Source organism: Nocardia citri (assembly GCF_054065835.1).
The window spans coordinates 1-56955 of sequence record NZ_JBSUQM010000006.1 but is presented as its reverse complement, the minus strand read 5'-3'; the positions used below and the strand labels follow the sequence as shown (position 1 = coordinate 56955).

Annotated in this window: 56 protein-coding genes (1 of these 56 only partly in view); 30 read left to right on the top strand and 26 right to left on the bottom strand. The window is 65.2% G+C overall.

What is annotated here, in order from left to right:
• Nucleotides 1-439 carry the 3' portion of an RDD family protein gene (locus tag ACW2Q0_RS11320; protein ID WP_457189002.1) on the top strand. The gene continues 572 nt to the left of window position 1, outside the view, so the window shows 439 of its 1011 coding nt (coding positions 573-1011); its start codon lies off the left edge, out of view; its stop codon occupies nt 437-439.
• Between the two features lie 244 nt (nt 440-683).
• On the opposite strand, the gene ACW2Q0_RS11315 is transcribed toward ACW2Q0_RS11320, so the two are convergent.
• Entirely contained in the window at nt 684-1712 is a 1029-nt protein-coding gene (locus ACW2Q0_RS11315) for a beta-ketoacyl-ACP synthase III (RefSeq protein ID WP_457189000.1), read from the bottom strand.
• Between the two features lie 225 nt (nt 1713-1937).
• Between ACW2Q0_RS11315 and ACW2Q0_RS11310 the strand changes: the two genes are divergently transcribed.
• From ACW2Q0_RS11310 to ACW2Q0_RS11285, 6 genes are all read left to right on the top strand, one after another.
• On the top strand, nt 1938-2210 hold the full coding sequence (locus ACW2Q0_RS11310) for a GlsB/YeaQ/YmgE family stress response membrane protein (RefSeq protein WP_457188998.1): 273 nt from the start codon (nt 1938-1940) through the stop codon (nt 2208-2210).
• Nucleotides 2211-2389: 179 nt separating this feature from the next.
• Nucleotides 2390-3112, top strand: a complete 723-nt coding sequence (locus ACW2Q0_RS11305) for a phosphatidylserine decarboxylase (protein ID WP_457188996.1) — start codon at nt 2390-2392, stop codon at nt 3110-3112.
• The gene (locus tag ACW2Q0_RS11300) at nt 3112-4011 is read left to right on the top strand and encodes a CDP-alcohol phosphatidyltransferase family protein (protein WP_457189474.1); all 900 of its coding nucleotides are present in this window, start codon (nt 3112-3114) and stop codon (nt 4009-4011) included. Before ACW2Q0_RS11305 ends, ACW2Q0_RS11300 begins: the two co-directional genes overlap by 1 nt.
• 238 nt (nt 4012-4249) lie before the next feature.
• Nucleotides 4250-5134 (top strand): RNA polymerase sigma-70 factor, encoded by an 885-nt coding sequence (locus tag ACW2Q0_RS11295; RefSeq protein ID WP_457188994.1) that lies wholly within the window; start codon nt 4250-4252, stop codon nt 5132-5134.
• 82 nt (nt 5135-5216) lie between these two features.
• Nucleotides 5217-6311, top strand: a complete 1095-nt coding sequence (locus ACW2Q0_RS11290; RefSeq protein WP_457188992.1) for an NAD(P)/FAD-dependent oxidoreductase — start codon at nt 5217-5219, stop codon at nt 6309-6311.
• A gap of 118 nt (nt 6312-6429) precedes the next feature.
• Nucleotides 6430-7167 (top strand): Clp protease N-terminal domain-containing protein, encoded by a 738-nt coding sequence (locus ACW2Q0_RS11285; RefSeq protein ID WP_457188990.1) that lies wholly within the window; start codon nt 6430-6432, stop codon nt 7165-7167.
• Nucleotides 7168-7374: 207 nt separating this feature from the next.
• Here ACW2Q0_RS11285 and ACW2Q0_RS11280 read toward each other — a convergent pair whose 3' ends face one another.
• Together ACW2Q0_RS11280 and ACW2Q0_RS11275 are read right to left on the bottom strand one after the other, a co-directional pair.
• Nucleotides 7375-9426: an NAD(+) synthase gene (locus ACW2Q0_RS11280; protein WP_457188988.1), complete on the bottom strand. Its 2052-nt coding sequence runs from the start codon at nt 9424-9426 to the stop codon at nt 7375-7377.
• Between the two features lie 43 nt (nt 9427-9469).
• Nucleotides 9470-10144 (bottom strand): suppressor of fused domain protein, encoded by a 675-nt coding sequence (locus tag ACW2Q0_RS11275; protein WP_457188986.1) that lies wholly within the window; start codon nt 10142-10144, stop codon nt 9470-9472.
• 164 nt (nt 10145-10308) lie between these two features.
• Between ACW2Q0_RS11275 and ACW2Q0_RS11270 the strand changes: the two genes are divergently transcribed.
• Together ACW2Q0_RS11270 and groL are read left to right on the top strand one after the other, a co-directional pair.
• The gene (locus tag ACW2Q0_RS11270; protein ID WP_457188984.1) at nt 10309-10608 is read left to right on the top strand and encodes a hypothetical protein; all 300 of its coding nucleotides are present in this window, start codon (nt 10309-10311) and stop codon (nt 10606-10608) included.
• A gap of 236 nt (nt 10609-10844) precedes the next feature.
• Complete coding sequence (gene groL / locus ACW2Q0_RS11265) at nt 10845-12470, top strand: chaperonin GroEL (RefSeq protein ID WP_457188982.1); 1626 nt, start codon at nt 10845-10847, stop codon at nt 12468-12470.
• A 303-nt stretch (nt 12471-12773) separates the two neighbouring features.
• On the opposite strand, the gene ACW2Q0_RS11260 is transcribed toward groL, so the two are convergent.
• Both ACW2Q0_RS11260 and ACW2Q0_RS11255 read right to left on the bottom strand, forming a co-directional pair.
• A complete protein-coding gene (locus ACW2Q0_RS11260; RefSeq protein ID WP_457188980.1) occupies nt 12774-13805 on the bottom strand; it encodes a DUF6585 family protein in 1032 nt (343 codons plus the stop codon).
• 201 nt (nt 13806-14006) lie between these two features.
• Complete coding sequence (locus ACW2Q0_RS11255) at nt 14007-15011, bottom strand: SMP-30/gluconolactonase/LRE family protein (RefSeq protein WP_457188978.1); 1005 nt, start codon at nt 15009-15011, stop codon at nt 14007-14009.
• Nucleotides 15012-15135: 124 nt separating this feature from the next.
• On the opposite strand from ACW2Q0_RS11255, the gene ACW2Q0_RS11250 reads away from it, so the two are divergent.
• Nucleotides 15136-15594, top strand: coding sequence for a MarR family winged helix-turn-helix transcriptional regulator (locus tag ACW2Q0_RS11250; RefSeq protein WP_457188976.1), 459 nt, complete (start codon nt 15136-15138; stop codon nt 15592-15594).
• Between the two features lie 385 nt (nt 15595-15979).
• Here the strand turns inward: ACW2Q0_RS11250 and ACW2Q0_RS11245 are convergent, their stop codons facing one another.
• The 4 genes from ACW2Q0_RS11245 to ACW2Q0_RS11230 form a co-directional block, all read right to left on the bottom strand.
• On the bottom strand, nt 15980-16840 hold the full coding sequence (locus ACW2Q0_RS11245) for an alpha/beta hydrolase family protein (protein ID WP_457188973.1): 861 nt from the start codon (nt 16838-16840) through the stop codon (nt 15980-15982).
• A 30-nt stretch (nt 16841-16870) separates the two neighbouring features.
• Nucleotides 16871-17476, bottom strand: a complete 606-nt coding sequence (locus tag ACW2Q0_RS11240) for a TetR/AcrR family transcriptional regulator (RefSeq protein WP_457188971.1) — start codon at nt 17474-17476, stop codon at nt 16871-16873.
• Between the two features lie 258 nt (nt 17477-17734).
• Nucleotides 17735-18523, bottom strand: coding sequence for an HAD-IIA family hydrolase (locus tag ACW2Q0_RS11235; protein ID WP_457188969.1), 789 nt, complete (start codon nt 18521-18523; stop codon nt 17735-17737).
• Nucleotides 18524-18767: 244 nt separating this feature from the next.
• Nucleotides 18768-20825, bottom strand: a complete 2058-nt coding sequence (locus tag ACW2Q0_RS11230) for a prolyl oligopeptidase family serine peptidase (RefSeq protein WP_457188967.1) — start codon at nt 20823-20825, stop codon at nt 18768-18770.
• Nucleotides 20826-20993: 168 nt separating this feature from the next.
• Here ACW2Q0_RS11230 and ACW2Q0_RS11225 point away from each other — a divergent pair, with 168 nt between their 5' ends.
• The gene (locus tag ACW2Q0_RS11225; RefSeq protein ID WP_457188965.1) at nt 20994-21968 is read left to right on the top strand and encodes a dipeptidase; all 975 of its coding nucleotides are present in this window, start codon (nt 20994-20996) and stop codon (nt 21966-21968) included.
• On the opposite strand, the gene ACW2Q0_RS11220 is transcribed toward ACW2Q0_RS11225, so the two are convergent.
• The gene (locus tag ACW2Q0_RS11220) at nt 21965-22093 is read right to left on the bottom strand and encodes a hypothetical protein (RefSeq protein ID WP_457188963.1); all 129 of its coding nucleotides are present in this window, start codon (nt 22091-22093) and stop codon (nt 21965-21967) included. The genes ACW2Q0_RS11225 and ACW2Q0_RS11220 overlap by 4 nt on opposite strands.
• Nucleotides 22094-22530: 437 nt before the next feature.
• Between ACW2Q0_RS11220 and lpdA the strand changes: the two genes are divergently transcribed.
• Nucleotides 22531-23931, top strand: coding sequence for a dihydrolipoyl dehydrogenase (gene lpdA / locus ACW2Q0_RS11215; RefSeq protein ID WP_457188961.1), 1401 nt, complete (start codon nt 22531-22533; stop codon nt 23929-23931).
• Between the two features lie 150 nt (nt 23932-24081).
• Here the strand turns inward: lpdA and ACW2Q0_RS11210 are convergent, their stop codons facing one another.
• Together ACW2Q0_RS11210 and ACW2Q0_RS11205 are read right to left on the bottom strand one after the other, a co-directional pair.
• Complete coding sequence (locus ACW2Q0_RS11210; RefSeq protein ID WP_457188959.1) at nt 24082-24498, bottom strand: PPOX class F420-dependent oxidoreductase; 417 nt, start codon at nt 24496-24498, stop codon at nt 24082-24084.
• 120 nt (nt 24499-24618) lie between these two features.
• Nucleotides 24619-25017, bottom strand: coding sequence for a winged helix-turn-helix transcriptional regulator (locus ACW2Q0_RS11205; protein ID WP_457188957.1), 399 nt, complete (start codon nt 25015-25017; stop codon nt 24619-24621).
• Between the two features lie 99 nt (nt 25018-25116).
• Here ACW2Q0_RS11205 and ACW2Q0_RS11200 point away from each other — a divergent pair, with 99 nt between their 5' ends.
• The gene (locus tag ACW2Q0_RS11200; protein WP_457188955.1) at nt 25117-25968 is read left to right on the top strand and encodes an SDR family oxidoreductase; all 852 of its coding nucleotides are present in this window, start codon (nt 25117-25119) and stop codon (nt 25966-25968) included.
• A gap of 250 nt (nt 25969-26218) precedes the next feature.
• Here the strand turns inward: ACW2Q0_RS11200 and ACW2Q0_RS11195 are convergent, their stop codons facing one another.
• A complete protein-coding gene (locus ACW2Q0_RS11195; RefSeq protein ID WP_457188953.1) occupies nt 26219-26764 on the bottom strand; it encodes a carboxymuconolactone decarboxylase family protein in 546 nt (181 codons plus the stop codon).
• 340 nt (nt 26765-27104) lie between these two features.
• On the opposite strand from ACW2Q0_RS11195, the gene ACW2Q0_RS11190 reads away from it, so the two are divergent.
• Nucleotides 27105-27986, top strand: coding sequence for a nuclease-related domain-containing protein (locus ACW2Q0_RS11190; protein WP_457188951.1), 882 nt, complete (start codon nt 27105-27107; stop codon nt 27984-27986).
• A gap of 10 nt (nt 27987-27996) precedes the next feature.
• On the opposite strand, the gene ACW2Q0_RS11185 is transcribed toward ACW2Q0_RS11190, so the two are convergent.
• Complete coding sequence (locus ACW2Q0_RS11185) at nt 27997-29826, bottom strand: acyl-CoA dehydrogenase (protein ID WP_457188949.1); 1830 nt, start codon at nt 29824-29826, stop codon at nt 27997-27999.
• A 326-nt stretch (nt 29827-30152) separates the two neighbouring features.
• On the bottom strand, nt 30153-31559 hold the full coding sequence (ramB, locus tag ACW2Q0_RS11180; protein WP_457188947.1) for an acetate metabolism transcriptional regulator RamB: 1407 nt from the start codon (nt 31557-31559) through the stop codon (nt 30153-30155).
• A gap of 93 nt (nt 31560-31652) precedes the next feature.
• Between ramB and ACW2Q0_RS11175 the strand changes: the two genes are divergently transcribed.
• Nucleotides 31653-33164, top strand: a complete 1512-nt coding sequence (locus tag ACW2Q0_RS11175) for an ATP-dependent DNA ligase (RefSeq protein ID WP_457188944.1) — start codon at nt 31653-31655, stop codon at nt 33162-33164.
• 146 nt (nt 33165-33310) lie between these two features.
• Here the strand turns inward: ACW2Q0_RS11175 and ACW2Q0_RS11170 are convergent, their stop codons facing one another.
• The 6 genes from ACW2Q0_RS11170 to ACW2Q0_RS11145 all read right to left on the bottom strand — a co-directional run bounded on the left by ACW2Q0_RS11170 (nt 33311) and on the right by ACW2Q0_RS11145 (nt 39864).
• Nucleotides 33311-34765: a glycosyltransferase 87 family protein gene (locus tag ACW2Q0_RS11170; RefSeq protein WP_457188942.1), complete on the bottom strand. Its 1455-nt coding sequence runs from the start codon at nt 34763-34765 to the stop codon at nt 33311-33313.
• 128 nt (nt 34766-34893) lie between these two features.
• Nucleotides 34894-35721 (bottom strand): class II fructose-bisphosphate aldolase, encoded by an 828-nt coding sequence (locus ACW2Q0_RS11165; RefSeq protein ID WP_457188940.1) that lies wholly within the window; start codon nt 35719-35721, stop codon nt 34894-34896.
• Nucleotides 35718-36656 (bottom strand): hexose kinase, encoded by a 939-nt coding sequence (locus ACW2Q0_RS11160; RefSeq protein ID WP_457188938.1) that lies wholly within the window; start codon nt 36654-36656, stop codon nt 35718-35720. The genes ACW2Q0_RS11165 and ACW2Q0_RS11160 overlap by 4 nt, the downstream gene beginning before the upstream one ends.
• A gap of 8 nt (nt 36657-36664) precedes the next feature.
• Nucleotides 36665-37813 carry an N-acetylglucosamine-6-phosphate deacetylase gene (locus ACW2Q0_RS11155; RefSeq protein WP_457188936.1) on the bottom strand — a complete coding sequence of 383 codons (1149 nt, stop codon included), beginning with the start codon at nt 37811-37813 and terminating at the stop codon, nt 36665-36667.
• Nucleotides 37814-37832: 19 nt separating this feature from the next.
• A complete protein-coding gene (locus ACW2Q0_RS11150; protein ID WP_457188934.1) occupies nt 37833-38927 on the bottom strand; it encodes an ROK family protein in 1095 nt (364 codons plus the stop codon).
• 31 nt (nt 38928-38958) lie between these two features.
• Nucleotides 38959-39864 (bottom strand): SIS domain-containing protein, encoded by a 906-nt coding sequence (locus ACW2Q0_RS11145; RefSeq protein ID WP_457188932.1) that lies wholly within the window; start codon nt 39862-39864, stop codon nt 38959-38961.
• A gap of 158 nt (nt 39865-40022) precedes the next feature.
• On the opposite strand from ACW2Q0_RS11145, the gene ACW2Q0_RS11140 reads away from it, so the two are divergent.
• From ACW2Q0_RS11140 to ACW2Q0_RS11095, 10 genes are all read left to right on the top strand, one after another.
• Nucleotides 40023-41267, top strand: coding sequence for an extracellular solute-binding protein (locus ACW2Q0_RS11140; RefSeq protein ID WP_457188930.1), 1245 nt, complete (start codon nt 40023-40025; stop codon nt 41265-41267).
• A gap of 82 nt (nt 41268-41349) precedes the next feature.
• Nucleotides 41350-42255, top strand: a complete 906-nt coding sequence (locus ACW2Q0_RS11135) for a carbohydrate ABC transporter permease (protein ID WP_457188928.1) — start codon at nt 41350-41352, stop codon at nt 42253-42255.
• Nucleotides 42252-43157 carry a carbohydrate ABC transporter permease gene (locus tag ACW2Q0_RS11130; RefSeq protein WP_457188926.1) on the top strand — a complete coding sequence of 302 codons (906 nt, stop codon included), beginning with the start codon at nt 42252-42254 and terminating at the stop codon, nt 43155-43157. The genes ACW2Q0_RS11135 and ACW2Q0_RS11130 overlap by 4 nt, the downstream gene beginning before the upstream one ends.
• A 110-nt stretch (nt 43158-43267) precedes the next feature.
• The gene (locus ACW2Q0_RS11125; protein ID WP_457188924.1) at nt 43268-43921 is read left to right on the top strand and encodes a TetR/AcrR family transcriptional regulator; all 654 of its coding nucleotides are present in this window, start codon (nt 43268-43270) and stop codon (nt 43919-43921) included.
• A 230-nt stretch (nt 43922-44151) separates the two neighbouring features.
• Nucleotides 44152-44400, top strand: coding sequence for an SbtR family transcriptional regulator (locus tag ACW2Q0_RS11120; protein WP_457188922.1), 249 nt, complete (start codon nt 44152-44154; stop codon nt 44398-44400).
• A 120-nt stretch (nt 44401-44520) separates the two neighbouring features.
• Complete coding sequence (locus ACW2Q0_RS11115) at nt 44521-45312, top strand: DeoR/GlpR family DNA-binding transcription regulator (RefSeq protein ID WP_457188920.1); 792 nt, start codon at nt 44521-44523, stop codon at nt 45310-45312.
• A gap of 81 nt (nt 45313-45393) precedes the next feature.
• Nucleotides 45394-46203, top strand: coding sequence for an ABC transporter ATP-binding protein (locus tag ACW2Q0_RS11110; protein ID WP_457188918.1), 810 nt, complete (start codon nt 45394-45396; stop codon nt 46201-46203).
• A 58-nt stretch (nt 46204-46261) separates the two neighbouring features.
• The gene (locus ACW2Q0_RS11105; RefSeq protein WP_457188916.1) at nt 46262-47008 is read left to right on the top strand and encodes an ABC transporter permease; all 747 of its coding nucleotides are present in this window, start codon (nt 46262-46264) and stop codon (nt 47006-47008) included.
• Between the two features lie 319 nt (nt 47009-47327).
• Nucleotides 47328-48065 carry an ABC transporter permease gene (locus ACW2Q0_RS11100; RefSeq protein ID WP_457189472.1) on the top strand — a complete coding sequence of 246 codons (738 nt, stop codon included), beginning with the start codon at nt 47328-47330 and terminating at the stop codon, nt 48063-48065.
• 77 nt (nt 48066-48142) lie between these two features.
• Nucleotides 48143-49234 carry an ABC transporter substrate-binding protein gene (locus ACW2Q0_RS11095; protein ID WP_457188914.1) on the top strand — a complete coding sequence of 364 codons (1092 nt, stop codon included), beginning with the start codon at nt 48143-48145 and terminating at the stop codon, nt 49232-49234.
• Between the two features lie 2 nt (nt 49235-49236).
• Here ACW2Q0_RS11095 and ACW2Q0_RS11090 read toward each other — a convergent pair whose 3' ends face one another.
• Both ACW2Q0_RS11090 and ACW2Q0_RS11085 read right to left on the bottom strand, forming a co-directional pair.
• Nucleotides 49237-50292 carry an XdhC family protein gene (locus ACW2Q0_RS11090; RefSeq protein ID WP_457188912.1) on the bottom strand — a complete coding sequence of 352 codons (1056 nt, stop codon included), beginning with the start codon at nt 50290-50292 and terminating at the stop codon, nt 49237-49239.
• A complete protein-coding gene (locus ACW2Q0_RS11085; RefSeq protein ID WP_457188910.1) occupies nt 50289-50876 on the bottom strand; it encodes a nucleotidyltransferase family protein in 588 nt (195 codons plus the stop codon). Before ACW2Q0_RS11085 ends, ACW2Q0_RS11090 begins: the two co-directional genes overlap by 4 nt.
• A 140-nt stretch (nt 50877-51016) precedes the next feature.
• Here ACW2Q0_RS11085 and uraD point away from each other — a divergent pair, with 140 nt between their 5' ends.
• Genes uraD through ACW2Q0_RS11065 form a run of 4 tightly spaced genes read left to right on the top strand, consistent with a single transcriptional unit; the run spans nt 51017 to nt 54133 of the window.
• Entirely contained in the window at nt 51017-51523 is a 507-nt protein-coding gene (gene uraD, locus ACW2Q0_RS11080; protein ID WP_457188908.1) for a 2-oxo-4-hydroxy-4-carboxy-5-ureidoimidazoline decarboxylase, read from the top strand.
• Entirely contained in the window at nt 51520-51858 is a 339-nt protein-coding gene (gene uraH, locus ACW2Q0_RS11075) for a hydroxyisourate hydrolase (protein WP_457188906.1), read from the top strand. The genes uraD and uraH overlap by 4 nt, the downstream gene beginning before the upstream one ends.
• 3 nt (nt 51859-51861) lie before the next feature.
• Nucleotides 51862-52767: a factor-independent urate hydroxylase gene (pucL, locus tag ACW2Q0_RS11070; RefSeq protein WP_457188904.1), complete on the top strand. Its 906-nt coding sequence runs from the start codon at nt 51862-51864 to the stop codon at nt 52765-52767.
• Between the two features lie 4 nt (nt 52768-52771).
• Nucleotides 52772-54133 (top strand): 8-oxoguanine deaminase, encoded by a 1362-nt coding sequence (locus ACW2Q0_RS11065; protein WP_457188902.1) that lies wholly within the window; start codon nt 52772-52774, stop codon nt 54131-54133.
• A 682-nt stretch (nt 54134-54815) separates the two neighbouring features.
• On the opposite strand, the gene ACW2Q0_RS11060 is transcribed toward ACW2Q0_RS11065, so the two are convergent.
• The 3 genes from ACW2Q0_RS11060 to ACW2Q0_RS11050 form a co-directional block, all read right to left on the bottom strand.
• Nucleotides 54816-55505, bottom strand: a complete 690-nt coding sequence (locus ACW2Q0_RS11060; RefSeq protein WP_457188900.1) for a hypothetical protein — start codon at nt 55503-55505, stop codon at nt 54816-54818.
• Nucleotides 55502-55687 carry a hypothetical protein gene (locus ACW2Q0_RS11055; protein WP_457188898.1) on the bottom strand — a complete coding sequence of 62 codons (186 nt, stop codon included), beginning with the start codon at nt 55685-55687 and terminating at the stop codon, nt 55502-55504. Before ACW2Q0_RS11055 ends, ACW2Q0_RS11060 begins: the two co-directional genes overlap by 4 nt.
• 559 nt (nt 55688-56246) lie before the next feature.
• Nucleotides 56247-56501, bottom strand: a complete 255-nt coding sequence (locus ACW2Q0_RS11050) for a hypothetical protein (protein ID WP_457188896.1) — start codon at nt 56499-56501, stop codon at nt 56247-56249.
• Nucleotides 56502-56727: 226 nt separating this feature from the next.
• Between ACW2Q0_RS11050 and ACW2Q0_RS11045 the strand changes: the two genes are divergently transcribed.
• Nucleotides 56728-56955 (top strand): hypothetical protein (locus ACW2Q0_RS11045; protein ID WP_457188894.1); only part of this gene is annotated, 228 nt, incomplete at its 3' end.

Below are 56955 nucleotides of genomic sequence, written 5' to 3'. Positions count from 1 at the left end.
GTCACCCCGCCTGCTCCGGCGAGCCTTGGCCTTCGGTATTGATTGGGTACTACACCTCGGCATAGGGCTCGGCACGGCGATCGCCCTCAGTCCCGATTTTTCAGTCGAGGCCGCTACACGGTTCGATTGGAAGCATCTCGGCGTGAATCCGGTAATTGCGCTGGGGTTCTGGATCCTGGCGTCGGCAGTCGACCGCGTCGCTGTGCAGGCGATTTTCCACACGACTGTCGGCAAGGCCGTATTCGGATTGCGCGTCATCCGCCCCGACGACGGAACCTCCCCTTCGTTCGGACGACTGTTGGCCGTGTGGTTGGTAGATCTGTATCTAATGGTGGCGTTTCCGATCGCCCTCGTCGGAAACGATCTACCCGGGCCGGATAGGGTTGAGGACTATTTCCTCCCCGCCGTGCGACGCCGCGATATTCGGGCGCATCGCTGATCGCGACATCACAAGGTATGGGTCCGTTTCGAGGCAGAGAGCATCCGCTCGCGCGCCTTCTTGCGATGCCGAATCGCGGGCCGAACAGTACGCGGTGTTGGCCGGGTTGAAGTTGACCGCCGTCATCAGCATCGGCGAGGCCAGCAGCCGCGACGACAACAGCACCCGAAGGCCGGTGCGCCGGATTCGTTCCAGTTGGAACCGGGCACCCAGACGGTGACGGTCACCTGGGGTCCGGGCTGAGTTACTGCCAGTTGGGCAGCGTCACGACCTGCGCGGCGTAGGAAAGTCCCGCACCGAAGGCGATCAGCAGCGCGGCGTCGCCCGGCTTCGACTCACCCTTGCGCAGCAGCGCCTCCATGGCCAGCGGGATCGAGGCGGCCGAAGTGTTGCCGGTCTCCTCGATATCGTTGGCCAGCGCGCAGTGGTCGGGCAGCTTGAGCACCCGGGCCATGATCTCGATGATCCGGCCGTTGGCTTGGTGCGGGATCATCGCGTCCAGGTCATCGGTGGATAGGCCGGCGCGATCGATGGCGTCGCGGCACACCTTCTCCAATGAGTGTGCGGCCCAGCGGAATACCGCGGTGCCCTCCATGGCGAGGTAGGGCCGCACCGCGTCCAGGCCCTTCTCCTCGAGTTCGCGGAAGTATTCGATCCAGTCCTTGTCCTGCCGGATCGCATGGTGCTGGGTGCCGTCCGAACCCCAGACCGTCGGGCCGATGCCCTGTTCCTCCGACGGGCCGACCACCACGGCGCCCGCGCCGTCGGCGAACAGGAATGCGGTGGAGCGATCGGTCGGGTTGACGGTGTCGGTCAACTTCTCGACCCCGATGACCAGCACATGCTGCGCGGTTCCGCAGCGCACCAGATCCGAGGCCAGCGCGAGGGCGTGACAGAACCCGGCACAGCCCGCCGAGACATCGAAGGCCGCTGTCCCGTTCATCCCCAGCTCGGTCGCGATCCGCGGCGCGGCGGCCGGGGTCAGCAGCAAATGGGTGGAGGTGGCCACGATGACGCAGTCCACCTGATCGGCGTCTACGCCCGCGGATTCGAGCGCTCCGCGCGCGGCCGCGACACTCATCGACTGGATCGTCTCGGACTCCGAGGCGAAGCGCCGCGTTTTGATTCCGGACCTGGTGCGGATCCACTCGTCAGTCGAGTTGATGGCTCCGGCTACCTCGTCGTTGGTGACGATCCGAGCGGGGCGGTAAACGCCGAGCCCGAGGATCGCCGTATGCTCAGCCCCCGTTGTCTGGGCGATTCGAGCAGCCATTATGCGTCTCCTATGTAACCTGCGGCGGCGCCGCCGGGTGCTACCCCGAAGCATCGAAAAGAGTACCCTCATCGGCCGACCGCCTACGTCACCGTAGACATGAGGCCCCCTCATATTAGCTGGTGCTGGGCGGGTTGGGAGTGCGTATTCTCACATTTGGCGGGTATACCCTCGAAGCACGCCCTGTGCTGCGGCGCTGCCCCAACTAGTGATTCGAGGGACACCATGCTCGGACTCGGGATTATCGGGTGGATCATCATCGGCGGTCTCGCTGGCTGGATTGCCAGCAAGATCATGAAGACGGATGCGCAACAGGGCATCCTGCTCAACATTGTGGTCGGCGTCGTCGGTGGCCTGCTCGGCGGATTCCTACTCAAATTGCTCGGCGTCGACGTCGAGGGCGGCGGACTCTGGTTCAGCTTCTTCACCTGCCTCGGTGGCGCGGTGATTCTGCTGTTCCTGGTGAGGCTGTTCACCGGCCGCAAAGTCGCGGGCTGACCGCTCGCGTGTTGGATGTGCGACGTTCGCGGGCTCTCCTCGGTTACGCAGGCAGGCTCCTGCGCGACTGACGCGAACGCCACAGTGCCACAGGCTCAGTTCCCGTAAGGTGTGAACGCTTGCGCCGACCTATCGTTGAGGGGCGCAAAACGTCTGCATCGAGCACGAAAGAGGAGCCTGTGGCACGCCGTCCCACCCCGCCCGGCACGCCCGAAACGACCGGAGTCGGCCATGTCGTCGATCTGGTCCGGGCCGCGATTCCCCCGCTGCATCCCGCCGGTCTGCCGTTTGTCGCGGCACCGCTCGCGGTGGCGGTCATCGGGGGCAGGCGCAAGTGGGTGCGCCGTACCGGACTGCTGGCCGCCGCGGCCTGCGCGAGCTTTTTCCGGCATCCGAACCGGGTGCCGCCGAACCGGGCGGGCGTGGTCGTCGCCCCGGCCGACGGCGAGATCGCCCTGGTCGACACCGCTACCGCGCCCGCGGAACTCGGTCTCGGCGATGCGCCGCTGCCGCGCGTGAGCATCTTCCTTTCGGTGCTCGACGTCCATGTGCAGCGCACTCCCATCTCCGGCGTCGTGCGCACCGTGCTGCATCAGTCCGGTCAGTTCCGTTCGGCGGATCTGCCCGAGGCCAGTGCGGTGAACGAGCGCAACAGCATGGTCATCGATACCGCCGGTGGCGCGCAGCTCGTGGTCGTGCAGATCGCGGGTCTGCTGGCGCGGCGTATCGTCTGCGACGCGCAGGTCGGTGACAAACTGACCATCGGCGATACCTACGGCCTGATCCGTTTCGGCTCCAGGGTCGACACGTACTTCCCGGCGGGTACCGAATTACTCGTCGAACCCGGACAGCGCACGATCGGGGGCGAAACTGTGCTGGCCGTACTTTCCACCGACTCATGATGGAGCAGGCCCTGCCCACACCGCCGCGAAGGCGCCGGACCATCCGGCTATTGCCGAGCATCGTGACAATCATGGCGCTGTGCGCCGGGCTGTCCGCGGTGAAGTTCGCCCTGGACGACAAGCTCGACATCTCCTTGGCGATGGTCGGCGCGGCGGCCGTACTGGATACCCTCGACGGTCGGCTGGCCCGGATGCTGAGCGCCACCACCAAGATGGGCGCCGAACTCGATTCGCTCTCCGACGCCATCTCCTTCGGTGTCGCACCCGGTCTGGTGCTCTATATCGCACTGCTGGACAGCAACAGTGCGGGCTGGATCATCGCGCTGGTGTTCGCGGTGAGCATCGTGTTGCGGCTGGCCAGGTTCAACACCCTGCTCGACGACGACACTCGACCCGAGTGGTCGCGTGAGTACTTCGTCGGTGTGCCCGCTCCGGCGGCCGCGCTGATCGCGCTGGTGCCGATCGGGTTGTATGTGCAGTTCGGCGACGGCTGGTGGGTCGGCTACTACGAGGTCGCGGCCTGGACGGTCTTCGCGGCGGCGTTGGCGGTCAGCACGATTCCGACGCTGGCGATGAAGTCGGTATCGGTGGCGCCGCAGGCCGCGGCCGGACTGCTGGTGCTGACCGCACTCGCCGCGGCGTTGCTGGTCACCTATCCGATCGTGTTGCTGTTGGTGCTGGTCGCGGTGTACCTCGGGCATATCCCGTTCGCCTGGCATTCACAGCGCTGGGTCGCGGCGCGCCCGGAGACCTGGCAGCACAAGCCATCCGAGCGTCGGGCGCAACGCCGGGCGCAGCGGCGGCGGCCCGCGATTCGTCGTCCGGCGATCCGCGGGGCCAGTCGGCTGCGGCTGCGCAGTCCGGGTAAGGACCGCAGAGTAGACGATCTGCATAACTGACCTCGTCTCGCATTTCTCGAGGAACCACCAAGAGCTAGCGGGAATGCTGCGGCTATGAGCGAGGCGCAGGCATGAGTAGTGTTGCGGCGCTTGGCGGTTTAGGTTCTGGGGTTTCGATCTGGGCCGCCGGGTTTTCGGTGGTGGCCGCAGCACCGGTTCGCGTACCGAACTACTCGCGGCCGGTTCGATCCCGACCGGTACCGTCATCTTCGGCGGCCAAGCACGGAAGAACGAGGCAGTGGAACCAGACGGATTGCGCGAATTCCAGGCGCATCGCCCGCGCCTTTTCGCGCTCGCCTATCGGATGCTCGGATCCGCGACCGAGGCCGAGGATGCGGTGCAGGAGACCTACCTGCGCTGGGACGGCACCGATCGCGCCGCGATTCGCTCGGCCGAGGCCTGGCTGACCACCGCGGTCGTGAATCTTTGCCGCACCTGGCTGGTTTCGGCGCGGGCCCGCCGGGAGACCTATGTCGGACCGTGGCTGCCGGAGCCAGTGCCGACCGCGCGCGGTGAGCTCGGTCCGTTGGAGTCGGTGGAGGAGCGCGAGCTGGTTTCGCTGGCGCTGCTGATGGCGCTGGAGCGGTTGAGCCCGATCGAGCGCGCGGTTTTCGTATTGCGCGAGGCATTCGGCTACGCCCATCGGGAGATCGCGGACATGCTCGCGGTGTCCGAGGCCAATTCCCAGCAGATCTTCCGCCGGGCGAATGTGCGGGTGCGCGAAGGGCGGCCGCGCTTCGATGTCCCGGCCGACCGGGCCCGCGAGCTGATCGAGCGTTTCCTGACGGCGGCGCGCAACGGGGATGTCGAGGCGCTGGAGCGGATGCTCGCCGCCGACGTCACCTCGACCGCGGACGGCGGCGGCTTGGTCACCGCGGCCAGGCGGCCGATTGTCGGGGCCGCCACTGTCGCTCGCTACCTGATCGGTCTGTTCAGGCGGGAGGTGCCGGGTACGGAGATCGCGCTCGAGGAGATCAACGGTGCGCTCGCGGTCGTCGCGCGGGTGGCGGGGAAGCCCATGGTGGTTATCGGAGTGGACATCCTCGACGATGCGGTGACAGCGCTGCGGCTGATCCTCAATCCGGAGAAGCTGTCCTACATCGGCCGCGTGGCGGCGCAGTGATGCGGGTCATGTCCCGAAGCTGTCATGGATCGGGAGTCTGTCCGGTCTGAGGGGTGTAGGCCGATCGAAAGGAAGCCACATCATGACCGGACAGCATCGAATCGTCATCCTCGGCGCCGGATACGCGGGGCTGGCGGCGGCCCGCAGACTGGCGCGCACCGCGCGCGACGCCCACGTCGCCGTCGTGGACGCTCGTGCGACCTTCGTCGAACGGGTGCGACTGCACCAATACGGTGTGGGACAGTCGATCCCGGAGTGGGAGCTGCGAGAGTTGCTCGAGCCCAAGCGGATCCACTTCGTGCAGGCATGGGCGAGCGGAATCGACACTGAGCGCAAACGGGTGCTGCTCGACGGCGCGTCGGCGCTCGAATACGACTCGCTCATCTATGCATTGGGCAGTGTGAACGACGCAGCCGGGGTGCGCGGGGTGGCCGAGTACACGTATTCGGTGGCCACGCCCGAGGATTCGGAGTCATTGCGGCGCGGCATCCCGGCGGGGCGGATCGCGGTGGTCGGCGGCGGGGCCACCGGCATCGAGTTGGCCGCGGAACTGGCGGAGTCCCGCCCGGATTCGCGAGTGTTGTTGCTCAGCTCGAATGAGCCCGCGTCCTGGCTTTCCCAGCGGGCGCGCGCTCATGTGTGGCGGGGGCTGGAGCGGCTCGGAGTCGAGATCCGTTCGGATGCGAAGGTTATCGAGGTGCTACCGGAGGGTGTGCGGTTGGCCGACGGGGCGGTGGTCGAGGCGGTCGCGACCGTGTGGACCGCGGGGTTCGGTGTCCTGGATCTGGCCGAGCGAGCTGGACTCATGGTGGATGGGCACGGTCGGGTGCTGACCGACGAGACATTGCGGTCGATATCGCATCCCGAGGTGTACGCGGCGGGCGATTGCGCGGTGATCGCCGGGCCCGGCGGCCGGGAACTGCGGATGGCCTGCGCGACCGCATTGCCCGCCGGTAAGTACGCCGCCGACGCCCTCGTCGCGCGTCTCGCCGGTCGCGCACCCCGTGAGCTGCGGTTCCGGTACTACTTCCAGTGCATCAGCCTGGGCAGGCGCGACGGTGTCATCCAGTTCCTGCACGCGGATGATTCGCCGGGGCGGACCGTGCTGACCGGACGGACGGCGGCCTGGTTCAAAGAGCAGATCGTGCAGGGTGCGGGCCGGGTGGCGCGACCGTGATAGTGCTCGGCGTGGCAGTCTGCCCGTTGAATCGCGTTGTGGCCAGCTGGGTTCCGATGCCTGACTAGATCGTCAACTAATGGTTGACGGATCCGAATCGTCAACCTATGGTTGACGCATGGCAATCAATGTACGACTCGACGATCTGATCGAGGGCATCAAAAAAGCACGTCCGGACAATGTGCTCGACCAACTCTCCGATGCGGTGGTCGCGGCTGGACATCTCGGCGAAGTGGCCGATCATCTGATCGGCCACTTCGTGGATCAGGCCCGCCGCTCCGGTGCTTCGTGGACCGACATCGGCGCCAGCATGGGCGTCTCAAAACAGGCGGCGCAGAAGCGGTTCGTGCCGAAGGGGCCTGGTGATCCGGCCGAGGCCGCGGCCATGGATTCCAATGCGGGCTTCGCGAAGTTCACTCCGCGGGCGCGCAAGGTTGTGGTGGTCTCCCAGGAGGCGGCTCGCGCCTCCAGTAATCCGGAGATCGCCGTCGGACATCTGGTGCTGGCCCTGCTATCGCAACCGGAAGGCCTCGGTGCCCGGGAGATCATGGCGCAAGGGGTGGAACTCGACCTCGTCCGGGATGCGGCGACGGCGGTCATCGCCCAACTGCCCGCCGATCCGGCGAAGGTGCCCGCGCTCATTCCGTTCGGAGCCGAGGCCAAGAAGGTGCTGGAGCTGACCTTCCGCGAGGCGCTTCGATTGGGACACAACTACATCGGCACCGAACACGTCCTACTCGCACTTCTCGAGCAGGAGAACGGTTCCGGCACGCTGTCCGATCTCGGCATCGATAAGGCGAAGGCCGAAGCCGATCTGGCCGAATTGCTTTCGGTGATCGCCGCCGAGAAGTCATAAGCGGCCGGGCCGCGTTCGGCGCCGGACGACGTCGAATTGGCTGGACAGGCATCGGCATTCGAATCGGCGCACCGATCCGCCTCGCCGGCGCTCGCTCACGCGGCCAGGCGCGGCAGCGGCGGGCCATCCGCATGCGCGTGGCAGCGGTGCGACCGGCGCACGGATCCGCTCGAATACCGTGCGCCAGTCGCGGCTCGAGGATCGGTCCTACGGGACGTTGCGGGCGAGTTCGTCCAGCCAGGCGGCGGCGGAGGCGTCGCTCGGCGCACGCCAGTCGCCGCGTGGTGAAAGTGAGCCGCCCGAACCGACTTTCGGGGCATTGGGCAGGGTGGACCGTTTGAACTGGCTGGTCTGGATGAACCGGCGCAGGAATTCGGCCAGCCAGTATTTGATGGTCGCCAGATCGTAGGTGTTGCGCTGGTCGGCCGGAATGAGGTCCGGCCAGCTACCGTGATCGCGCTCGGACCAGGCGTGCCGGGCCAGGTAGGCGACCCGGCTCGGGCGATAACCGAAGCGCAGCAGGTAGTAGAGGTGGAAGTCCTGCAGTTCATAGGGGCCGACGGTGGCCTCCGAGCTCTGGCCCGGGGCGGTGGAATCGTGACTCGGCACCAGTTCCGGCGAGATCTCGGTCCGCAGGATCGATGACAGCACCCGACCCGCCGCGGGGCCGAACTGATCGGTGTCGACCGCCCAGGCGATCAGGTATTTGATCAGTGTTTTGGGGACCGAGGCGTTCACGCTGTAGTGCGCCATCTGGTCGCCGACGCCGAAAGTGCACCAGCCCAGGGCGAGTTCGCTGAGATCGCCGGTGCCGACCACGAGTGCTTGGTGCTGGTTGGCAAGTCGGAACAGGTGTGAGGTCCGCTCGCCCGCCTGCACATTCTCGAAGGTGACATCGTACTGCGGAATATCCTCGGCGGCAGGATGTTTCAGGTCACGCAGCATCTGGGTGGCGGATGGGCGGATATCGATTTCCTGCGCGGTCACGCCGAGCGCGTCCATCAGCGCGTGCGCGTCGGTGCGGGTTCGGGTGCTGGTCGCGAAGCCGGGCATGGTGTAGGCCAGCACATTCGTGCGCGGCAGCCCGAGCCGGTCCATGGTTTTGGCCGCGACGATCAGCGCCTGGGTGGAGTCCAATCCGCCGGAGACCCCGATGACGACGCGCTGACCGCCGGTCGCGCGCAGGCGGGTGCTCAGCCCCTCGACCTGGATGTGATGCACCTCGGCGCAGCGCTCGTTGCGGGCTGCGGGATCGCTGGGAACGTAAGGGAAGCGTTGGATTTCGCGCCGCAGGGCGATGGCACTGCGTGGGACCGGCAACTCCAGCTCGATGCGCCGCAGCCGGACCAGGCGGTCGCGGTGATCGTGCACATTGTCGGCGAAACTCGTGGTGCGGATGCGATCCCCGGCCAGCCGCTGCAGATCGAGATCGGCGGTGATCAATTGTGGATGGTCGCAGAACCGCTCGCCCTCGGCGAGCAGGTCGCCGTTCTCACACACCAGCGCCTGTCCGTCCCAGGCCATATCGGTGGTCGATTCCCCGTGTCCCGCAGCCGAATACAGATAGGCGGCCAGATAGCGCGCGGAATGCGAGGTGCACAGCGCGCGCCGATAGTCGGCTTTGCCGATGACGATATTGCTCGCCGATAGATTGACCAACACCGTCGCACCGGCGAGCGCGGCATAGCCACTGGGCGGCAACGGAACCCAGCCATCCTCACAGATTTCCAGGTGGAATACGAAGCCGTCGAGATTACTCGCGGTGAACAACAGATCGGAACCGAACGGCACCCGCTGACCCGCGATCGTGATGTGGTCGTCCAGGGTCTCGCGCGCCGCCGCGAACTGGCGCTTCTCGTAGAACTCGCGATAGTTCGGCAGATAGCTCTTCGGTGCGGCACCGAGCACGGTGCCCCGGCATACCGCGACCGCGCAGTTGAACAGCCGCCCTTGTGTCCGCACCGGGGCCCCGACCACGAGCACCGTGCCGATATCTCGGCTCGCCGCGACCACCCGCTCGATCGCCGCGGCCACCGCATCGTCGAGCGCATCCTGGTGGAACAGATCGTCGGCGGTGTAGCTGGAAAGGCCGAGTTCGGGGAACACGGTCAGCACCACGCCGTCGGCGGCCGCCTGTCGTGCGAGCTCGAGTGTCTGCTCGACATTGAACGCGGGATCGGCCACCCGGACCCGCGGCACCGCGACCGCCACCCGCGCGAACCCGTGCCGATACAGCGAGTCGAACGGCAATGCGGGCACGGGCGCCCCCTTCGGGATCGTTGATCTTCCTGCATGGCGCAATCTACGCCCGTCCCCGCAAGCCCCCGCCCCAGCGTGGCCATTGCGCCTTGGTCTTCGGTTCCGCCATCAGGGGGCCACGCTCGATATCGGTGACGAACAGTGGCAGCCATGACGCGAGCTCGTCGAGGACGGCCTGGGTGTGCCCGCCCTGCGCGGCTCGGTACTCCGATATGGTCAGGCCGACGACCTGCAGGAATCGCACACGTCCGTGCGGTGTGTCGATCACGCCGAGTTCCGGGTCGGCGGTGAAGGCGACGGCGTGGATATCCGACTCGGGATGGTCCGCGGCGATCGGGCCGTTCGACTTGATGGTGTGGCCGGGGGCGAACCAATTCCCGGACTGGATGACGTACCGGGCCAGATTCTGTAGAAAGTTCGCGGGCCAGACCGGTGGATCCGTATCGTCCGGTGTGCGCAGCAGCCGGAAGGTGAACTCGAATCCCCAGCCCGATTCATCCGGATTGTCCCATTCCTTCTCGTGCAGTTCGGTCATGCCGTAGCTGATGTAGTGCCAGTGTGGGACCGGTTCGGTGCGCGGATAGGCGCTGATGCCGTCCAGCGGATCGGGCCCGCCGAGCGACCAGGGGGCCCGCGTCCCCCAATGGCTGGGTGCGATGTCGTGGTACAGCTGCTCCAACGCGGCGTCGATAGCGTTCCAGCCGGGACTTTCACTCACCCGGACACCATAAGGTCGGCGCCGATCCGCCGCCGCGTCACATCGAGCGGCAGTCATGGGCGGACGGCGGTTTGCTGGTCGCGCGCACTGGGCCGGTGCCGTGGATTCCGGACTGGTCGGCCAGTCGGGAAAGGGCTGCTCTAGTGCACCGGTAAGCTATAGCAATGGCGGATGGCATGGATTCCGACCTGGTTGCGGGGGAACGACGCGCTGATCTCGAGCGTGCGTTGACCTATGTCTCCACCGAATCGCAGCCCGATGGCAGCTACGTCATCAACGGCGACCTGCCGCCTGATGTCGCGCCGCCGTTCATTCGGGCGATCATGCGGGTGGAGGCGGAGTTGTTGCTGAACGACGCGGAACTCGTAACGGTCGATGAGGGTGAACCACGCACGCCCGAGCAGCGCCGGGCCGATGCGTTCGTCGCACTGATACTCCGGGTGGACGACCGTAGCTCGGCCTGAGCTGGTCCGACCGGCGCCGAGCCGCCGGGGCGCGGACCTTGCACTCGATATCAGTGAGTGCTAAAAAGGGCTTGGCACTCTCGACGTGTGAGTGCCAGGTCGGGACGGTGAGACCGGGTTCCATCGACACCCTCGGTCGTCCGTCGCGGGCACCGAACCTGGCCAGCGTAAATGGGGCGATCCAACCTGCGATCGTCCTGTGTGTCAGCCATATACATGTGGAGGATCTCAACGCAATGGCCAAGACAATTGCGTACGACGAAGAGGCCCGTCGTGGCCTCGAGCGGGGTCTGAACGCCCTCGCCGACGCGGTCAAGGTGACGCTGGGCCCCAAGGGTCGCAACGTTGTCCTGGAGAAGAAGTGGGGCGCCCCCACGATCACCAACGATGGTGTTTCCATCGCCAAGGAGATCGACCTGGAGGACCCGTACGAGAAGATCGGCGCCGAGCTGGTCAAGGAAGTCGCCAAGAAGACCGACGACGTCGCGGGCGACGGCACCACCACCGCCACCGTGCTCGCTCAGGCGCTCGTACGTGAGGGCCTGCGCAACGTCGCCGCCGGCGCCAACCCGCTGGGTCTGAAGCGCGGCATCGAGAAGGCCGTCGAGGCCGTCACCACCAAGCTCCTCGCGACCGCCAAGGAGGTCGAGACCAAGGAGCAGATCGCCGCCACCGCCGGTATCTCGGCCGGCGACGCGTCCATCGGTGAGCTCATCGCCGAGGCCATGGACAAGGTCGGCAAGGAAGGCGTCATCACCGTCGAGGAGAGCAACACCTTCGGGCTCCAGCTGGAGCTCACCGAGGGTATGCGCTTCGACAAGGGCTACATCTCGGGCTACTTCGTGACCGACCCCGAGCGTCAGGAAGCGGTCCTCGAGGATCCGTACATCCTGCTCGTCGGCTCCAAGGTTTCCACCGTCAAGGACCTGCTGCCGCTGCTGGAGAAGGTCATCCAGGCCGGTAAGCCGCTGCTGATCATCGCCGAGGACGTCGAGGGCGAGGCCCTGTCGACCCTGGTCGTGAACAAGATCCGCGGCACGTTCAAGTCCGTTGCCGTCAAGGCGCCGGGCTTCGGTGACCGTCGTAAGGCGCAGCTGGCCGATATCGCCATCCTGACCGGTGGCGAGGTCATCAGCGAAGAGGTCGGCCTGTCCCTGGAGACCGCGGGCATCGAACTGCTCGGCCAGGCCCGCAAGGTCGTCATCACCAAGGATGAGACCACCATCGTCGAGGGCGCGGGTGACGCGGAGGCCATCAAGGGCCGCGTCGCGCAGATCCGCACCGAGATCGAGAACTCGGATTCGGACTACGACCGGGAGAAGCTGCAGGAGCGTCTGGCCAAGCTGGCCGGCGGTGTTGCGGTGATCAAGGCCGGTGCCGCGACCGAGGTCGAGCTCAAGGAGCGCAAGCACCGCATCGAGGACGCCGTGCGCAACGCGAAGGCCGCCGTGGAGGAGGGCATCGTCGCCGGTGGTGGCGTGGCCCTGCTGCAGTCGGCTCCGGCGCTGGAGGACCTGAAGGTCACCGGTGACGAGGCGACCGGTGCGAACATCGTGCGTGTCGCGCTGTCGGCTCCGCTGAAGCAGATCGCCTTCAACGCGGGTCTCGAGCCCGGCGTTGTCGCCGAGAAGGTTTCGAACCTCCCGGCGGGCCACGGCCTGAACGCTGACTCGGGCGAGTACCAGGACCTGCTGGCCGCCGGTGTCGCCGACCCGGTCAAGGTCACCCGTTCGGCCCTGCAGAACGCGGCCTCCATCGCGGCCCTGTTCCTGACCACCGAGGCCGTTGTCGCCGACAAGCCGGAGAAGGCCGCCGCTCCCGCGGGCGACCCGACCGGTGGCATGGGCGGCATGGACTTCTGAGTCCAGCCCCCAGTCAACACCTGTGAACCCGAAGGCCGGGCCACCGAACGGTGGCCCGGCCTTCGGCCTTACGGCTGCACATGAGGCTGTCGGCTCCGCTGAAGCAGATCGCCTTCAACGCGGGTCTCGAGCCTGGCGTTGTCGCCGAGAAGGTTTCGAACCTCCCGGCGGGCCACGGCCTGAACGCTTGCGGATCGAGGGTGACCTCGATCAGGCCGGCGGAAGTTGCCGAGGCAGCACGTGCTGGTACCGAAAGAGCCTTTCCAGGTAGTGATTCCGTTCGCCGAACTGGTTGCGCGTCAGCTATTTGTTCGGCGAAAGTGTTGGGGCGTGGGGCAATTCGATTCGGGCGTTCAGTGCTTGGGTGGGGCGGTCGGTGGTTTCGTCGGCCGTTGTTTGTTGGTCGAGGGTCGGCTCGGGTGTGTTGTCGACCACTGGTGTGGCCGGATCGGATTCGGGGGTCGGTTCAACGGTCGGCGGTTCGGGGTCCGCGGATTCGGTTGCGGGCAATTCGGCGGCGAATTCCGCGGCGGCGGCGACGCGTAGGCGTTCGGCTAGTTCGTTGAAGATGTAGAAGTTGGGGATCTGGCCGACGGGGGTGAGGGAGACCCAGTTGCCGTCGACCTTCATGCGGACCAAACCGCTTCGGGCGTCGATCAATTGGATGTGTTCCCAGGTGTAGGCGCGGCTGCGGAAATAGAGTGCGGTCAGATCGAGGGTGATTTCGCCGAATTGGACGGTCGCGCCGTCATCGATGGCGGCCACGGCGCGCGGGAGCTGGGTCACAGTGATGGCCGACTGGATGGCCCGGCCCCAGTCGCGCGCGTCGCCGAACAGGGTGTCGTCGAATGCGGCTTCGGCGCCGTCGGGGCCGGACATCCGCAGCGAGTACTCGGTGGGGGCGGAGGTCTGGAAGGGGATGACCTGCTGGCGCACTTCGGCGGTGTTCCAGCGGAATCCCGCCACCTGCTCACCGGAGCGGTACACGGTCATGCCGAAGTCGAACAGATCCAGCCGGGCGGCGCGGTGCCGACGATTGTGCCGCCCGCGCAAGAATGCCATCGACGCGGGCACCAGGCCGAGGAGACCGACCGCGAGCGCACCGGGATACGCCCCGACCGTGACAAAGATACCCCCCACGGCCATGAATCCGCCCGCGACGATCCCGCAGCCGCGCACGAACGTATCGCTCGCCGGCGCCGGTAGAAAGGTCTGTCGGTGCGTGCCGAGCTTTTGATATTCGGCCATCAGGTGAATCAGCTGCGACAGTGGAACCTTTTGTGATCCGCCGGTTCCGACATCGCCCTGGCTCGGAGTGGTCAATTGTCCCTCCATGAGGCGGTTTCCTCCGCGGCGAAGCGTATGACACTCGACCGAAGGTCGCCACCCCAGCCGTGTGCCCGGTCAGTCGGCCGAGCTTACGTCACCCGGGTGGCAGATCCGCGATGGGTGGGGGCGTTTCGTTGTGATTTAGATCAACTTGTCATCTGGTGAATTCCCGACAGCCACCACCACTGAAGGAAACCGCAGCTCGGATCAAATTCCGTCGACCGTCAGGACGGCGAACGGCATGGTCGGGGTGCCTGGCCCCATCGGTCCACCCTTGTCGAATTGGGAAGAGACAACCAGCGTTCGATCATTGCTGCGCACCAATGTGGTGGGAATGCGCAGCGACTCGTCGGTGACCGTGCGTTCCAGCTCGACGGTCGCGCCGTCATCGGTGATCTTCCAGCGCGTAATGGTGTTGCTGGCATTCTGGGCTGCCCACAGCGTGCTGCCGTGCAATTCCAGTCCGTCGCCGTGTTTCAGATCGGCGCCGCGCATGGTTACCTTGCGGATCGGCTCCGGCGAATTCGATGCGGTAGCAACGCGATACAGCTCACCGACGTTCATATCGACGATCAGCAAATAGCGACCGGAATCGTCGGACACGATGCCGTTCAAGGTAAATGCGTCCGGACCATGCGGGCTGGTGGTGGTGCTGAAGTCGAATTGTGTTGTCAGGTAGGCCTTTCCGCCGTGTGCTGCCGCAGCCGTGACCTGCTCCGGGGTGACCCGGTAGACCACCGGCCGCAGACTGTCGGTCAGATATGCGCTGCCGTCCGGGGTGATGGCCAGATCGTTGACCAGGCTCGGTTCGGTACCGGTGACATCGAAGCGGGCGATCAGTGCCCGGCTGCCGATCTCGTATACGTCGACGCCGGCGGTCGAGTCGATAACCCACAGTCGACCCGCCGCATCGACTTTCAGGCCATTGGCGGTCTTGCGACCGTCGGTGCCCGCGGGCAGGAAGATTTCGGCCCGCGTGGCACCGGGCGTCGCGCGATAGACGGCGCCGCTGGCGTATGAGCCGACGTAGGTGTCACCGGTGCGGGGATCGATGGCGATGCCCTCCGGGTACACGCGATCACCGGGCAGTTCGTATGCGGTGCCGATATGGGTGGCCGATTGGCTCACGGTGGTGGCTTCGGTCGCGTTGCCGCACGCCGCGACGGCGGTGCAGGCAATGGCGGTGGCGATGGTCGAGATGGTGCGGAACATGCTCATGGCTCCTGATAGTTCGAACATCTGAATGGATTCACATCTAAGAGTGTGCACGAACGTATATTAGAACTCTTATCATCGTCAAGGGTCTAACCGCTGGATGGCCAGTTACCATGCGGATATGACGTCCATGCACTCCTCCGAACGCCTCGGCTCGTACATCAAGCGCGCCGAACAGGCCCTCAACTCGGCGAAGAGTGCGGCGCTCAAACCGGCGGGCCTCACCGTCCCCCAGTACGGCGCCCTGATGTACCTCATCGAAAACCCGGGCATCAATGCCGCCGCGTTGGCCCGGCTGTGCGGGGTGACCCCGCCGACCATGAATACGATCCTGACGAATCTTCAGGACCGCGGCCTCATCGAGCGCACCCCGCACGCCTGGCACAAGAACGTCCTGGAAACCCGGCTCACCGAAGCGGGCGCGGCGCTCGTGGGGGAGGCGGATGCGAATGCCGTCCGCGTGGAACGCGCATTGGCCGACGGATTCACCGAGGCCGAAATCGCCGCACTGCGCGGACTGCTCACCCGCTGCGCCGACCTGCTCGATTCGATCCGCCCCGAATCGGCACCGAGAAAATAGTTCCCGATCCAGATCTGGTCGGGAGCGAGTGGGGTGCAGGCCATTTCATGCCGGAATGGACTGCCACCTTCGCGGGTGCGCGCCAGGCGAACTGTTCAACGCCGCAGCAGTAGTGGCTTACCGGTGGACCCGTAGCGAGTGCACTTGGGGCGAGGAAATGCCTCGAACATCACTCGGGGGTGGGGACAAGGGGCGCCCTCTTGCTCGCGATCGGCGTCGTGCTGCCGCATGAGTCAATTCGATAACGCGGCGCGACGTGAGCGCATCAGCGCCGCGCGCGGCATCGGCCAGGTAACCGTCGATGATGTCGAGCGTGCCTGGTGTGGGCATCCGCCGCCTACGATTCCGCAAGGCAATGGCCGCAATTCGGTAGATCTGCGTCCGATCAACGATCCCGCAGCCACTTCTCGATTTGATCGACCGTGCTGCCGTGTCGGCGGATCCAGCCGTTGTGTCCCAACGGTTCCGGCTGCACCCAAGTGGTCACCTCGGCGTTGGGCATCTTGGCCAGCAGGTGTGCGGCCGAACTGCTCGGGGCGACATCGTCGCCGGTTATGGTGATGGACAGCACCGACAGCTTCAGTCTGGCGATCCGCTCCTCGTAGTCGATATCCGCATCGACCGGCACGAAGCGGCCGGTGCGGGCCAGCCGGGCCCAGTCCGACATCAGCACCTTCGACTGACGTCCGAAGCCACCGAGTGCGATCCGGTCGCCGGGCCAGAACCCGGTCAGTTTGGCCGTCAGTGATATGGCCGTGGTGCCGACCAGCATCCCGGGACCCGAAATGCCTCGGAACCCACGGTGATACGGGGTGCCGGAAGCAATCAGGATCAGCCCGCCCAAGCGTCCTCGGATCCGCGACGCGTACAGCACCGCGAGCTGGCCGCCCATACTGTGGCCGAGCAGATACGGGGTGCTGTCCGGGAACCGGTCGCGCACCACCGAGAAGATCGCCGGGAAGTCGACCGACACCAGTTCGTGGTAGCCGAAGGTGCTCGCGGCGCTCGGGCGCGGGCGACTGTCACCCGCACCGCGCAGCTCACCGATCGCGATATCGAAGCCGCGCGCGGCCAACGCCTGGGCGAACAGTTCGTAGTAGCCGGCCGGAACACCGAGGCCAGGTACCAGCACCACCACCGGACGCGGCGCATCCAGACGCACCGGATGCCGATGCGTCCCGGTCGCCGGAAACAGCCGCACCGGCACGGTGGTGCCGTCCGGCATCTGGATGGGAACCGTTTCCATGGAGCGCACGCTATCGGACGCCCACCGGAACTACGCGCGGACCGCACCCATGATCACTCGGCTGAGCACCTGGATCACGTCGTCCAGTGGCGGGCGCGGATCCGAACCGCTCCAGGAATCCACCACGTAGTTGACCGCGCCGATGATGGCCAGCACCCGCATCTCGTAGTCACCCGTTGGGATTTCGCCGTGTAGAGCGGCGTCCTCCGCGGCGCTGGCGAGTAGTGATCCCCAGACGCGACGCAGCTCCAGCCGGAACTTCTCCACCTTCGGCCCGGCGCCGACGACCTCCACCAGCGCCACCCGCGCCTTGCGCGGGTCGGCGCCGATCGATTCGACGTAGGCGCGCACCGCCGCATCGATGATCTCCAGCGCGGTCGCGTCGGATCTCTTCTCGAGGGCGGTGGTTACCGCTTCGCGCGATTCCCTATCGATCTGCTCGTAGAGCTCGAGTAGGAGGGATTCGCGGCCGGTGAACTCCTCATAGAACTGCCTCGAGGAGAGTCCAGCGTCCTTACAGATAGCGCCGACCGAACTATTGGCGTAGCCGTCGCGTGCGAAGACCGTCAGGCCCGATTCCAGAAAACGCGCACGCCGCTGACGCTGCCGGTCCTCTACGGGCTGCCCGGCATACATTCGTCCCGTATTCGCATCCTGTGACATTGGGGCAGACAATACCGAAGGGCCCGATCCCCTCGTCATGGATCGGGCCGTTCGTCTCAACCTTCGGCGGAGTGCGCGTTAGCCGAAAGTTGTCCGCCCGGTTGCTATTGCACTTCCCGTTGCCCGATCTCCGATCTAACTAACGCCAAAGTTGTTGTCACTGGTTATTTGCTGAATGGAGGACGTCGATGGGTTCGGTACGCCGGAGTATTTTGAAGGACTTTATTAGAATTATTCTTTCGGCAGACCTTTCAACAACGCGGGCAGTTCCGCCACGGAATCGATGACGTGATCCGGTGCGGCCGAAGCCGCCGCCAGAACGGCGGGCCGGAATTTGCCGGTGCGCACCAGAACTCCGGTCATACCGACCTGTTGTGCGGCCAACACATCGGAGTGCAGATCGTCACCGATCATCAGGACCTCGGCCGGATCGAGGCCCATGAGGTCCGCACAGATACGGAATCCGGCAGCCGCGGGCTTGCCGACCACCGTGATCTCGGCATTGCCCGCCGCCTCCAGCCCCGGTAGATACGCGCCCGCATCGATGCGGATGCCGGTATCGGTAGCCCAGGTCAAGCCGCTGTGCATCGCCACGACCGGGATACCGTCCAGCATCAGCTCGGCCACCCGGCTCAGCGCTTCATGGGTGAATTCCGCACCAGCGCCACCGATTACGATGACGTCCGGATGTTCGTCGTCGAGAGTCAACTCGGCGAGGTCGGCCTCGATATCGCCGTGATTGAGCACCCACACCGCCGCATCCGGGTAGTGGTGGTCTACGTATTCGCCGGTGAGCCGGGCGGCGGTGACGATCTCCGCGGTATCGACATCGAATCCAACGTCACGCAGCCGCTCGGCGATCTCGTCGCAGGTGCGGGAGGTGGTATTGGTGAGAAACCTTCGGCGCAAACCGCTTTCGCGCACGCGTCGCACAGCCTCGACCGCGCCGTCGAGTTCGTGCCAGGAGGTCACCAGCACGCCGTCGATGTCGTAGAGCACACCGCGTATGTCGCCGGACATGCGTTCAGCCTACGACTGTCGAGTGGAGTCGTCGCCGCCTCCGTTCGGTCCGGCGCGTCAGCGGGTGACGGCGAAACCACGGCCGGCGCGCGGGTGGCAACGCTATTTCATGGGAATCGGTGTGCTTGGCGAAAGATATTGGTGGACAGCGCTTTTGAGATTCTTCTGCCGAAGCGGCGCCGAGTCGGCCGTGGTGAAAGGCCCGATGCGTTCTGGGTAGGTGCACCGGGCCGATCGGAGGTGATTACGCGGACCGCTCTATCAGCATCTGCGTAAAGAACTCGTAGATGAGTCCGGCCTGAAATGCCGACTGCTTGTTATCGGCCGCACCGCCGTGACCACCCTCGATATTTTCGTGGTACCAGACCGTGTGGCCCTGCTCCTCCAGCAGCGCCGCCATCTTGCGGGCGTGGCCCGGATGCACCCGGTCGTCGCGGGTGGAGGTGGTCAGCAGGATCGGCGGGTAGGACGCGTCGGCGCGCACGTTCTGGTAGGGCGAGTACTCGCTGATGTAGGCCCACTCCTCGGGTTTATCCGGATCACCGTATTCGGCCATCCACGATGCACCGGCCAGCAGCAGGTGATAGCGGCGCATATCGAGCAGCGGGACCTGGCAGACGATGGCGCCGAACAGTTGCGGATAGCGGGTCAGCATGACGCCCATGAGCAGCCCGCCATTGCTGCCGCCGACCGCACCCAGCTGTTCATGTGTGGTGATGCCGCGGGTCACCAGATCCTTGGCGATCGCGGAGAAGTCCTCATAGACCTTGTGCCGATTGGCCTTCTGCACCGAGGTGTGCCACTGTGGGCCGTATTCGCCGCCGCCGCGAATATTGGCCATTACCCACGTGCCGCCGCGTTCCAGCCAGCCCATGCCGGAGGCGCCGCTGTAGGCGGGGGTGCGGGATACCTCGAAGCCGCCGTAGCTGGACATTACCGTCGGGCCGGGGGTGTCCTTGCGGTCGCGATGGCGGATCACGAAGTACGGCACCATGGTTCCGTCATCGGAGCGCGCGAAGAACTGCTCGGTCTCGATGCCGTCGGCGTCGAAGAAACCGGGTTCCTGCTTGAGTTGTTCGGCCCGGCCGCCGACCGCGCTGGCGAGCAGCGTGGCTGGAGTGGTGAATCCGCTTGTGGTCAGCATGAATTCGTCGCCGCCCTCGAGCGGGTCCAGATTCATCACGCTGGTGGTCGCCATCGGCGGGGTGTCGGCGAGCGGCTCCTTGCGCCAGCCGTCCGCGCCGGGCGTGAGGACGTAGAGCTTGGTCTGCACATCCTCCAAAGTGATCAGCAGCAGGTGATTCTCGGTCCAGCCGTAGCCGTGCAGCGAGGTGTGTGCGTCGGGGGTGAAGATCACCTCGAATTCCCGTGCGCCGGAGAGGAATTTCTCGAAGTCCATGGCCAGCAGGGCACCGGCGGGGTAGGTATTACCCTCGATTTCCCACGGCGACTTCAGTCGTACCAGGAACCAGTCCTTGTACCAGGATTCACTGGCGTCAGTGGGGACATCGAGATGTAGCAGACTGCCGTCGCTTTCGAGCAGGTACACCTCTTCGTTGAAGAAGTCGGTGGCGCGGCCGACGAAATGCCGTTCGTAGCCGGGCGTCCGGTCATAACCGGCCGAGACCGCGACATCGCCTGCCTCGCCTTCGAATACCGTCTCGGCCTCGGTGACCGGGGTGCCGCGCCGCCAGCGCTTGGCGATGCGCGGGTAGCCGGAATCGGTGAGTGAACCCGGACCGAAATCGGTGCCGACATACACCGAGTCGATATCGATCCAGCGGATCTCGGATTTCGCCTCGGGCAGGAAGTAGCCGCCGTCGGCGGGATCGATGAACTCCCTTGTCTCGATATCGAATTCACGCACGACTTTGGCATCCGCGCCGCCGCGGGACAGGCTGATGAGCGCGCGCGACTGTTGCGGCCGCAGCACCGCGGCACCGCCCCAGACCCAGTTCTCGCCCTCCGCGGTGCCGAGCGCGTCCAGGTCGATGAGCACATCCCAGTCCGGTGCTTGCTTGGCGTACTCGGCGAAGGTGGTGCGCCGCCACAGCCCGCGCGGATGTTCGGCATCGCGCCAGAAGTTGTAGAGCCAGCGGCCGCGCCGGCCCGGGTAGGCGATCTTGGTATCGGTGTCGAGCATGTCGAGGATGCGGCGCTCGAGTTCGGTGAACCGATCGGAACTGGCGAAGCGCTCGACAACCACCTCGTTGTGCGCGCGAGCGAAGTCGAGGGCCCGCTCATCGGTTACTTCTTCGAGCCACAGGTAAGGATCGGTCACAGTTTGCTCAACGCCCGTCATGTCCACATTGTTGCCGAGAGGCCTTAAAGGTGAGATATCACTCGATGAATCGGGCAATTCGGGCGCGCTGTTACCGGTTGCCCGATATCTGGTCAAGGTGTGACATACGTACCAGTCGGCTCAGTAGGATCGCTGCTCCGATACCGATCCGAGCGGAAGGTGGCCGGTTTGCCACAGTTTCTCTGGGAGCAGCACTGCTGCCTGCCATTACTGCATTCCGCGCGGATTGCCGATCTCACGCGCTACCCGCTCGGGTCGTATCTATCGGTGAACGTAGGGTATTCGCGGCAGTCGATCGAGGATTCGCTGGCGCTGCTGCACAAGTTCCGCCGGGACGCGCTGGACGACGGTCGATTCCGGCTGGTCGAGCAGTTCGCCGATATCGGTGCTGCCGATACCATTTCACTGGCCTTCGACCTGGAGGATTCGGCCCCACTGGGCGGCGATCCGGACAACCTCGAAATTTTCTACGAACTGGGCGTTCGCTCAATGCTGCCGACCTACAACCACGCCAATGCGGCCGGCTGTGGCTGTTTGGATACCGACGACACCGGACTCACCGCCTACGGCCGAGATCTGGTGCGCAAACAGAACGAGGTCGGCGTATTCGTCGACGGTTCGCACTGCTCCCGGCGCACCGGACTGGACCTGGCCGAATGCACCGAGGTGCCGATGATATACAGCCATTCCAATTTCGCGGCACGGTGGGCGCATCCGCGCAATATCACCGATGAACAGGCACTGGCCTGCGCGCGGACCGGCGGCGTTATCGGTATCAACGGCGTGGGAATCTTCCTGGGGCAGAACGCGGTCGATGGGCGGGCCGAGCGAGTGGCGGCAATGGCGGAACATATCGAATACGGTGCGGAGCTCGTCGGGATCGAACATATCGGCATCGGGTCGGACTACTCCTTCGATGCCGACGATTTCAACGACATGCTCACGCAGGATCCCGGGGCGTTTTCCGACGCGTATACGAAATGGGGGCCGCTGCAATGGGTGCCGCCGGAGGATCTCTTGGGGCTCGACGAGTCACCCGGGTTGGACGCGGCACTCGCCGATCGCGGATTCGGCGCGGCCGACCGAGCGGCGGTATTCGGTGGCAACTTCGCCCGGGTCGCACGGCAAGTCTGGCGCGACTAGCGGGGATGCCGCACCCGGAGCCGGTTGTACCGCTCGTCGCGCGGCAGTGGCATCACCGAACTTGTCCGGCGCACCCGCGACCAGCGCCGCGCGCTGCTGTCCTGCTCGGGAAAGGCGAAACCCATGCAAGCCTCGTCTGTGGACAGCGCCCAGCCGGCCCGCCCGGAACTCGACCCGATCCCGGACCAGCGCCTCGGTTGTTCGTGGCGGGCTCAGCGCGATCCGGCGCGCGTCATCGGAGGTCACCACCGGACCGATTATCGTCAGCCCCGCTGAATCGGCCACGGTCGCGATCGTATGACTAATGCTCACCGGATCGGTGATTCGGGCTGGTGCGGGTCACTGACGGGTACGTATATATTCAACAGCTGATGGCTATTATTGCTGCTAGTGGCCCGATTAGCTCAATTCACCGTTGCCGTGGGCCACAGCTGACAGACAAGGCATCACAGCCCTGAGTAGGTGCTCGGTCGCACGAAAGTGGCGGTGCCATGTGACGCGGGCCTCATAGTGGCAGGGGGACGGTGGGTGAAGTCTGCTCGGCAGAGTTAGGCTCGACGGCGTGACTTCCCATTACGACGTTGTCGTTCTCGGTGCCGGTCCTGGCGGTTATGTCGCCGCCATCCGCGCGGCACAACTTGGCCTCCGTACCGCGATCGTCGAGCAGAAGTATTGGGGTGGTGTCTGCCTCAACGTGGGCTGCATCCCTTCCAAGGCGCTGCTGCGCAATGCGGAACTGGCGCATATCTTCACCAAGGAAGCCAAGACCTTCGGCATCTCCGGCGATGTGAGCTTCGACTTCGGTGTCGCGTTCGACCGCAGCCGCAAGGTCGCCGACGGCCGGGTCAAGGGCGTCCACTTCCTGATGAAGAAGAACAAGATCGACGAGTTCGACGGTACGGGCACCTTCACCGATGCGAACACCCTCTCGGTCGCCCTGTCCAGCGGCGGCACCGAGACGATCACCTTCTCGAATGTCATCATCGCCACCGGCACCGTCACCAAGCTGCTGCCGGGCACCTCGCTCAGCGCGAATGTGGTGACCTACGAGGAGCAGATTCTCACCCGCGATCTGCCCGGCTCGATCCTCATCGTCGGCGCCGGCGCGATCGGCATGGAGTTCGGCTACGTCCTGAAGAACTACGGCGTCGACGTGCGCATTGTGGAGTTCCTGGACCGCGCGCTGCCGAATGAGGACGTCGACGTTTCCAAGGAGATCACCAAGCAGTACAAGAAGCTCGGCATCACCATCACCACCGGTGCGGCTGTGCAGTCGATCGACGACGACGGTTCGAAGGTCACCGTGTCGATCAAGGACAACAAGACCGGCAATCTGGAGACGGTCACCGTCGACAAGGTGCTGCAGGCCGTCGGCTTCGCGCCGCGGATCGAGGGCTACGGCCTGGAGAACACCGGTGTCGCGCTCGAGCGCGGCGCCATTGTCATCGACGACAATATGCGCACCAATGTGGCACATATCTACGCCATCGGCGACGTGACCGCGAAGCTGCAGCTCGCCCACGTCGCGGAGGCCCAGGGCGTCGTGGCCGCGGAGACCATCGCCGGTGCGCCGACGGTGCCTCTCGGCGACTACCGAATGATGCCGCGCGCCACCTTCTGCCAGCCGCAGGTCGCCAGCTTCGGTCTCACCGAGCAGCAGGCCCGCGACGAGGGCTATGACGTGAAGGTCGCCACCTTCCCGTTCACCGCCAACGGCAAGGCGCACGGCCTCGGCGATCCGACTGGTTTCGTCAAGCTGGTCGCCGACGCCAAGTACGGCGAACTGCTCGGCGGCCACCTCATCGGTCCGGATGTCTCCGAACTGCTGCCGGAGATGACCCTGGCCCAGAAGTGGGATCTGACCGTCAACGAGCTGATCCGCAACGTCCACACCCACCCGACGTTGAGCGAAGCCCTGCAGGAAGCGTTCCATGGTCTCGCGGGCCACATGATCAACTTCTGATCCGTATCGAAGACGGTGGTGTTCGGACCGAATGGTCTGGGCACCACCGTTTTTCGTCGGAGCTGAATAATGCGACGCGAATGCATGGTCGGCGAACTCCGTGCCGCCGGTTACCAACAAGTCACCGTGTCGGACTGCTGAAGCGCTGAATCAGAGCATGCCGTAGGCATGGGTCGGTGTCAGGCGGACGAGGGCGCGCCGGTCGGTGACCATGGCCTTGCGGTATTCGTCCCAATCGGGATGCTCGCCCGCGCCCGCTCGGTAGTAGGCGACCAGTTCGTCGACGGCGGCGTCATCAGGGTCGGCGGCGACGGAAGTGAGGTCGACCGTGCCCTCGATGACGGCATAGGCGAAGAAGTCGTCGCGGGTGACGTGGATCGCGGCCCATGGATCGCGTACCAGATTGTGGTACTTGGCCCGGTCGGCGGTGATGGAGATCCGAATGATCCCATCATCACCAACCACATGCAGCACATTGGACAGCTGTGGACGGCCATTCCGCCGAATCGTGGTCAGCACCGACCGCTTGGTACTCCGCGCAAAATCGACAGCCGAGGAAATCTCCATACCCAGACCAACCCACGCGCACCCTTCGACCTTCCCGCCCGCGCACCTGGTCAGACGATGACCATGCGGTGGTTGCCGTATCGGCCGACACCACCAGCGCATGGTGATCAACTGGCCGGGTCAGTCGCGGTGGTAGGCGGCTCGAGCCTGATGGACTCTGGGCAGGTTGGTTTCGACGATGCGGATGAGGTCTTCGAGACGTTCGGCGACCTGGGCGCCGAGGTCGGTGAGGGTGTATTCGACGCGGGGCGGAATGGTTTCCTGGACCTCTCGGTGCACCATGCCGTCGCGTTCGAGGGCCTGGAGGGTTTGCGAGAGCATGCGCTCACTGACGCCGTCGACGCGCCGGCGCAGGGCGCTGAACCGGTACGGCCCTTCGCGCAGCGCGACCAGGGCCAGGGTGCCCCAGCGGCTGACCACATTCTGAAGCACCGATCGTGACGGGCAGTTTCGGGCGAATACGTCGGCTTCCAGCGTCGGATCGTCGGTATCCACCAACGGCGTGCGCTGAGTGGGCATGGATCGATGGTACCCAACTTGACCAAAGTGGCTACGGAATGCATAGTGCTTACTAATAGTTAGTACTTCATGAAACGCATACTCTCTCTGGAGGAAGTCATGACCGTCGCCGTAACCGGAGCTGGTGGGCAGCTGGGCCGTCTCGTCGTCGAGGCGCTGTTGCGCGAAGGTGCCACGCCGGTCGTCGCGATCGTGCGCGATCCGCGGAAGGTCGCCGACCTGGCCGAGCGGGGTGTCGAGGTTCGCCAGGCCTCCTATGACGACCCGGAAGCGCTCGACCGCGCCCTGGCCGGTGTCGACCGTGTGCTGCTGATCTCCGGTACCGAATTCGGCACGCGAGTCGCCCAGCACACCAACGTCATTCGGGCCGCCGAGCGCGCGGGCGTGAAACTGCTCGCCTACACCAGCATTCCGCGCGCCACCGAGAACCCGCTCATCCTCGCGCAGGAGCACCAGGGCACCGAGGAGGTGCTCGCGGAATCGACTGTCCCGCACACTCTCCTGCGCAACAGCTGGTACTGGGAGAACTACGTCGGTGCGCTCGGGCAAACGCTCGCGTCCGGTGTGCTGCACGGTGCGGCGGAGACGGGGCGCGTCGCCGGTGCCGCGCGCGCCGACTACGCCGAGGCTGCCGCCAAGGTGCTGACCACCGATGGTCACGCGGGTCGGATCTACGAGCTCGGCGGCGATGAGCGGCTCACCTATGCCGAACTCGCCCAGGTGATTTCGCAGGTATCCGGCAAGCCGGTGCGCTATGAGAACCTGTCCGAGCAGGATTACCGCGCGGCGCTCGAGCAGGCCGGTCTGCCCGGCGCCTACGCCGCGGTGCTCGCCGACGTGGACGCCGGTATCAATGCCGGCATCCTCGACGTGGACTCCGGCGACCTCCAGAAACTGCTCGGTCGTCCGTCCACTCCCGCCGCCGACGTCATCCGCGCCGCTCTGGCCTGACGCATTCGACGGGGCTTGCCCGACGCAGGTGATGCGGTGGGCAAGCCCCTTGTGCGTCAACGGAATTGGTTGGCGTCTATCGAGGTCACAGGTGCTGTTGTGAATGCCTGTCGAACCTCGATGCCGAGCGCTATCGGCTCGCCGTACGCGTCGGCGCGGTCGCGGGGCAGACGCACGACTGCGCCCTACCATGCCTACGAGGTGCGCGTCCTGGATAGCCCGGCGCACCGCATCGAAACCGCTGAGCCGGTCATACGCGGTCGCGCTGGATCCGCAGCGCGGTGATGGTCGCGGCCAGCCCCTCGTACTGATTGATGAGCAGCACGATTTCGATCAGGCTGCGCTCGTCGTAGTGCTCGGCAAGCGCGGTCCAGGTGGCGTCATCGATATCGCGGGTTTCGACCAATTTGTCGACGGCGGTGAGCAGTGCGCGATGCCTACCCGACCACTCATCGGCAGACGGGCCGGTATGAATCCGGTCCAGGATCTCCGGTGTGACGCCCGCCCGCCTGCCGAGGCGAATGTGATGGTCCATTTCATAGGCGCAGTCGCGCAGTTCGGCGACGCGCAGGATAACCAGTTCGGATTCATGTCTGGGCAGTCGGCCGCCCGGCATCAGCCGCCCGGAGAAGTGCAGCCACCCGCGGAACAGTCCCTTGGTGCGGCCGAGTGTGCTGAACAGATGTGCGTCGTCGGTCCCCGCCGCGCGCGAAAGTATATGCCAGACAACCCAATTGATCGGGCCCAGCTCCCGGATTCGGCCGGGTGAAATGCGTGGTTGCAGCGCCGAAACCATGCCTGTGCCTCCTTGTCCGCCGCCGGTGGCGGAATCCGTCCTGCAGGATCGAATCCGAGCGTACTAGCGGGTAGATCCGCGATGGGTGCGCCGGCGACACCGAATCGGGTCGCGCGCGGCGCCGAGACCTCGGCTTATCCGCCGAGTCCCGGTCGGGTTCGGGGTGCGGCTAGAGGATCGCGGCGATCCGAATAGATCCGACAGGCCGGTTTTATCCAGCCGGATTGTGCTGGCCTTCTCGGCTTTCCGGTGGTCTTCGCGGCGACGGCGGGTCATGATCGTTACCGGCGCGGTGGATGGTGGGGCGCCGGGTCGAACCGGATGAGGCAGGGAATACGCGATGCTCGTGAAGATCAAGACCGGAGCGAATATCTCCGGGGCCGAACAGGAGTTCGTCGAATGCCTGCGGTCGTATCCGACGACCGGCGTCGCATTGGTCGGCCTGGAGGTCGGGGAAAACGGGGCTCGCCGGGTGGATGCGGTCATCCTGACCCCACGCGGTATCGCCGTCTTCGATATCAAGGGCTTCCGCCGCCGTCAGAGCGGGATTCTCAGCATCCCGGGCGGGGGTCCGTGGACAATCAGCGCGGAGCCCGCCGACCTGGATGAGGACATCTCCGGCAACCCGGTCGATCAGCTGGAACACTGCGTGCACGCGGTGAAGACCCGGCTGGAGCGGGCACTGATCGATCCGGGCCACATTTGCGGTGCCATCGTACTGCTGCCGTTCCGCGGGGTCGCGGTGCGTCCGGCGCGGACCAATCTGCGTCCCGGCATGGATGTCGTCATCGCGAATGCCCGCGACGCGACCGAACTCCGTATCTACCTCGAGGGCTTTTCCGCCGGACCGCGCAACTGGACCGCGGATAGGGTCGGCGCCGCCTGCGAAGCGCTCGCCGCCGACAAGCCTTCCCGCGCCGAATTGCTCGCCGACGGCTTCGACGAGGTGCAGCCCAAAGCGCCGTCGCTGTCGGCGCGTGAGATGCGTCGGAACGCCATCCCCGCACCGCTGCCGCCGAGCACGCGGCAGACGACGGCGGGGTGGGCGGTCTTCGCGGCGGCCCTGATCGGCATGGTCGTAGTCCTCATCGTGATCGCGAGTTCGCTCGCCCACAACTCGGCCCATCCGGCCCGTGAACTGGATATCCCGACGACGAGCGTGACGCCCTCGCCGCCGCCGTACCACCCGATCGAGTGCTGGCCGCTGCAGAAAAACTGCTGATCCGGTCGGATCAGAACGCGGCTTCGTCCAGCTCCATGATGTCAGTATCGATCGCGGCGAGAATGTTGTTCACCGCGGTCAATTCCGGCAGCGCGTTCTTCGCGAAGAAGCTCGCGACGGCGACCTTTCCGGAATAGAACGCCCGATCCTGCTCCGGTGCTTCGGCGGCCAGTGCGGCGGCCGCGATCTCGGCCTGGACCAGCAGTCGCCAGCCGATGAGCAGATCGCCGACCGCGAGCAGGAAGCGCACCGAACCGAGCCCGATCTTGTACAGCTCCTTCGGATCCTGTTGGGACGCCAAGAGATATCCGGTCAGCGTGGCGGTCATCGCCTGCACATCGGCGACCGCGGTGGCCAGTAGCGCCCGTTCGGTTTCGAAGCGACCCGTCTTCGCCTCTAGGAAGGCGGTGATCTGCCCGCTGACATGGGCGAGCGCAACACCCTTATCCCGGATGATCTTGCGGAAGAAGAAGTCCTGTGCCTGGATCGCGGTGGTGCCCTCGTAGAGCGAGTCGACCTTCGCATCGCGGATGTACTGCTCGATCGGGTAATCCTGCAGATAGCCCGAACCACCCAGTGTCTGCAGCGATTCGGTCAGATACTGGTAGGCCCGCTCGGAACCGACACCCTTGACGATCGGCAGCAGCAGATCGTCCACCCGATGGGCCAACTCGGCATCGGCGCCCGAAACCAGCTGTGCCACATCGGCATTCTGATGGGCGGCGGTGTAAAGGTAGACCGCGCGCAGACCTTCGGCGTAGGCCTTCTGCATCGCCAGCGAGCGCCGTACATCCGGGTGGTGGGTGGTGGTGACGCGCGGGGCCGCCTTATCCGCCATCTGCGTGAGGTCCGCACCCTGCACGCGCTGCTTGGCGTAGTCGAGCGCGTTGAGGTAACCGGCGGACAGCGTGCCGGTGGACTTGATGCCGACCACCATGCGAGCGTTCTCGATCACCTGGAACATCTGTGCGATGCCGTCGTGCACCTCGCCGACCAGCCAGCCCTTGGCGGGCACATCGGTCGCGCCGAAGGTCAGCTCACAGGTGGGCGAGGATTTCAGGCCCATTTTGTGCTCGACGCCGGTCACATAGACGCCATTGCGGTCGCCCAGTTCGAGCGTCTCGTGATCGAACAGGAATTTCGGCACATAGAACAGCGAGAGCCCCTTGGTGCCGGGACCGGCCCCCTCCGGGCGAGCCAGCACCAAGTGGAAGACGTTCTCGGCGGTCTCGCCGACATCACCACCGGAGATGAAGCGCTTGACGCCCTCGATATGCCAGGAGCCGTCCTCCTGCTCGAGCGCCTTGGTACGGCCCGCGCCGACATCGGAACCGGCGTCGGGCTCGGTCAGCACCATGGTGCTGGCCCAGCCGCGGTCGTAACCCTTTGTGGCCCACTGCTTCTGCTGTTCGGTGCCGACATTGAACAGCACCGAGGACAACACCGGGCCCATATTGAAGAAGCTCGCCGCCGGGTTGGCGCAGGTGATCATCTCGTTGATCGACCAGACCACCGGGGCGGGCGCGGGGGTGCCGCCCATCCCCTCCGGCATACCGAGCCGGCTCCAGTCGGCCTCGTACACGGCCCGGATGGTCTTGCGTAGCGTCTCGGGTACCGAAATCGAGAAGGTCGTCGGATCGTAGACCACTGGGTCGCGGTCGGCCGCGGCGAAGGATTCCGCGACCGGTCCCTCGGCCAACCGCTTCACTTCGGACAGAATCTCGCGCACGGTTTCCGAATCGAGATCGCCATAGGCACCCGTATCCAGGAGCTTGTCCAGTCCCAAAACCTCGAACAGGTTGAACTCGATATCCCTGACGTTCGCCTTGTAGTGACCCACCGGTCCTCCTCGACTCCCCCTCCGCGACCGGGCAGCCACGGAATCGGCGTTCTGACGTTGTACAAAAAGAGCCTGCCGTACCTCTGTGTTGCTACGCAACCGTAGCCAGCTCGGGGACCTCGCAGTGGCTTCCGAGCGAATACCACGAGCGTGCACACGACGGAAACGTGCACAACGGACTCCTCACCGCGCGATATTCCGGCGCGCCAACTTCTGTTTTGAGGTTCGCATCACGAATACAGCCATGAGACCGCAGCCGGCTGGTAGGTAAGCACAGCCGAATGCCCAAGGCCGACATCGGTATCGCCGAGGTCGGCCTTTGCGCGTCACTTGAGTACGTACGGCGATACCGAACTTCGATGTTCGCTGATATCGAGGACCTTGCCCAACGGCGGGAACGCGCGCTGTGGGCAATTGGCGCGTTCACAGACCCGGCAGCCCGCACCGATCGGCGTGGCCTTCGCCACGTCGAGATCGATACCGTCGGCGTAGATGACGCGGCCCGCATGCCGCAACTCGCATCCGAGCCCGATCGCGAAGGTCTTGCTGGCCTGGCCATATCGGGTCGCGCGGCGTTCGACGGTGCGGGCGACCCACAGGTATTTGCGACCGTCGGGCATCTGGGCGATCTGCGTCATGATCTTGCCCGGATAGGCGAAGGTCTCATAGACATTCCACAGCGGGCAGGTGCCGCCGCTGGAAGAGAAGTGGAAACCGGTGGCGGACTGACGTTTCGACATATTTCCGGCGCGGTCCACGCGCACGAACGAGAACGGAACGCCTCGCAGTTTGGGCCGCTGCAAGGTCGAAAGTCGATGACAGATGGTCTCGTAACTCTGGGTGAAGAAGGCCGAGAGCCGCTCGATATCGTAGCGGAAATCCTCGGCGACCTCGTGAAAGTGCGTGTAGGGCAATACCGTCGCCGCGGCGAAATAGTTCGCCAAGCCGAGCATGGCCAGCTTACGGGTGTCCTCGGCGGCGAAATTGCCCTCTTCCACCAGCTTTTCGAGCAGATCACCGCATTCGAAATAAGCGAGTTCCGCGGCGAGTTTGAAGGTGCGCTGGCCACCGGAAAGATGCGGCGCGATCTCGAGCCGCTGGGTCTGCGGATCGTAGCGGTGCAATACGCCCTCGCCGAGATCGATGCGCTCGATAATGTGCACATCGTGAGCGCGCAGCAGGCGAGCGACCTCGTTGTTCACATCGCCGCCGTGGAATCGGATGCGGGCGGTGAGTTCCTCTGCGGCGGTATCCAATTCGTGGATGTAGTTCTGCCGCTGGTAGAAGAAGTCGCGCACCTCCTCGTGCGGTTTACTGATCGCGGCGCTGCCGGCGCCGTCGGCGAAGCGGTCCTCGGTGGCGGCGGCCAGCTGTGCGGAGGTATTGCGGTACCGGTTGTGCATATTGACCAGGGCACGCGCCATACTCGGATGCGCGGAGACCATATCCGCGATCTCCTGGGTGTCGGCCTCTATGCCGAGTTCCTGGTCCATCACGACCTCTTGGAGTTCGGCGATGAGCCGGGTGTCGTCCTGGGTCGAGAAAAAGGTCGCGTCGACACCGAATACTTCGCTGATGCGCAGCAATACCGGTACGGTGAGCGGGCGCACATCGTGTTCGATCTGGTTGAGGTAACTCGCCGAGATCTCCAGCTTCTGGGCGAGTGAGACCTGGCTCAGCCCTCGTTCGGTCCGCAGCTGACGAAGTCGCGCCCCGACGTAAGTCTTGGCCATGCGTCCACCCTATGGTCGGGTTCGCAAACCTGCCAATGGGTAATTAGCGGCGGATCTGAGCGATATGTCACAGGGCCGGGCTACCGTCGACTGATGCTGTTCTCGGATGTCGTGCAGGCCTCGCAGACCGTCCGTGCGACCCGCTCCCGGAAGACGAAAATCGCCACCCTGGCCGCGTTGTTATCCGCGGCCGCCCCGGACGAGCTGGCGCCAGTGGTCGCCTGGGTCTCCGGTGAACTGCGGCAGGGCCGCATCGGCACCGGCTGGCGCACGCTGACCGCACTCGAATACGAGCCCAGTGAACTTGCGACGCTGACGGTTTCGTCGGTCGACAACACGCTGAGCGAATTGGCCACCACGTCGGGCCCCGGCTCGACGAACCGACGCAAGGAATTGCTGCGGCGCTTATGGGCCGCCGCCGCCGCCGATCAGCAGGCATTCCTGTTGCGCCTGCTCGGTGGCGAGCTGCGTCAGGGCGCGCTCACCGCGATCGTCGCCGAGGCGGTTGCGGTGGCCGCGGACGTGCCGATCGCGTTGGTGCGGCGGGCGTACATGCTCTCCGGGCAGCTGCCGGTCACCGCTGTCGCGGCACTGACCGGCGGGGCCGAGGCGCTGAGCGAATTCCGGCTCGAGGTCGGCCGCCCGATCCAGCCCATGCTCGCCTCGCCCGGTGCGACGCTGGATGAGGCGCTGGCCGAATTCGGTGATGAGGTGAGCGTCGAACACAAACTGGACGGCGCGCGGATCCAGGTGCACCGCGACGGTTCGCGGGTCTGGGTGTTCACCAGGACGTTGCGCGATATCACCGCCGGGGTGCCGGAGCTGGTCGATCTCGTCGCCCGGCTCGACTGCACGAGTGTGGTGCTGGACGGAGAAACAGTGGCGCTCACCGATTCCGGACGACCGCGTCCGTTCCAGGAGACGATGAGCCGCTTCGCCGAGGTCGGCTCGACCAGGGAATTGCTGCTGCACCCGTACTTCTTCGACTGTCTGCATCTGAACGGTGTGGATCTGCTCGATGCCCCGCTGCACAAGCGCCGTGCGGCGCTGACCGAGGTAGCGGCAGCACATAGCATCCCGGCCCTGATCCGTCCCGATGCCGAGGCGGCCGCGGAATACTTCGATGGCGCGTTGGCGGCCGGCCACGAGGGCGTCATGGTCAAGTCGTTGACCGCGCCGTACGCGGCGGGCCGCCGCGGCCGGTCCTGGCAGAAGATCAAGCCGACGCATACTCTCGACCTGCTGGTGCTCGGTGCCGAATGGGGTTACGGCCGTCGCACCGGATATCTGTCGAATCTGCATCTCGGCGCGCGGGATCCGGTGACCGGCGAACCGGTAATGGTCGGCAAGACCTTCAAAGGCCTCACCGATGCGCTGCTGCAATGGCAGACCGCCGAATTTCCGCGGCACGAGCGCACCCGCGACGAATACGCCGTCTACCTGTGGCCGGAACTCGTCGTCGAGATCGCCCTCGACGGCGTCCAGGTCAGCCCGCGCTATCCGGGCGGTGTCGCGCTGCGCTTCGCCCGCGTCGTGCGCTACCGACCCGACAAATCCGCTGCCGATGCCGACACCATCGATACGGTCCGTGCACTCCTGCCGTAATCGAGTGGCCGAATAGATTAGGAGGTATGGACCCCATTCGCCGCCGCCGAACACCGCTACGACGACTGGTGCCGATCAGGTGTCTCGACTCCCAGACGATTCACAGCCGGATTGTCAGCATTCTCGAGGTGATCGGAGCAGGATGATCAGTGTCGGCGAACGAAGTGGCTCCTGGTGTAAGGGGCCTGCCATACGACTTCCCATTCGCTCGACTTCGGCGGTTCACTGCCCGGACCGTCATCCCGCCGACCGGCGGCGCCCACCCCTCGCTCGCGCCGCCGGTCCGCAATTTTCTCGTCGGGCGGCTGCGCGGCCATCGGTCGCAGCGGCAGCAGCCAGACGATCGCGGCGATCAGTGCGACGGTGGCGAGCAGGGCGTACGAATCGCCGAGTAGGAATTGCCATGGCGTCCAACGGAATTCCCGGCCCTCGGTCTGCGGTACCTGCCAGATCAACCCCTGCGGCAGCAGGGGCCGATCCCGATCCCACGCGCCGAACTGGTCGGCCCGCAGCGGCCAAGCGAAGACGAACAGATAGATGAGCCCGGGCACGGTGAGCCGGACCGCGAGCGGTCGGTGGCGCAGCACGTGGATCAGCCACAGCAGTGCCGGTGCGATCCACACCCAGTAGTGGGTCCAGGAAATCGGCGAGACCAGCAGCATCACCGTGGCCGCGAGCAGTGCGCCCAGCAATTCGTCACCGCGCAGGTAGGCGATCCGGGCCGCCGCCATGCCGGCCGATCCGAACAGTCCGGCGCAGACCAGCGCGGATGTGCTGTCGTTCCAGGTCGACCATTCCAGGCGGCCGAACATGCCGTTGATGGACTGATTCTGCACATAGGCGAAGCCGATGCGGTTCTGCGAGCTCATGGTCGTGGTCCAGAACTGCAGCGCCTGGGTCGGCCGGTACCAGAAGCCGATCGCGACCGTGGCACCGAAGGTCGCGGCGGCCGTCGTGGCGGCCCGGAACTGGCGGGTGATGAGCAGGTAGACGATGAAGACCGCGGGAGTCAGCTTCAGTCCGGTCGCGATGCCGATGAGGACGCCCCGGTATCGGCTGGCCTCGGGCATGGCGAGATCTGCCAGCACCAAGGCCATCAGGATCGCGCTGAGCTGCCCGAAACGGAATGTCTGCTGGACCGGCTCCAACCAGATCGCGGCGCCGGTGACGGCGATGCTCAATGCCAGCAGACTCGCGCCGCGGCGCCGGTGCTGGAGTTTGGCGGCGCTCCAAACGCTCACGAACAGCGACACCATGGTGAGTACCGTGACGCCGGTCCCGATGTAGTTGATCGGAAATCTCGCCAGTTCGGCACAGATCCACGCGGCGAAGACCGGATAGAGGAAAGGCAGGCCAAGCGGTCCGCGGCCGTCGTACAGCAATGCGGGATTGGTCGCCGCGGTCGTACCGCCCCACATATAGACCTGGAGATCGATCTGATGCCAGTACATCTGCCAGTTGGGCCGCAGGAATAGCAGCCAGGCGCCGATGGACAGGGAGGTGAATACGATGGCGGCACTGAGCGTGAATTTGTGCGAGACCTTGGGCGGCGTCCCCACACCGACAGCGCGCTGTTCTCCTGATTGCAGGACGACAGCCATGGAGTTGTTTTTCCTTCATCAGGTGATACAGCTCGAACGGGCAGCAAATCCTTAGCTAAACTAACAGCAATTCAGCCTATCATCGCTGGCCGCCACTGGCTGCCCACACTTCCCAGGGCTGGTGAGAACTACCCGGCGAGCACCCGCAGCAGATGTTCGACCTCGAACCGGATCGCGTCCCGGGCGGGGTGCAGGTACCTGCGTGGATCGGCAATGGTGGGGCCGTCCGCGAGGACTACCCGGATCGCTTCGGTGGCAAGGACATTCAGCCGGGTGGCGATATTGATTTTGGTCATGCCGTGCGCGACGGCGGCGCGCAGACCCGCGTCGGACACGCCGGAGGAGCCGTGCAGCACAAGGGGCACCGGAACCTTCGCGGCCAGCCGGGCAATCAGGTCGTTATCGAGTTCGGCGGTACGCGTTCGCATCGCATGCGAGGAGCCGACCGCAACGGCAAGCGCGTCCACGCCGGTCACGGCGACGAATTCGACCGCCTCGTCCGGATCGGTGCGCACACCGGGGGAGTGGGCACCGTCCTTACCGCCCACCTCGCCGAGTTCGGCCTCGACGAAAACATCGCGTTCATGGCACCAGCGGACGATATCGGCGGTGGCGCGGACATTTTCGGCGTATCCGAGGGTGGAGCCGTCGTACATGACCGAGCGGATACCGAGGTCGACGGCGGTGTGGATGAGTTCGAACGAAGTGGCGTGGTCCAGGTGAACGGCGATATCGGCGCCGCTGTCGGCGGCAATACGCAAGCAGGCCAGCGTGATCGGGGCCAGGCTGCCGTGGTAGTGCACCGTATTCTCCGAAAGTTGAAGCAGCACAGGGCATTCAGCGGCCTCGGCGGCCGCGGCGATGGCCTCGGCATGTTCGATGGTGATCACATTGAAGGCGCCGAGACCGCCCGGGCGGGCGGTCTCGATCAGGTCCGCGACCGGGCGCGAGGTCATGGGGCGCTCTCCTGCGGGGTGGCCAGTCGTTCGACGATCACCGTCGGTGCGATCTGGGTGCGCAGGCGGCGGTCGATTTCGCCGGCGACCGGAATGACAACGGCGGCCGCGGCCGTGGCGACCGCGTCGACCAGCACGGCGGGCCAGTCCGGGGTGCCGCTCGCATCCGACAGTGCCGCGATCACCGCAGCGGTCGCGGAATCGCCCGCGCCGGTGGGATTTCCGGCGAGCGGTTCGGGCAGGGCCGCCGACCACGCGCCCTCGGCGGTGACCACGACCATGCCCGCGGCGCCGCGGGTCGCGATGACGGCGCGCACCCCGCGTTCGATCAGCGGCCGTGCGGCCGTGGCGACCTCGATGGGCGTCTCCGGGGCCCGTCCGGTGAGACGTGCCAGCTCTTCGGTATTCGGTATCAAGACGATGCCGGGGACCTGGGCGGCCAGCCGCAGTGACTCGCCGTCGACATCGCAGATGGTCGGGACACCGGCGGCAATGGCGGTACGCGCGATTTCGGCCGGCAGGCCGTGGGGGATGCCGCCCGGCAGTGATCCGGAAATGACCAGTCCGTTGATATCGGGCAGCATGCCGGATACGCGGACCGAGAGCTGTTCGGCGGCATGTGGATTCGAGACCCGCGCGCCCGGCTCCCACAGCGCGGTCGCGGTACCGTCGCCGGATTCGCTGATCACCACCGTACGCCGAACCCAGGGCAGTGCGTGCACGAAGTCCACCGGCATCTCCAGCTCGGCGGCGGCCGCGAAGGCGTGGTCGGAGAAACCCGTTGCCCTGGCATACTTTCCGAGCTGATTGAGCACCCGCGTCACATTGACACCCTTGCCGCCGATGCGCTGCTCGACCGAACGGACCCGATGGGCGTTGCCGCGCTCGAAATGCTCTACCCGGTAGGTCATATCGTAGGCGGGATTCATTGTCACGGTGAGGATCACGTCAACAACTGTCCACGTCTGAGCACCCGGCGCAACTGTAGATTGTCATCGACTATCAGCAGATCGGCGAACTGGCCGGCCCTGAGGTCGCCCACATCGGACAGCCCGGCGGCCGCGGCCGGTACCGACGTGGCGGCGATCACAGCTTCGCGCAATGGCACACCGCAGGCGCGGACCGCCCAGGCCAGGCAGCACAGCAGGTGAGCGGTGCCGCCCGCGATGGACCCCTTGGCTGTCCGGGCCACGCCATCGGTGACGCGGACGACTTGCGGACCGAGCTGGTATTCGCCATCGGACATGCCCGCGGCCTGCATCGCATCGGTGATCAACGCGACCTGTCCGGGTGCGGCCGCGAAAACCAATGCGCCGAAACCGGAGTCGAGGTGTACCCCGTCGCCGATCAGCTCGACTACAACCTGGCGCTGCGCCGCGGCGACGAGTGCGGCTGCCACCGGACCGGATGTGCGGTGATGCAGTGGCGGCATACCGTTCGCCAAGTGCGTGACCAGAGCGCCGACCCCATTGGGGCGTAGGGCCTGTCGGAACCGGGCGAAGTCGGTATCGCTGTGGCCGAGCGATATCACCACACCGCTGTCGGAAAGGCGTTGGGCGACCGTGTCGAATCCCGGCAGCTCCGGGGCGAGTGTCATCACCCGCAGATGTCCGTCGGCGGCGGTGAGCAGTTGTTCGGTCAGTTCTGGATCGGGATCGCGCAGAAATCGGGGATCCTGTGCGCCACAGCGGGCAGCGGCCAGAAACGGTCCCTCGGCATGGATTCCGCCGATGGTGCCCTCGGCCGCCAAGGTTCGCAGTGCGGCGATCTGCGCGACCATATCGGTCGCGGCACCGGTGACAACGCTGGCCAGCACGGTGGTGGAGCCGTGCCTGTGATGGAATTCGGCGGCCGCGCGCGCCTCGGCATTGTCGACCGTATCGAATCGGTGGCCCCATCCGCCGTGGTTGTGAATATCGACGAGGCCGGGCAGTACGATGCCGGACAATGGCGGCACGGTCGAATCCGGATGTGCGGCAACCCAGTCCGCGAGCGATTGCACCCGGTGGATGCGGCCCGCGCGGATGGACACGACACCGTCGTCGAAGGTGGATGTCGCCGATACGATCCGTCCGCGAATCTCGGAACTCACGCGAACACCCCGACGCGCGTCATATGAGGGCTCCCTGTCTGGCGTACAGCGCCGCGCCCATGAGCCCCGCGCGAGCACCGAATTCGCCGAGCACCACCCGCGGTGCGGGCACCACGCGCAGGCGTTCGGCAATGGTGTGGCGCAAGGGCTCGGCGAGCGCGCGCCCGGCTCCGGCCAGGCCGCCGCCGAGAATGATCAGTTCCGGACAGGCCGCGTGGATCAGGCCGAGCAGTCCGTCGGCGAGTGCGCTGATAGCGTCGTCGACAACGGCTCTGGCGTGCGAATCCCGATCGATGATTGCGAAAACATCAGCCGCGCTTGCTGTTTCGTGTCCGGTCCGCTTCGCGTAGGCACGGGCGATGGACGCACCCGATGCCACCGTCTCCACACAGCCGATATTGCCGCAGGGACAACGTAATCCGTCCGCGTGCCGGACCGCGATGTGCCCGTATTCGCCGGTCTGTCCAAAGGCGCTGCGTATCAAACGACCGCCGACGGAAAGGGTGCCGCTGATGCCGGTGCCCAGAATGACCACGCATACGTCGTCGTGGCCGCGCCCGGCGCCGAAACGCCATTCGGCCCAGCCCGCCACCGCGACATCGTGCTCGATCAGCACCGGCATATCCCAGCGACGGGTGAACCGATCGCCGATATGCACATCGCGCCAACCGACATTGCTGCTGAATACCGCGATCGAACGGCCCGGATCGACAATGCCCGGCAGCAGCACCGCCGCGCGTGCGACACGATCGCGCTGGTCTTCGGTCAACTCGGCGAGCAGCTGATCGCCGAGCGCCCCCATGGTTTCGAAGGCCACCTCGCCGCGCGGTGTGGCCACCACATCCGCGGCGAGCACCGTGCCCGCGGCATCGGTGACCTCGCCTTTTATCGTGGTGCCGCCGACATCGAGGCCGAGTACCAGCAGATCGTCGGTCAACGCCGTGACCGGCAGCTGCTGTTGCGCGACCCGTCCCGCCGTCGCCGCGGCGTCCGGCGCCGCCGAGCTGTGTTTACCCACCCCGTCGGCTCCGCGTCCTTGCCATCCCCCTGCCGCATGCGTGCGGCCCGCGAGATCGTCGCGGCGCACGCCGGTCCGGGGCTGTTCGGTTCCCATATCCCGCAGAGTAGTTCCTGGTAGCGGAGGCTCACCGATCCAAGACGACGGAACGGTTCAAGTTGCGTGGATGGTCCGGGTCGAGTCCTTGGTCGGCGGCGCGCAGCACACAGAGCTGGTGTACGCGGACCAGATCGGCCATCGGGTCGATATCGCGGTGTTCGAGGTGGGCGCCGGTGACGGCCACATCCGCCGCGAAATCGGGGATCAGGGCTCCGAAGGCCCAGACGGCGCGGCCCGGGGTGGAGATGCTGATCGGGCCGTGTCGGTATTCGGTCTGCAGATACGACTCGGTCCAGGACTGACAGGATTCGCGCAGCTTGAGCCCCGCCTCCTCGGCGATCGCGGCCGCGAACCCCATCCCGACGAAGCTGATCTGCTCGGCACCGCGCACCGCGGCCAGTGTCGTCGCCGGATCTTCGGCGAGTACCGTCCTGGCCTGCTCGACGGCTGGACGCAGATCCTGGCCCAGGTGCCAGCGCAGGATCGCCAGCGCGGTGGTGGCGAAACGGGTCTGCACCACCGACTGCTCGTCGACCTCGTCGATCAGGATCGGATCGCCGAGGTCGAGTACCGGGGTGCCCGGACTGCTGCAGATGACGGTGCGCGGGATGTGTGTGGGGATCGCCCGCATGGCATCGACCACCTCCGTGGTAGTGCCGGAGCGGCAGATGACCAGGTAGCGGTCGTATTCGCGAGCGCTGCGAACCTCGCCGGCGGGCCACGCGTCGGTAATGCCCTGGCCCGCACCCTCGCGTAGCGACGCGATGGCACGGGACATGAACAGCGAAGTGCCGCAACCGATGACGGCGACGCGCTCGCCTGGCTGGGGCAGTACGGCCCGGTGTTCGGCGGCGGTGGTCTCGGCGCGAACCCAGTTGTCCGGCTGGGTGGCGACTTCGGCGGCCAGATGAGTCACGGGAGCGGGGATCGGCACACCAACAGAATCAACCCGAGTGATCGTTTATGTCAAATTTAAGATCAAATCGGTCATATGTGATCAATATTGGGTCTAGTCTGTTGGACAGTCGATTCGTTCGCTCCATCATCGGCGGTGCGGTAGCGCCCGGAGTGCGGATTGGGAAGGTTCTGCTCGTGAAAAGACCACTCCACGGCGTCCTAGCGGGGATCGCGCTGGCCACCGCGCTCGCGGTCGCGTCCTGTGATTTCGGCGCCAACGATTCGGCCGATTCCGCACAGACGATCAAATTCCTGGCTCCCACCTACAGCGATGGTGCCAAGGGCACCAAGGCACTCTGGGACCAGATCATCGACGACTTCCAGAAGCAGAACCCGGACTACAAGGTCAATCTGCAGATGGAGTCGTGGGCGTCGATCAACGATGTGTTGAAGACCAAACTGCAGTCCAAGTCCACCACCCCGGACCTGTTGAATATCGACGCCTACGCCAGTCTCGCCGGTGACGGCATGCTCTACCCGGTATCGGAGGTCGTCTCCCCGAATGTGCTCTCGGATGTGCAGCCCGGCTTCGCCGAGAACGCCTCGCTGAACGGTACGCAGTACGCGATGCCGCTGTTCGCCTCCACCCGCACCCTGTTCTACAACACCGATCTCTTCGCGAAGGCCGGGGTGAGCGCGCCCCCGAAGACCTGGGCCGAACTGACCGATGCCGCCAAGAAGATCCAGGCGCTCGGCGGTGGTGTCTCCGGCTATGGTCTGCCGCTCGGCAGTGAGGAATCGCAGGCCGAGACGTCGCTGTGGACCTTCGGCGCGGGCGGCAACTGGTCCGACGGCACCAAGATCACCGTGGACACCCCGCAGAACCTGGCGGGGGTCGAGGCCATGCGGGAGATCTTCGACGCCGGGGTCACCCAGCCGAATCCGGGTGCGACCAACCGCAAGGACGTCATCAACTCCTTCATCCAGGGCAAGATCGGGATGATCGAGGGACTGCCGCCCACTATCGCCCAGATCGCCGATAAGAATCCGGATCTGAAGTACGCCACCGCGCCCACGCCGACCAAGGACGGTGCGCCCGTCACCCTCGGCGTGGCCGATCATCTCATGGCATTCAAGAAGGACGGCAAGAAGGCCGATACGATCAAGAAGTTCCTCGACTTCTTCTATTCGGCGAATGTGTACTCGAACTTCGTCGAGAACGAGCACTTCATCCCGATCACGACCAGTGCCACCACGGTGCTCGCCGACGATCCGGTGACCAAGGCCTTCGCGGCGACCCTGCCCGTGGCCAAGTTCTACCCGAGCAATAACCCGAAATGGGCCACGGTACAGGGCGTCATGCGTCAGCAGATGGGCACCATCGCGCAGGGTGCGGACCCGGCGCAGGTATTGCAGCGGATACAGCAAGCAGCGAAATAGCGTGGAGCGCCCAGCGGTCCAGGCGACGGGCACGGAGGAGGTAGCGCAGCGTGACCACGCAGTGCCCCGGGAGGGCCGCACAGTGAACGGAGCAACCCGGGTACCAGCGGGAAAGAATGCGACACTGCGGGCGCTCCCTTGGATCGGGCCGACCCTAGTGCTGATCGCGGCCATCGTCGCGTTCCCGGTCGGCTATATGGTCTGGACCAGCACCCGGGACCTGAGCGCCTACGGCCAGGACCGCGGTCCCGCCGGATTGGCCAATTACCGAAACCTGTTCGATATCAGCGAATTGGGATCGGTACTGGCACATACCGTGGTATGGGTGGTCAGCGTCGTGCTGATCACCCTGGTGCTCTCGGCGGGGCTCGCGCAGTTCCTCAACAAGGATTTCCCGGGCCGCACCGCGGTGCGCATGGCGATTCTGGTGCCGTGGGCGGCCTCGGTCGTGATGACGACGACCATCTTCTATTACATGCTCGATCCCGATGTCGGCATCGCCAACAGGTTCCTGGTCGATATCGGGCTGCTGGATCGGGGCTACGGTTTCACCAAACAGCCGACGCCCGCTTTCCTGGTGGCGATCGGCGTCGCGGTCTTCGTCTCGATCCCGTTCACCACCTACACGATTCTGGCCGGGCTGCAATCGATTCCGGCCGAGATCGAAGAGGCGGGCCGGGTCGACGGCGCCGGTGCCTGGCAGCGCTATCGGTATCTCACACTGCCGCAACTGCGTCCAGCGATCGCGGTGGCCACGATCATCAACATCATCAATGTGTTCAATTCGCTGCCCATTCTGCAGGTGATCACCGGCGGTATCGCGGGCTTCGGTGCGGATACGACGACGACATTGACGTTCAAGCTGATTCGACAGAATCAACAGCTCGATACCGCCGCAGCCATGAGCGTGCTGAACTTCGCGCTGATCGTGGTCATCATCGCGATCTATGTGAAGGTCATCAAGCCGACCCAGCAGGTGGACGCATGACGACACAGGCCGATATCCACATCGAAGGTGTGGAAATCCCTCCGGACGCGATGGTTGCCGAGGCGCCGCCCGGGCGAGCTCGGCGGCGGCGTTGGGAACTCACCGCGGTGGGCACGGTGCTCGCCGTCGTCTTCCTGGCCCCGTTCGTGGTGATGGTGCTCGGTTCGCTGAAGAGCCGCGCCGAAATCCTGCGCATCCCGCCGACCTATCTGCCACAGACCTGGCATCCGGACAACTACACCACCATGTGGGACACCCCGGAGACGCCGCTGCCGTACAACCTGGTGAGCACGATAGTCATCTCGGTCTGCGCCACATTGCTGGTGCTCTGCGTGGCCATTCCGGCCGCGTATTACACGGCGCGGCACAAATTTCCGGGACGCGCGATATTCCTCGCGCTGGTGCTGGTCACCCAGATGTTGCAGCCGACGGTATTGGTGACCGGCCTGATCCGGCAGTTCTTCACCCTCGGCATCAACGACACCTGGCTGGCCATGATCCTGGTGAATGCCGCGTTCAACCTCTCGTTCGCGGTGTGGATCCTGCACAGCTTCTTCGCCGCCATTCCGGTGGAGATCGAGGAGGCCGCGCAGCTCGACGGTCTGAGTCGCTGGCAGATTCTGGTCCGGGTGAGTCTGCCGCTGGTCTGGCCGGGCATTGTCACGGCAACGATTTTCGTGGTGGTGGCCTGCTGGAACGAATTCGCGGCGAGCCTGGTGGTGCTGACCACCCCGGAGAATCAGCCGCTGTCGGTGGCGCTGACCAAATTCGTCGGGCAGTACGACACGGCGTGGCAGTATGTCTTCGCGATCTCCACGGTGGGCATCGTTCCGGTGGTCATCCTGTTCGCGTTCATCGAGAAGCGCTTGGTCGCGGGGCTTACGGCGGGCAGCGTCAAGTAACCGTCGGACGGCGGATGATCTTGTGCCCCCGCCGTTTTCGACGATGAATGCGCAGGCCGTCGGATGTTCGTGCGCCGGGTAGGCGCTTGGCGGCCGGTAGCATCGAATCCGTGGCACGGCAGGATGACGAACCCAAGGAGGGCCGCAATTACGGCGGGCTGTCCAAGCAGCAGCGGGTAGCTCAGCGGCAGGCGCGACTTATCGATGCCGCGCTGGAATTATTCGGCACCCAGGGCTATGCGGCCACCTCGATCGAACGGCTGTGTGCCGTCGCGAATGTTTCCACCCGCAGTTTCTACGAGGATATGGGCAGTCGCGAGGCCTTGTTGATCGCGCTGGTCAATCGCATCACCTCGCATGCGGTCGAACGAGCGCTGGAAAGTATGTCGAAGACTGCGGGCCAACCGCTTTCGACACGGGTCATCGACAGTTTTCGGGCCTATCTCGAGGTGACCTGCGCCGATCATCGGTCGGCGCGGGTGTGTTACGTCGAAGTGGTCGGGGTCAGTTCGGCCGTGGAAGATTGGCGCAGGCAGCAGCGCCGTCTGCTCTCATCGCTGTTGATCAGCGAGGCGGAGCGAGCCGTCGAGCGCGGCCAGACCAAGGCACGCCGGTTCGATCTGTTCGCGCTCGCGGTGCTCGGCGCGGTGAATTCACTGGCCCAGGAGTTGGTGCGGACCACCCATCCCGATACCGAGGTGTCGCTCGATGAAATATGCGAGGAGATAGCGTATTTCGTGAATTCGGGACTCGCGTTGAACTGACGGCGGTCTCAGGCTGATCCGCTCCGCCGACCTTCAAGCGGCACACCGAGCCCGATTGCGGATAGCCGTGACAGCTGGCAGGACCCGAGTCGCGGTGTTGCGCAGTGCGATTCCGGCCTTTGTCGCCGGGATGAGCATCGACGCAGCGGTAGCCACCCCATTGAGTTTGGGATCGACCAGCACTCGGTGCCGGGTCTCGTAGCGCTGGAACGCCGCCTCGTGGTCCTCGGGTGTGGCCGCATCTGCACGCCGAGATCCAGGCCGATCCGCGATTGCACGAGGTGCGGGGGCGCATTGTCGAGTCGGTCTCGCGGATGACCAGGCAGGCGCAGGCCGACGGTGCTATGCGTGCGGATATCGAGCCCGGCGAGGTGGCCGGGCTCATGACCTTGCAGATCTACACCCGCGCCGGTGAGTCGTATCCGGAGGCGGTTCGCCGGGTGGTCGATCTGGTGCTCGATGGGTTGCGGGCGCGGTGAAAAAGGTGTCCGGCTTCGCAATACGGCGGCCGAATCTCTACCGTCGGCACGTGCCTGTGGTCAGATTGTTCACGTGCATGGAAAAACGGCAGGTCGTACGCGTGGGCGGGAAGATATGAAATGACCGGACCGACGGACCGGCCGCAGCGATGGAACCGACTGCTGGAACTGCTCGCCGAAACCGGTCGGCTCTCGGTAGAAGAAGCCGCCGAGCGCCTCGAGGTTTCCCCGGCGACGGTGCGCCGCGACTTCACCGCACTCGCCGAACAGCAGTTGGCGACCAGGACGCACGGCGGTGTGGTCGCGACCTCGGTCGCCTACAATCTGCCCGCGCGTTACCGGCAGGGTACCGACGAGGCGAAGCAGCGGATCGCGGAACATGCTGCGGGACTTATCGAACCGAATGCGGTAGTCGGAATGAACGGCGGGACAACGACGACCGCCGTGGCGCGAGCATTGGCCGGACGGACAGATTTGGCGAATGCCACTGGCGACCAACTGACCATCGTCACCAATGCGCTCAATATCGCGGGCGAGATGGTGCTGCGCCCGCATATGCGCACGATTGTGCTGGGCGGGGTGGCACGGCGGGAATCCTACGAGCTGCACGGGCCGTTGGCCGAGCGCGCGTTGGCCGAATTGCGTTTGGATGCACTGATTCTCGGCGTGAATGCGATCTCCGCCGAGGGCGGAGCGCAGTGTCGGCACATCGACGAAGCGGGGGTGACCACCGAGATGGTGCGGCGGTCCGGGCGTGTGATAGCTGTCGCTACGGCGGACAAGTTGGAGCGTTCGGCATTGGCTCGGATCTGCGGGATCGAACAGGTCGATGTGCTGGTGACGGATTCGGATGCGGATCCGGCCGCGGTGGCGATGATTCGGGCTGCGGGGGTTCGGGTGGACGTGGTGTGAGTCGGGGGTTGGTAACGATTGCGCAATCTGGGGTGGCGATTCGCAATATCGGTGCAACGACCTGCTCCTAGTGTTTTGGTCATGACGGCGAGCGGTACCGTGGGGCCCATCGGGGGGACGGGCATCCACATCAGCGGTTTGACGAAGACATTCCGGGTCGGCCGGAAGACGGTACAGGCGCTCGACGATGTCGAGTTGCATACCGAACAGGGCGCGTTCCTGTCCCTGCTCGGACCATCCGGTTGCGGCAAATCGACGGTGCTGCGGATCTTGGCCGGACTGGAGACACCGACCGCGGGCAAGACGCTCATCGACGGTGAGACCCCCGCCCAACTGCGCAGCCGCCATGAACTCGGCATCGCTTTCCAGGATTCGGCGCTGCTGCCGTGGCGTTCGGTGGAGTCCAATATCAAACTGCCCTTACAGGTCGCGGGCATCGCGCCGGATCCGGGGCTGATCGCGGATCTGGTGCGGCTGGTCGGCCTCGAGGGTTTCGAGAAGGCCAAACCGCAGCAGCTGTCCGGCGGTATGCGCCAACGTGTTTCGATCGCGCGCGCACTGGTAGTGAAGCCGACCGTGCTGCTGCTGGACGAGCCGTTCGGCGCTCTCGACGATATGACCAGGCAGCGGCTGAATCTGGAACTGCTGCGGATCTGGACCGAGAAGCCGGCGACCACCCTGATGGTCACCCATGGCATCGCCGAGGCGGTATTCCTGTCCGATGTCGTCGCGGTGATGAGTCCGCGGCCGGGCCGGGTGCTGGAACTGGTGAAGATCGATCTGCCGCGCCCGCGCACGCCCGAGATGATGCGCACGCCGGAATTCCACAAGCTGCACGACTACCTCTCCGAGCTGTTGTTCGGGAAGTCGGGCAAGGGTGGCGTCGCATGAGGGATCACCATGGGACCGGATCGGTGTTGTGCAGCCGACACCGTCGAGGGGGCGCCGCATGAAACGGATCGGCGGACTGGGCGGCGTCCTCGGGCTGATCGCGGTGTGGTGGCTGCTGGCCGCGCTGGAGGTCGCGAGCGGCACGATTCCGAGTCCGTGGACCGTCCTGCACACCATGTACACCGACGGCTGGGATCTGTACGGCCCCAACTTCCGGATCACCGCGCTCGGCGCGCTGAAAGGCTTCATCTGGGGCAATGTGCTGGCCATCGGCCTGGCGATGCTGATCGTGCTCATCCCGTGGGTCGAACCGCTGGCCACCCAGCTCGCCATCCTCAGTTACTGCGTCCCGCTGCTCGCGCTGGGGCCGATCATCCTGGTCGTTTTCGGCGGCCGCACCCCGACGGTCTTCCTCGCGGCGATGTACTGCTTCTTCACCACCATGGTCGGCACGGTCACCGGACTGCGCTCGGCCGACGCCACCAGCCTCGACCTGATCCGCGCCTACGGCGGCGGTCGCTGGCAGCAGCTCTACCGCGTGCAGGTGATCGCGGCGCTGCCGAATCTGTTCGCGGCGTTGAAGATAGCCGCGCCGTCGGCCGTGCTCGGTGCGATCATCGGCGAATACCTCGGCGGGGTGGACAGCGGGATCGGTGTTGCGCTGACTGCCGCGCAGACCGCGTACAACGTGCCGCGCACGTGGGGGATGGCGCTGGCGGCAGCCGCGCTCGCTGGGCTCGGCTACGCGATTGTCGCGCTGATCGCCCGACTGGTCACCCCATGGACCGCGCAGGAGGCCAGATGACCCGCACACCAACGCCGCGTTGCTGCCTCCCACTGCTCGCCGAGCGAAGTGATGTGGCGGTCGAATGCGGCGTGGGCGACCACCATTCGAATACGCTCGCCAGAATTCCTGCGCATCCGGTGAGATCGCGCGTGCGGCTGTGCGGCGCGTTTGGAGGAATGCGATGACCGACGAACTCGGGCCGGTGGACAACGTGACTGCCCCGGCACCGCCCGCCGTGGCGAGCACACGGCCCCGGCGCGGTGCCGCCGCGGGGACCCTCGTTGTGTTGACCAGGATCGGCCGCTTCCTGTTCCCCCTGGTCACCGCACTCTTGCTGATGCTGGTGATCTGGTACGTCTTCTTGAAAGCCTTCCCGCAGGTCGGTCCGCGAGTAGGCAAAACACCCAGCGATATCTGGAGGTACCTGTTCAACTCCGCCGGCGCACACACCGCACGTCAGGCCATCTTCGACGACCTGCAGATCACCCTGCGCGACGCCGCGATCGGCTTCGGCGTCGGGATGCTGGCCGCACTCGTCGTCGCGGCGCTGTTCGTCTCGTTCTCGGTGGTCGAGCAGACGTTCATGCCGGTCGCGATGCTCTTGCGCTCGGTGCCGCTGGTGGCGCTGACTCCCATCATCGTGCTGGTATTCGGGCGCGGACTGGCCGGTGTGACCGTGCTCGCGGCAATCGTGGTGTTCTTCCCGGCGCTGGTCATGATCATGGCCGGTTTGCGCGATGCGCCGCGGCAGGCCCTGGACCTGGTGGCCGCCTACGGTGGTTCCCGCTGGACCGGACTGCGCATGGTCGCCGTGCCCGCCGCCCTGCCGTCGGTATTCGCGGCGGCGCGAATCTCGGTGCCCGGCGCGCTGATCGGTGCGTTGCTCGGTGAATGGCTGGGCAGCGGAACCGGACTGGGGGCCAGTCTGATTCGCGCCATTCCCACATTTCAATACAGCAAGCTGTGGGCCTCGATCGTGATCGTGACCATCGTCTCGGTGCTGCTGTACGCGATCGTCGGCGTCATCGAAAATTTGGTGCTGACCCGCTTCGGCCCCGCGGCGGGGCGCCGCTGACGGTCAGTTTTTCGCGAATCAATGCTCGGAACGCCAAAGTAAAGAAATAGAAACACCAATCCCCTTAGATTCAGCCCATGAACCCCGTACAACGCTCTTCGTTCGGGCCGTACCTGAACCGGCGATCCCTGCTTCGTTACTCCGCGCTGGCCGGCGCCGCACTCGGTGGTGCGGGCCTGCTGGCCGCATGTGGCGATGATTCGAAAGACTCGTCGGGCGGGTCGGTGGCGGACGGATCCAAGTACGGTTCCGTCGCGATCCAGCTGTCCTGGTTGAAGAACATCGAATTCGCGGGCGAATACTTCGCCGATTCCAAGGGCTACTACAAAGAGGCCGGATTCGGTTCGGTGAATCTGATCGCCGGTGGCGCGGCGAGCACTTCGGTCGAGGCGGGCCTGGATACCGGCAAGGTCTGGCTCGGCACCTCGGCTCCGCAGACCACCGCGCCCGCGATCCTGGAGGGTCTACCCGCCAAGATCGTCGCGACCACATATCAGAAGAACCCGTTCTGTATTGTCAGCTCCGCCGCCAAGCCGATCAATACCCCGCAGGATATGAAGGGCCGCAAGATCGGCGTCCAGGACACCAATCAGTTGATCTTCAACGCACTGCTGAACGCCAATGGCATGAAGCCGAGCGATGTAACCATCGTGCCCGCGCAATACGATCCGACGCCGCTGGCCAACGGTGAGGTCGACGGCTGGGTCAGTTATGTGACCAATGAGCCGATCACCTTGACCGCCAAGGGATTCGCGAATACCAACTTCCTCTTCGCCGACTACAACCTGCCGCTGGTGGCCGAGACCCTGACGGTCAAGCAGTCCACCATCGATACCGAACGCGACAAGCTGAAGGCTTTCCTGATCGCGGAGATCAAGGGTTGGAAGGATGCGGTCGCGAATCCGGCCGAATCGGCGCGGCTCGCGGTCGAGGTATACGGCAAGGATCAGAAATTGGATCTGAACGAACAGACCCAGGAGGCGACCGCGCAGAACGGTCTCGTCGTCTCCGCGGATTCGACCGCCAATGGTTTGCTGAGTATGACCGATCAGTTGATCGAGCAGAATATCGCGGCACTGCGCAATGCGAAGATCGATATCAAGGCCGACCAACTGTTCGACCTCTCGGTATTGCGCGAGGTGTACGCGGAGAATCCGGGCCTGAAGTAGAACTACAGCGCCACCGAGGCGTTGGCCGGTAGTTTACTGAATTCTGTTGCGGCGTCCCGGTTTTCGGTGATCGGCTGCCTGGTTCGGGCGCGGGTGAGGAGCAGTTCGGCGGCGATCGAGACAGCGACCTCGGGGGCAGTACGCGCTGCGATATCGAGACCGGCGGGGGAGTGCAGACGGGCGAGCGTCGCGTCGTCGAAGCCGCCGGCCTGCAGGTCTTCGATGCGTCTGAGGTGTGCGGACCAAGAGCCGTTCGCGGCCAGATAACCGACCTTGGGTAGTCGCAGTGCCACGGTGAGCAGCGGGATTTCGAACATCGGATCGTGTCCGAGGACGACGATCGCGGTGCTGTCATCGATTTCGCCCGCCGCCGAGAGCGTATTCAGGTACCGGTGCGGCCAGTCGACAACCACTTCGGCACCGGGAAAGGCCTCCGGCATCGCGAAGGTATCGCGGGAATCGCAGATCGTGACGCGATAGCCGAGCAGCTTGGCCTGGACGGTCAGCGCCGCGGCGAAGGCGTTGGCACCGAAGATGATCAGCCGCGGCGGCGGCGGGAACGAGGCGACGAAGACATCGGATTCGGGCAGCGCCACGAGTTCGGTCGCATGCCGCTGCGGAGTGATCAGATGCTGTCCGATCAGATCCGGATCCATATTCCACACCACGGTGAAGACGGTGACCCGGCGATGCGCGGCGATTTCCGCGGCGACGGACGGGAATTCGGGAAAGTCCCGGCGCGAGAACGGCTCGACGAAAACATCGACCATACCGCCGGAGTCCAAGCTGGGCTCACCGGGCGGCACACCGAAGCGGTGTAGACCGCGTCGACCGCTGCGTGCGGCATCGGCGGCCGCCTCGACCACGGTTGTCTCGACGGTGCCGCCGTGGATCGAACCGTAGACCGCGCCGTTGGCATCCACCAGGATCGCCGAGCCGACCGGTAGCGGCCCGGAACCGACAGTACGCACGATGGTGGCCAGTCCGCCGGTCCGGCCGGAATGCCATACCCGCAATAGGTCGTCGACGATGTCGCGCATCTGCTCAGCTCCACTCACGCGTGCGGCGTGGCCGGGAAGTCACGATCGTCGCCTGTCGCCAGATCATCGCACGTGACGCACACCATATCGTTATTACCGGCCAGATAGCTGCGCCCGCCGGAATCCCTAACGGCAGCTTGATATACCGAGGTCCAATGCCTATTCGACATCACAACCGGATGGCCGGGAGTGGCGTGGAACACAGCCCGCGCCAGGCCGGTCGGTGCCGCGTAGGCCGCCGCGATCACCCGGGCCACCACATCGGCACCGACATCGGGGGTATCCACCGGCATGATCGCGACGTATTCGGCGGGCGTGCGCGCGACGGCTCGCAGCCCCGTCCGCAGCGAGGCGCCGAGTCCGCTCGCCCAGTCCGCCGCCCACACATGATCGGCGCCAGCGGGGAGGTCGACCGCGTCCGGTGCCGGTCCGGTCGCGCCGAGCACCACGATCACCGGCTCGCAGCCGCCGTCGCGCAGTGCCGCCACCGCCGAGCGCAGCCAGGCGCCGCCCTCGGCCAAGGCCTTGGGCATCCCGTAGCGCGTCCCGGCGCCGGCGGCCAGGACGATGCCCGCGCAGACCGGGTCCGGTGGTGCAGCCATGAGAAAACGGTAGCCCGGCCGCGTAGCCAGTGGGTTACGGAAAAGTGCTGTGACGTCGACAGCCGGGAAAGGAAGACACGCCGGAGGCGATCTGTCTCGTTCGGCTGGCGACCGGGTCGGTCGTATTCGATGCTGGTCCGATGACATACGACGGGTTGGGTCTCGCGAAATTCAACGCATTGCCCGCGGCGGCGGCGAATGCGGCCTTGCTCGTGTGTTGCTCTTCGCCGGAATGGGCTCGGGCGCTGGTCGCCGGGCGGCCGTATGCGAATACCCATGCCGTATTCGATACCGCCGATGCGGTGCTGGCCGAATTGTCCGAGGCGCAGATCGATCGCGCACTCGACGGGCATCCGCGCATCGGTGCCCGGCCCGATACCGAGGCATCGGCGCGCGAGCAGGCCGGGGTGGCCGGGGCCGAGGATGCGGTGCGAATCGGGCTGGTCGAGGGCAATCTGGCCTATGAGAAGAAGTTCGGCCATATCTATCTGGTGTGCGCCACCGGTAAGTCGGGGGGCGAACTGCTGGCCTTGCTCACCGCCCGGCTCGGAAATGATCCGGAAACCGAAAGGCGAGTTATGCGAGCGGAATTGGCGAAGATCAACCGGATTCGGTTGGCGCGGCTGCTGGTCGAGGATGCCGAATGAGCGAGCGAACAATAGCCACAGCCACGATCGGTACGCATGTGCTCGATGCCGTCGCCGGTGCGCCCGCATCCGGTATCGCGGTGGTGCTCTATCGGGACGCCGAGGTGCTCGGCTCCGCGACCACCGATGACGACGGCCGGATCGCCGCGCTCGGTCCGGCATTGCCACCTGGCACGTATCGGCTGGTATTCGATACCGGCGCCTATTTCGCCGAGCGCGGGATCGAATCGTTCTACCCAGAGGTCGCCATCACCTTCGTGGTCACCGCGCAGCGGCACTACCACGTCCCATTGTTGTTGTCGCCCTTTGCCTTTTCGACCTATCGAGGGAGCTGAGCCATGGAATTGACGGGGCCGATCGTGCTGTCCGACAACCGGTACGGAAAGGCGGAGAACCGCATCGTCCGGATCTACCGGGACCAGCCGCGGCACGAGATCCGCGATGTGAACGTATCCACAGTGCTGCGCGGGGATTTCGCCGCTGCCTATATCGCCGGTGACCAGTCGACGGTGCTGCCTACCGATACCCAGAAGCAGACCGCGTACGCGTATGCGAAAAAGCCTGGGCTGCAACCGGTCGAGGACTACGCACTCACCCTCGCCGCGCATTTCGTCGACGAAATCGCGCCGGTCGACAGCGCGCGCATCGAGGTCGAGGAGTATGCCTGGCAGCGCGTCACCGTCGACGGCAGCGAGCACGATCACACCTGGGTGCGGCAGGGCTGCGAGGTGCGGACCGCGACGGTCACGGTGGCGGGCACGGGTGGCCGGCAGCAGGCCTGGGTGATCGGCGGGGTCAAGGATCTGGTGATCCTCAAGTCGACCGGTTCGGAGTTCGCCGACTTCCTCACCGACGAGTTCACCGTGCTCGCGCCGACGCACGACCGGATGCTCGCGACCTCCCTCGTCGCGCAGTGGCGTTTCGCCGCCACGACCGGCGTGGATTGGGATGCGGTGTACGCGGGCGTGCGGCAGCGGATGGTCGAGGTCTTCGCGACGCTGCATTCGAGGGCGCTACAGCAGACACTCTTCGAAATGGGTAAGGCCGCGCTCGAGGCCTTTCCCGTGCTCGCCGAGATCCGGCTGGCCGCGCCGAACAAACATCATTTCGACTACGACCTCGGTCGCTTCGGCATCGAGAACCACGGCGAGGTCTATCACGCCGCCGACCGACCCTACGGTCTCATCCACGCCACTGTTCAGCGCGAAGATGCCCCGGACGCCGGGCCCGCATGGCTACCGTAGGCACATGACGACAACGACGGTCATCGACGGTTGCGCCGTGGCGGCTGTCGATCCGAACGGCACCGAATACCGCCACGGGTATGTGACGCTGCAGGCCAATCGGATCACCGGGGTCGGTGCGGGCGAGGCACCCGATCCCGGCGCGGATGTGCACCGCATCGACGGCCGTGGCTGCCTGCTCACACCGGGGCTGGTGAATGCCCATCACCACCTCTTTCAGTGGGTCACCCGAGGTCTGGCCGCGGATAGCACCCTGTTCGAATGGCTCACTACGCTCTATCCGATCTGGGCGGGTATCGATGAAGATGCGGTGCGCGTCGCCGCGACCGGTGCGCTCTGCGCGCTGGCCCGGACGGGTTGCACCACCTCCAGCGACCATCACTACCTATTCCCGCGCGCCGGCGGTGACCTGCTCGGCGCGGAGATCGCCGCGGCCGCCGAGGTCGGATTGCGATTCCATCCGACGCGCGGCTCGATGGATCTCGGGCTGAGTTCGGGTGGGCTGCCGCCCGACGAGGTGGTGGAGCCCCTCGACGCCATTCTCGCCGCGAGCGCGGATGCCGTTGCGCGCTGGCATGATCCGTCGTTCGACTCGATGCTGCGGATCGCGCTCGCGCCGTGTTCGCCGTTCTCGGTGACCGCCGAGTTGCTGCGCGAATCCGCCGTGCTGGCCCGTGATCTCGGCGTGCGCCTGCATACGCATCTGGCCGAGACGGTCGAGGAAGCGCAGTTCTGTGCGGAGAAATTCGGCCGCACACCCGCGCAGTACATGGAGCAGCTGGGCTGGCTCGGTTCGGATGTCTGGTACGCGCACGCCGTCCACCTCGACGATGCCGCCATCGGCTCGATAGCGAAAACTGGTACCGGAGTGGCACATTGCCCTACCTCGAATGGGCGGCTCGGTGCGGGTACCGCGCGCACCGCGGATCTGATCGCGGCAGGGGTGCCGGTTGGGCTCGGCGTGGACGGTGCGGCCAGCAATGAATCCAGTTCGATGATCGAGGAGCCGCGCAATGCGCTGCTCTATGCCAGGGCCAAGAGTGGTCCGCGTGCGATCACCACTCGAAAAGCCTTGGAACTGGCCACTATTGGTGGCGCTCGGGTGCTTGGACGAGAAGCCGAAATCGGTTCGATCGAACCGGGCAAGCTCGCCGACCTGGCGTTGTGGCGGCTCGATACACCCGCGCACGCGGGCATCGATGATCCGGTGACCGCGTTGCTCCTCGGCTCCCCGCCGCCGCTGGCCGCTTTGATCGTCAACGGGCGCATAGTCGTTCGCGATGGTGCTGTGCGCACGGTCGACGAGGAGAAGGTCGGCGGCGAGGTCGCGCGGGCCCAGGCGGCGTTAGTGGCGAAGGTGGGCTGAGTCTCGGTCCGCGGCCCCAGTCCCCTCGTACGGCGCGCTGAGGGCCGAGCGCGATCAGGACGACGTTGATCCTGTAGAGCCACGAAAAAACAGCGAGCGCTTTCCGCGAGCGTTCGCCTCCTGTTTGTAGGCCTGACGCTTCACAACCCGAACCCCCTGATAGTGGAGGGGACGAAGATTCGGATCAAGCCGGTGGGTATCCGGCATGGGAGTCGGGTGGTGGTCGCTGATGGCGATCGGTAGCACTCACGACGGGCGGGCGGCGAAGCGAAATCGGGGCTGCGGCTTCCGCCAGCCGATAGTTGTACAGTGACTCATAGTGAACGGGTTCGTCCGTACGAATCGGGCAGGGCGATTCGTAGGCAGTTACCCATACTCTTCTGATGACCTGAGGAAAAGCGCTAGTGGTCTACCGCCACGTTCGAACCGGCCCGATCGGCGGCAACTGCGCGACACGACCGTCCCGCAGCCCGGCACCCCGGGAATCCGTTCCCATATTTACAGTGCCCCCGGCGGGCACTGTAAATATGGGAACCCTACTGACCGGCGATTTTGCTGGGTGACGCCTGATGGTTGATGCGGGATTCGATATCAGAAGCCCGGTCTCGGCCCGGCATCAGCAGCTTGTTCAGAAACAGCAGATCGAGGCGCACGCGATGCCATTCGATCGGAGCGTGGGTGGTCAGTATCGGTCCCGCGCAGACGGCCGCTCGGGCGCCAAATCTCCGATGACAGTGAGGCCCAGACGCGTCAACTCGGCGATCGCCACCTCGGGGCGGTCTCGCACTGCCGCTGCGGTCTGCATTCGACGCCAATCTTCCCGGCCGGCCTTGACCTCTGCCTCCCATCCATCGCGCCCCGCGACCATACAATCCCGGATGAGGAACTCGACGAAGTCCTCGATGCACGGACGGAAACGGTCACCGCCGGTCGGCAGGTGGATCGATTCTATTGCGGCGGGCGACTTGTGACCGGTTCTGGCCAGCAGATGCGTGAACAACCCGCTCTCAGCGTGGATTTGGATGTGCGAACACGGGGCACGCCACGAATCGCGCACGTATTCCATCCGGATGATCGGCTTCTTGCCGCGTGATTCCAGCAGCTGAAACGAGGACTTGTGTACCGCGAGGTGCCGACGCGATCGGTCCAGCGTCACCGAGAAATTGAACCGTACGGTCCCCACCCGAGGAAGGTTCTGCTTCTGCGCATGAACGCCTTGTTCGTAGACGAACGTACACCGCTCGGCGTCTGGCGATTCGTCGACCTTCAGCTCGTCGGACTGCGGCTCCCCCTCCAGGCACATCAGTATCCGGGTGGATACATCCAGGGCGAATACTTTGGCCAGCTCTCCGAGGTTTGCTGATTCGCTCACTCTTCGCCAAGCAGGAACTCGATCGAACGCAGCTCATCCCATGCCGCCCATTCCTCGGCGGTCAATGTGTGCTGGGCGGCCAGCTCAGCAATCTCTTCGCGAGTCAATCCAACACGATGCAGGACCTCGCCACGTCGACGATGTAACTCTTCGGACGTCACACGTTCTACGGTCACCGTCATCGCTGAGTCACCCCTTCTGTTCAGCCGCCTTTGCATGCCCATTATGCACACCTCGCTCTCTGTAGTGGTGGGAACCGAGGCAGTCCATGTGTATCAACTGGCACTGACAAGAACCGTCCGACCTGCGTTTCTCCTGATATCACACCACTCCAGTTTGGCGTTCCACCTCCCGGTGCGCCACGCCGAGCCCACGTCGTACAAGGACATAGACGAGCTGCTGTAGGGCTCACCCTTCTGCGCAGTTCGGCTGGGTTCCGGGCCTGTCGCCTGCCAGCCCTTCCTCCTACTTACCTCTCGGTCGCCGCGCACGCCGCGCTTGTGGATGGCGCATCGGAACTCCGACGCCACTACGCGTGGCAGCGCCTGGCCGAACTTGCCCTTGCCTACAGCGACTTGTCGTTCGAGATCTCTGCCGGTATCCGTCGATTGCCGGACTTCACTTACCCAGCGGCAGAAGTACATTCGAGTCAAGAGGACGCTCAGACACAGGGCCGGTCGATGACGCGCTGGCATGGGCGTCGCCTGTAGTTGCAGGCCGGGCGTTTCAGTTGTGGTCGAGTCAGATCGCACGGCCATTGTCGAATGCCGCTTCGAACCCGGCATCGGGTTCACAGCCGTGCATCGCTGCATCGGCGGCGATGGTGGCCAAGTCCAGGGCCATCAGTTCGTGACGGATGGCGCGGGTGACGAACTCAGATTGCTTGCCGACACCGACCCGGCGCTTCACGGCTTGGATCAGGTCGTCGGGGATGACGAACGCCGTCTTACCCGTCCGGCCGATCAGGCCGCTCGGACGGTCAGTCCACCGAGGCACCCGCGCGCCTCAGCAGTTCTCATGGCTGGCTGAGCTGTCGATGATGTCCGGTGAAGCATGAAAAGGTCACGGCCCCAGTCTAATACGTTCAACCTGCTGGATAGACATCCGCCCGAACCGCCCTGCCTCCGACCGCTACCTGGTCACCGTCGACAACAACGACACCACCGTCCTACCAGCATCAGCCGACGTCATCGCCAACGAACTACACCACCGCGCCGGGTCTATGACGATGGCCAAATATTGCTGCCCGGACCGGCTGGCCGCCACCCGCCCCCGTGTCGCGGTGGTGCTGGTGACCGAGCCGCGCGAATTGCTGTCGTTGCTGGCGCTGCTGGGGATGCCGTTGCCCGATGGGCGGCTGGTCCTGGCCTACCGCAATCAGATGGTCGAGCGAGAGAAATTCGTTCGCCTCGAGAGCAGCTTGGCCGGTCCGGATTTGGGCAGGTTCGTA

Coding starts and splice junctions, on each gene's coding strand:
- ACW2Q0_RS11055 (WP_457188898.1), bottom strand. CDS start 55,687: ATGACGGTGACCGTAGAACGTGTGACGTCCGAAGAGTTACATCGTCGA.
- ACW2Q0_RS11105 (WP_457188916.1), top strand. CDS start 46,262: ATGAAACGGATCGGCGGACTGGGCGGCGTCCTCGGGCTGATCGCGGTG.
- ACW2Q0_RS11170 (WP_457188942.1), bottom strand. CDS start 34,765: ATGGCTGTCGTCCTGCAATCAGGAGAACAGCGCGCTGTCGGTGTGGGG.
- ACW2Q0_RS11205 (WP_457188957.1), bottom strand. CDS start 25,017: ATGCCCACTCAGCGCACGCCGTTGGTGGATACCGACGATCCGACGCTG.
- ACW2Q0_RS11240 (WP_457188971.1), bottom strand. CDS start 17,476: ATGTATGCCGGGCAGCCCGTAGAGGACCGGCAGCGTCAGCGGCGTGCG.
- ramB (WP_457188947.1), bottom strand. CDS start 31,559: ATGGCCAAGACTTACGTCGGGGCGCGACTTCGTCAGCTGCGGACCGAA.
- ACW2Q0_RS11100 (WP_457189472.1), top strand. CDS start 47,328: ATGCTGGTGATCTGGTACGTCTTCTTGAAAGCCTTCCCGCAGGTCGGT.
- ACW2Q0_RS11085 (WP_457188910.1), bottom strand. CDS start 50,876: ATGGCTGCACCACCGGACCCGGTCTGCGCGGGCATCGTCCTGGCCGCC.
- ACW2Q0_RS11270 (WP_457188984.1), top strand. CDS start 10,309: ATGGCGGATGGCATGGATTCCGACCTGGTTGCGGGGGAACGACGCGCT.
- ACW2Q0_RS11285 (WP_457188990.1), top strand. CDS start 6,430: ATGGCAATCAATGTACGACTCGACGATCTGATCGAGGGCATCAAAAAA.
- ACW2Q0_RS11220 (WP_457188963.1), bottom strand. CDS start 22,093: ATGGGTTTCGCCTTTCCCGAGCAGGACAGCAGCGCGCGGCGCTGGTCG.
- ACW2Q0_RS11150 (WP_457188934.1), bottom strand. CDS start 38,927: ATGGGAACCGAACAGCCCCGGACCGGCGTGCGCCGCGACGATCTCGCG.
- ACW2Q0_RS11255 (WP_457188978.1), bottom strand. CDS start 15,011: ATGTTCCGCACCATCTCGACCATCGCCACCGCCATTGCCTGCACCGCC.
- ACW2Q0_RS11065 (WP_457188902.1), top strand. CDS start 52,772: ATGACGACAACGACGGTCATCGACGGTTGCGCCGTGGCGGCTGTCGAT.
- ACW2Q0_RS11115 (WP_457188920.1), top strand. CDS start 44,521: ATGACCGGACCGACGGACCGGCCGCAGCGATGGAACCGACTGCTGGAA.
- ACW2Q0_RS11300 (WP_457189474.1), top strand. CDS start 3,112: ATGGAGCAGGCCCTGCCCACACCGCCGCGAAGGCGCCGGACCATCCGG.
- ACW2Q0_RS11200 (WP_457188955.1), top strand. CDS start 25,117: ATGACCGTCGCCGTAACCGGAGCTGGTGGGCAGCTGGGCCGTCTCGTC.
- ACW2Q0_RS11095 (WP_457188914.1), top strand. CDS start 48,143: ATGAACCCCGTACAACGCTCTTCGTTCGGGCCGTACCTGAACCGGCGA.
- ACW2Q0_RS11260 (WP_457188980.1), bottom strand. CDS start 13,805: ATGGAGGGACAATTGACCACTCCGAGCCAGGGCGATGTCGGAACCGGC.
- ACW2Q0_RS11250 (WP_457188976.1), top strand. CDS start 15,136: ATGACGTCCATGCACTCCTCCGAACGCCTCGGCTCGTACATCAAGCGC.
- ACW2Q0_RS11195 (WP_457188953.1), bottom strand. CDS start 26,764: ATGGTTTCGGCGCTGCAACCACGCATTTCACCCGGCCGAATCCGGGAG.
- uraD (WP_457188908.1), top strand. CDS start 51,017: ATGACATACGACGGGTTGGGTCTCGCGAAATTCAACGCATTGCCCGCG.
- ACW2Q0_RS11110 (WP_457188918.1), top strand. CDS start 45,394: ATGACGGCGAGCGGTACCGTGGGGCCCATCGGGGGGACGGGCATCCAC.
- ACW2Q0_RS11190 (WP_457188951.1), top strand. CDS start 27,105: ATGCTCGTGAAGATCAAGACCGGAGCGAATATCTCCGGGGCCGAACAG.
- ACW2Q0_RS11235 (WP_457188969.1), bottom strand. CDS start 18,523: ATGTCCGGCGACATACGCGGTGTGCTCTACGACATCGACGGCGTGCTG.
- ACW2Q0_RS11165 (WP_457188940.1), bottom strand. CDS start 35,721: ATGACCTCGCGCCCGGTCGCGGACCTGATCGAGACCGCCCGCCCGGGC.
- ACW2Q0_RS11315 (WP_457189000.1), bottom strand. CDS start 1,712: ATGGCTGCTCGAATCGCCCAGACAACGGGGGCTGAGCATACGGCGATC.
- uraH (WP_457188906.1), top strand. CDS start 51,520: ATGAGCGAGCGAACAATAGCCACAGCCACGATCGGTACGCATGTGCTC.
- ACW2Q0_RS11210 (WP_457188959.1), bottom strand. CDS start 24,498: ATGGAGATTTCCTCGGCTGTCGATTTTGCGCGGAGTACCAAGCGGTCG.
- ACW2Q0_RS11230 (WP_457188967.1), bottom strand. CDS start 20,825: ATGACGGGCGTTGAGCAAACTGTGACCGATCCTTACCTGTGGCTCGAA.
- ACW2Q0_RS11245 (WP_457188973.1), bottom strand. CDS start 16,840: ATGGAAACGGTTCCCATCCAGATGCCGGACGGCACCACCGTGCCGGTG.
- ACW2Q0_RS11130 (WP_457188926.1), top strand. CDS start 42,252: ATGACGACACAGGCCGATATCCACATCGAAGGTGTGGAAATCCCTCCG.
- groL (WP_457188982.1), top strand. CDS start 10,845: ATGGCCAAGACAATTGCGTACGACGAAGAGGCCCGTCGTGGCCTCGAG.
- pucL (WP_457188904.1), top strand. CDS start 51,862: ATGGAATTGACGGGGCCGATCGTGCTGTCCGACAACCGGTACGGAAAG.
- ACW2Q0_RS11290 (WP_457188992.1), top strand. CDS start 5,217: ATGACCGGACAGCATCGAATCGTCATCCTCGGCGCCGGATACGCGGGG.
- ACW2Q0_RS11175 (WP_457188944.1), top strand. CDS start 31,653: ATGCTGTTCTCGGATGTCGTGCAGGCCTCGCAGACCGTCCGTGCGACC.
- ACW2Q0_RS11310 (WP_457188998.1), top strand. CDS start 1,938: ATGCTCGGACTCGGGATTATCGGGTGGATCATCATCGGCGGTCTCGCT.